The organism is Clostridium sp. KLE 1755 (genome assembly GCF_000466465.2).
Classification (GTDB): domain Bacteria; phylum Bacillota; class Clostridia; order Lachnospirales; family Lachnospiraceae; genus Eisenbergiella; species Eisenbergiella porci.
The window spans coordinates 34,426-92,096 of record NZ_KE992717.1; the positions used below are offsets into that span (position 1 = coordinate 34,426).

The following is a 57,671-nucleotide window of genomic DNA, read 5'->3' on the forward strand; positions in this document are numbered from 1 at the left end:
CTGGAGCGGCTGACGCAGCTGAAGGCCGGCCACACTCCTGCCGTTCTAGTCGCAGCATACGGAAACCGTGCCTATGACGATACACTGCTGGAGCTGCAGGAAGCGGCGGAACACAGCGGTTTTTGCCCTGTTGCAGCAATCGCTGCCGTTACGGAGCATTCCATCATGCATCAGTACGGCACAGGCCGCCCGGACGCCCAGGATAAAGCTGAACTGAGAAAATTCGTCCGCCAGATTCAAGAACTCCTGCGTCCGACAGCAGACTGCAGCAGCAGTGCAGCGGTGTCTGCCCCCGCGCTGCCCGGCAGCCGCCCCTACCGGGAATACAAAGGCATTCCGCTAAAGCCGAAGGCTGGCAAAGCCTGCACCGGCTGCGGCGCCTGCGCCAAAGCATGTCCCGTGGGCGCGATCCCGGACGGCCACCCTGAGCAAACGGACAAAAACCGCTGCATCTCCTGTATGCGCTGCATTCAGATCTGTCCGGTAAAGGCGCGTTCCCTGAATAAAGCCGTCCTCTCCGTAGCAGGCTGTTCCATGAAGAAGGTCTGTTCCGGCAGGAAAAAGAATGAACTATATTTAGGAGGAAAGATATGATACGCGCTGTTTTTATTGATTATATGGGAACCCTGGTGCAGGAAGAAAGCGAATATGCCAATGCCGTCATTGGCCGCTGTTTTAAACAGAGTAAGGCAACAAAACCATCAGAAGTGGCGGCCTGGTGGTTTTTCAGACATGATGAGCTTCTGGAAGAATGTAATAGGAATGAATATAAAACAGAATATGAAATTGCATACCGGACATTTTTGCTGGCTATGGAACACTTTCAATTCACAGATGATGCCCATATGCTTTGCGAAATGCTCACAAAACACTGGACCTGCTCCCCGCCCTTTGGGGATGCGGTTCCATTCCTGCAAAACTGTCCGGTACCCGTCTTCGTGGTCAGCAGCAATGATACCCTGTACCTGGAGGAAGGGCTGCGCCGCCTGGATGTACCAATTGCCGGCCTGGTTTCCAGCGAAATGTCAGGAGCCTATAAACCGGATACACGAATTTTCAAAAAGGCGCTGGAGGTAAGCGGCTGCCTCCCGGAAGAAGTGATCCACATTGGGGATTCCCTGCGTTCCGATGCGCTGGGGGCACAAAAGGCCGGCATAAAGCCGCTGCTTCTGGATCGCTACGGCAAGTATGGGCCCTGCGTTTTTGAAAAGGTAAGCTCACTGACAGAAGCGCTGGAATGGCTGCTGCAGAAGGGATGCAGCAGATGAAAAAAGAAATGCGGGACTATTCCTCCGCCTTCCCACTGAAGCGTATTTCCTCCCTGCACGGCTCATGATACAAATATCCCGCCGCATTTCCTCCTGCATTCTGATACCAGTTCCCTGTAATTTCATTGAGGATGTAAAGCTCCCCGTCCTTTTCTTCCATCTCAAACAGAAGAATTTTCTTTTTGGTATGGATATTCGGACAGTGAAGCGACATCATCAGTCTGCCGTCAAAGGTATGGAACAGCATGGAATGAGCGCCATCCAGGAAATACAGCGGTTCCTGACGCTGGATCCACGGCCCGTGGATTTCTCCGGATTTGCTTTTCGCATAACCGGTGGCATATCCTTTTTCCGTAAAGCTGGACCAGAGCATAAGCAGGGAATTGTCCTTCATCCGGTACAGGAAAGGACCGTCCGTCACATAGCCGCTGTGCCTGCAGAAGCTTCCCCTCCAGGGAGCATCGGACGCCCGGAACAGTACCTCCGGCGGACCCACAGCCTCCGAGAGGTCATCGGACAGAGGGACGGCAGCAATCTGCCCGTCTCCTACCTGAAGCCATTCGTGACAAAAAACCATCCACGGTTTTCCATGAAGATCCACATACAGCGTCCCATCCAGACACTGCCAGTCAGGCGGCGTTACCGCTTCCTGCCGCAGCTGCACAAACGGCCCCAGCGGGGAATCACTTACCAGGCACTGACACTTTCTGTAGCTTCCTTCCGTACGGAAGGAAGAAATCAGATAATATTTTCCCTTCCACATATGACATTCCGGCGCCCAATAATCCAACTTCGCCCAAAAACCTGTTTCATCGCTGTCAAACACTTTTATGGGATTGCTCCAATGGACCAGATCCTCACTTTCCAGAGCATAAAAACACCCCGGGAACTTCAAATCCGGAAATCTTTCCGGATTGAATACCGCCGCATATGTATAATACTTTTTACTGACCGGATCCGCTAAAATAAAAGGATCACTTATAATAATATCTCTGATAGAAAACGGATATTCCATCACTTACCCCTTTCAGCGCATAAAAGCGCAATCAAATTTTCTCCTGTTTCTTTACACTTTCTTATTTCCACAATACTGCTTTTTGTACCGTTGATAAATTTTCTTCCCTCCCTCCGGAAAAATAATGTATAATATAAAAGAACATTTTTATATCTCCAAAGTAACTGAACAGCTGCCTCTTTCCATAAAACTCCAGGAGGAAATAAATCTATGATGAAACAGCTATCTCTCTTTGCACAGAACAATAAAGGAACCCTGCAGGATATTACCGGAATATTAAAAAATGAGCAGATCAACATCCTCGGCTCCGTTACCAATGACAGCGCGGAATATGGCATTATCCGCATGGTGGTATCCGCTCCCGAAAAAGCCGCCCTGGCCCTGGAAAATGCCGGCTACCTGTGCCGTCTTACCGATGTGACCGGAGTGGAGGTTGCCGACGAAGTGGGAAACCTTCACAATCTGCTGCTGGCATTATCCGAAAGCAATATCAACGTGGATTATGTCTACCTTTCCTTTAACCGTGATTCAGGAAAGCCCATTCTTATTTTCCATACAGAGGATACCTATGAGGTAGAAGCATGTCTTGCGGCCAAAGGCTTTACTGTAGTGTAATTATCCCTTCCCGCAGGTTTTCCTGCGTTTCCCTTACACGGATCCGACAATAAAAAAGGCATTCTCCGGAATGTCTTTTTTATTATTATTAATTATCTTCCGATTCTTTTCCCTCCGTCTGCTGGAAAAGATATTTCTTCTCATATTCCTCAAGGGGCACCGGCCTGCTGAAAAGGAAGCCCTGCGCAAGCTCCACGCCGCATGCGCGCAGCACCGTAAGCTGCTCCTCCGTCTCAATTCCCTCTGCCACTACCTGGATATTCATCTTTCTGCATATTTCTATAATGGATTCCACTACGGTCCGCGCCCTGGAATTGTGAGCCACATCATACACCAGGCTTCTGTCCAGCTTCAGCACATCAAAATCCACATTGGACAGCAGCGCAAGATTCGCATATTCAGTACCGAAATCATCTATTGAAACAATAAAACCGGACTGACGCAGCTCATTAATCAATGTCCTGAAATCCATGCCGTCCGTTTCCTGTATGGTTTCCGTAATCTCTATTTCCAGATACTTTTTGTCCACACCGTAATTACGGCATAATGAATTAAGCCGTTCCACAAAATCCGGCTGCGCCAGAGAGCTGCGGGAAAAATTCACGGAGATTGGAACCAGTGTCTTTCCTTTATCCAACCATTCCTTAATCCTGGAGCAGACGAACTTAAACACATAAAAATCAATCTGGCTTATCGTCTTGCTTTCCTCCAGCAATGGAAGGAAATTCCCCGGCATCACCAGAGTTCCGGACTGCGGCCGATAGCGGATTAAAGCCTCCGCCCCCACAGCACAGCGGCTGGAGGCCGCTATCTTCGGCTGGAAGAACACTTCAAAACGGTCCTTCAGGATTTCTTCCCGGAGCACCTCAGGATCAGACAGCTGCAGCGCTTCATCGCTGTGATGCCGGTAGCGGTTAGAGGTGGAATTTTTCCGGTAAAAATCTTTTTTATCCTTATACATCATGGCATCCGCACCGGAAATAAGCTGCTGTATATCCGTAAACTGAGAGGACCACTCGGAACCGATAGCGGCCTTACAGATCGTATTAATACTGAACTGATAACGCAGCGCGGCCACCTTTGTATCAAAAGCCTCCCGGTCGATGCCCTGGCAGATAATGACGAATTCATCACCGCCGATACGATAATAATCCGCCTCCCGGAACACTTCCCTCATCTGACGCGCGCATTCGATCAGCATTTTATCCCCACAGGTGTGTCCGTAACGGTCATTTATATCCTTCAGGCCATTTACGTCCAGAAACACAATCCCTACCGCCCTGCCACACATGGAGAGCTCCTCGGAATCCTTGATAAACCGGTTTCTGTTATAAAAGGAGGTCAGTGTATCATAATAGCTTAACCGGGAAAGCTGCAGCTCCGACTCGGTCCGCCGGTAGGTCAGCATGATAAAATAGCACAGGGTCTGCAGAAGCGGAACTATACTGCGCATCTGTTCCGCAGGAGGATTATCCACACAGATACAGCCCTTGAAGCTGCCATCCTGCTCCATGGGGGCTGTCACCAGGCTGTGAATATTCTGTATCCGCAGCAGTTCATAGGCCTCCGGATACGAATCCTTCAGGACCGAGATGTCTTCCATGATAACGCATTCCTGCGCATTGAAGATCGGCTTCCAGCAGTCAATGGCCGACAGAGGGATCCCCTGAAGCATTTTCTGTTGGGATTCAACTCCCTGAGCACACCATTCATAATCATTATACAGCATGGAATCATGTAACAAAACCAGATATGTCCGTTCCGCGCCAAGGAACTGTCCCAGATGCTCCAGCACCATGGGAATGGACTGCTCAATATCATGCTTCTGGTAAAGAGTACGGACGCATTCCATCAGCATCATTTCCCCGTCCAGCATGTATTTCAGCGTCTGCTTTTCCGCTTCCGCTTCTGTGATATCGAATGCAATTTCAATCCTTGCAGGCCTACCTGCCCACTGGAGCCGCCTGTCCTTTAACAGATAATGCTTTTTCGTAATGGGGTTCGTATGCTCCCATGTATAATTTTCTCCGTCTTTCAGCAAACAGGTGGTACAGAACTCACAGGGGCTCTCCTTTCCCTGCAGGACCTTGTAGCACTTCTGCCCTTTCAGCTCGGTTACACCAAACAGCTTCCTTCCCGCTTCATTCAAAAAGAGCAGTTCATAATTCTCCGTATCCGAAATATACATAAGCTCTGAAATTTCATCCATGGGCGCCTGCAGTTCCAGCGCCATGCGCGCCAGGTTCTCGCTCTTTCTGCGGTTTTCATCCTCTGCTTTCTGCAGCTCCAGCTGCCGTCTGGACTGAATCGCCCCCAGCCAGGCAAGCAGCCCTGCAAGCACCATAAATACGCCATTCAGGGCAAGAAGCACATTCTTCGCCTCCTCAACCCGCCGCTCCGAACATTCCTCCGCCGCGCTGACCGCCCGGTCCGCCAGGGAAAAATAATCCTCGCTCAGCTCATAAAGGGCTGTTTTGCTTTCTCCCTGGCGCACTTTTACAATTTCTTTCTTCAGGCTTTCCCATTCCTCCTGCATCCGGGCGACCAGACGCTGAAAATCATCATCATCCAGCCGGATCAGATTGTTCCCGCCTTCCCCTGTGGCAAGCTCCGCAAGGATCCCGTCCAGGCGTTTAATCAGAGCATCATTGTGCTGACCGTTCAGCTCCTGCTTGACCAGACGCTGGGTAGCTCCCCTCACTACTCCGGTGTAATTAATTACCCGGCTGTTTCCCTGCAGCCCATGGATTGAAATCAGGGAAAGATGTCCTGTAACCAGCAAAGCCACGATCAGAATGATCGGCATGATTTTCTTCTGCATAGTGCTTCTCCACGTTCGTAAATAATATAGAATTTGATTATTATCAATCAATATTTTGTATTATTTCTATTATAGATCATATACATTTTTAAAACCAGCCGTCTTTTTATATAATTATCAATATCCCAGTTTCAGACCTCCGCCTTTCTCAACAGTCAGTATATCGGTTATGTACAGATGTGATTTTTCCTTTGCCGCCGACACCGGGGACGAACCTTCCGCGTTGGATTATTCCCGCCTGGCCAGCCTGAATCAGGTTTATGCGCCTCTCCGCAAGAAAAAATCATTCTTCCATTTCCCATACTACCTGCGCGTTCCTGTCACACACCAGCTGTCCGTCCTTCACCTTCAGCTCCGCGGCCTGAACCACTGCGTTATTGCGGATGCTTTTCGGCAGATTTTCCATCGCCGCTCTTTCTGCCTCATCCTCTCCTGCATAGGGATGGCAAAAATAAAAGAGGAAGGCGCGGCCGTCCTTTACAAGTACGTCCGCATGATGCCCCAGGCCCCTGTCCAAAGGTCTGGTACCGGATTTCTCCAGGATATCCGCACATCTGCTCCAATGTGCAAAATCCTCGGAACGGTATACCGCAAGTCCGTGCCAGTAATCAGATATCATCCATTTTATGCCTTCCAGCTCAAACACGTTCGGGCCCTCCTGCGCGCAGTCGGAAACCTCTTCTCCCAGAACCTCCCAATGGTACAGATCACTGCTGACGGCTGCATAGGTTCTGCTTTCCTTTTCCTCATCCTTGTACCACATCTTATACTGATGCGGGGCGACCTCGTATACGCAGGCGTCAATCACCCGCTGGGAATTCAGATCTATTCTCCCCTGAAATTCCCAGTCCCACAGATCGTCCGAGGTATAATGCAGCATCTGCCTGGGATATTCCCAATCAGTAGGGATACCGGTAATATAAGATATATACATATGGTAACAGCCTTCCGCCCACAGGATTTCCGGCGCCCAGAAGGTATTGTGCCCTTTTTCAATATCCAGGCCTTCCAGGGTTCCTCTGTAAAGCCATTTTCCGCCGTCCTTGCTGACAGCGATGCCGATTTTCGTACCATGTACCCAGGAAACTCCTGTGGAAGTATCCGCGGTCCTTCTCTGCGTATAAAAAAGATACCACTGTTTTTCTTCCCTGTTCCAGATAATCGTGGGGTCTGTGGGGCAGTCATAAATCGGATCCCGGAATAAGGGAGCCGGCAATGCCACTTCTTTCTTCATTGTATTCTCCTTTCAGCCTGGTCTGTGCTTTATGTTAGTTTGATTCATATTATTTTCTATTCCCAGGCCGTTTTGTCATAAATTTTTATATCTGTCCTTCATCCTGCACTGCTTTTTAAAGAAAGCAATTCCGTAATTTCGGATATCCGTATTGCCTTCTTCCGGAAACCAGTCATTATAATGCAAGTTTTCCATCCTGTTTTCCTGACAATATGAAGTATACCACAATTATGCAGTTGGTTATAGTCTGCCGAAAATTACTTATAACCAAAATACTGCCTTTCTTTACAGCATCTCCCCATTGGAAGCTATCACCTTCCGGTACCAGTCAAAGGATTTCTTTTTACTCCGGGCGTACGTCCCGCTTCCGTCGTCCTGCTTATCCACATAGATAAAGCCGTATCTCTTTTTCATCTCTCCGGAGGAGGCGCTCACCAGATCGAGGCACCCCCAGGAGGTATAGCCCATAAGCTCCACGCCGTCCTCCTCCACCGCCGCTTTCATGGCCCGGATATGCTCTCTGAGGTAATCAATGCGGTAGTCATCCTCCACACGGCCGTTTTCATCCGGCACATCCTGCGCGCCCAGACCATTCTCCACCACAAACAACGGTTTCTGGTAACGGTCGTAAACCTGGTTTAAGGTAATCCGCAGTCCCATGGGATCTATCGGCCAGCCCCATTCACTGAACTTCAGGTACGGATTCTTCACGGAACGGAAAAGATTTCCCTCCGCCTCCTCCGTTGCGCTGCCGGGCGCTGCGATGCACCTGCTGTTATAATAGGAAAAAGAAATGAAATCCACCGTATCCCGCTTCAGGATATCTTCATCTCCAGGCTCCATCCGGGGAAAAATCCCTTTTTTTCGAAGCCTTTTTACTGCATAGGAGGGGTAATAGCCTCTGGCCTGCACATCCACGAAAAAGTAATTTTCCTGGTCCGTAAGCAGCGCCTCCCAGACATCCTCCGGCCGGCAGGAAAAAGGATAAGCGCTTCCTGCGGCAAACATGCAGCCCACCCTGTTTTCCGGGTTGATCTCATGAGCCATACGGGTCGCCAGCGCACTGGCAATCAGTTCATGATGCGCAGCCTGGTATTTGGTCCGCTCTTCATCTTCTTCCTCTGCAAATACAAGCCCCGCTCCCAGAAACGGCGCATGCAGAATCATATTGATTTCATTGAAGGTCAGCCAGTATGTCACATAATCCCGGTACCGTTTCATCAGCACCTCGCACAGACGGAGGTAGTGCCCGATCATCTCCCGGCTCCTCCAGCCTCCCACCTTACGGATCAGTCCGATGGGACAGTCAAAATGACAGATCGTCACCAGGGGCCGGATCCCATATTTTCTGCATTCCTTAAAAATTTCCTCATAAAACCGCAGCCCCTCTTCGTTCGGCTCCGTTTCATCTCCCTCCGGGAAAATACGGGTCCAGGAAATACTCAGCCGGTAGGTTTTAAATCCCATCTCGCCAAAGAGCCGGATGTCCTCCCGGAAGTGATGATACATGTCAACCGCTTCCGCCGCAGGATACCTGTGGGAGCCGTCCATGGCAAGCATTTCCCTGTGCCCGGCAAGCACGGCGCTCCGATCCGGCCCCGCAGGGCACACATCCACATTTGCCAGTCCTCTTCCGCCTTCAAATATACCGCCTTCACACTGGTTTGCCGCCGTAGCGCCGCCCCATAAAAAATCTTTTGGAAATCCCATATTGCCACCTCCGTTCTCTTATTTTAACACCTTCAGCAGCACATCGCCCTGCGCCACATGCTCTGTGGCAGTTTCCACCACCTCAAGATAGTCGTCTGAATTAGTTACCAGCACGGGCGTTTCCAGGCAATATCCTTTTTCCTCGATAAACGCCATATCAAAGCTCACCAGAAGCTGTCCTTTTTTCACCCGGTCTCCCTGCGCAACCCTGGCCTGAAAACCTTCCCCATTCAGCTGGACGGTATCCAGACCGATATGGATCAGGAGCTCCACGCCCTCGTCCGTCAAAAAACCAATGGCATGCAGCGTCGGGAAAAGTACGGAAACCACGCCGTCCGCAGGCGCATACACATTCCCCTCCTCCGGCCAAATCCCAACACCTTTTCCCAGCACACCGGACGCAAAAGCATCATCCTTCAGCGTTTCCAGCTTCAGCACCCTTCCTCTGAGCGGACTGTAAAGCTGCGTCTGATGAAGCAGGGCGGCCCGTGTCTCCGCCTTTTTCCCTTCCCCGTCTGTCTCAGGTACTGTCTCAGATGCTCCTTCAGCTTCCACCGATCCGCCTTCCGCTCTACGATCTCCTGTCGCCGTTTCTTCTGCCGTTTTCTTATCATCCTTATAAAAAATCATAGTTGCCGCAAAAGCAATCACCATAGTAATCGCCACACCTGCCAGGGCCACAATCAGATTTCCCATCCCGCCGTCAGGCTCAATCATGGCCGGGAATTCAAAAATCCCCATGCCGCCCATCATAAATTTACGGAAATTAAAGGCCCCATAAAAACCGCCGCCGATACAGCCGGCAATACAGCTGATAATAAACGGCTTTTTTAACGGAAGGAGAATTCCGTAAATAGCAGGCTCGGTCACCCCGAAAATACCGGAAATAAAATTAGGCAGCGCCATTTCCTTCAGCTGTCTGTTCTTTGTTTTGAAAAAGATTGCAAGAACCACCGCCGATGTGGCAAAGGTACAGGCAAAAAAAGGCATCATTACATTGTCATATCCGTTGGTCATAATGTTGTTGATATACACCGGAATAAACCCCCAATGAAGTCCGAAAATAACAAGAATCTGCCAGGTCAGCCCAACCAGCGCGCCGGCCAGCATCGGGCTGAAGTTACGCACCGTCATAACCCCCTGGGCAATCAGCGTGGAACCAAAGGTTGCCAGCGGCCCAATCAACAGAAAGCCTGCCGGAATGCTCACCAACAGCGTAAGCATCGGCACAAAGAAAAATTTTACCAGATCAGGAATAAATTTATTAAAGAATTTTTCACATTTGGAAGCAAAATAAACTACAAAAATAACAGGAATCACCGTGCCTGTGTAATCCATGGCTATCATGGGAATGCCGAAAAAATCAGTATATACGGCGGATTCGAACATCGTTCCGGAAAACAGTGTATACAGCACCTGCCCTCCTGCCGAAAGCGTGCCGGCCTGTACGGTGGGATAACACATAATCGCGCCGATTACCAGCCCTATCATCGGTTTCAACCGGAATTTTTTCGCGGCAGTATACCCAAGAAACAGCGGCAGAAAATGGAACAGGCCGTCACCAATGGCATTTAACACAAGATATCCGCCGCAGGTTTCCGGATACCACCCCAGCGCCACAAACAGGGCATTCAGCCCCTTCACCATACCGCAGGCCGCCATAATACCCAGAATCGGCTGAAAAATTCCTGAAATAATATCAATTGCACGGTTAAACAGATTTCCCGACGGCGTCTCATCCGCCTTATCTGCACTGCCTTCCTCCAGCCCCAGCAACGGCATTACCTCCGCATAAACCTCAGGCACATGATTCCCTATTACTACCTGATACTGGCCGCCGCTTTTCATAACGGTCACAACCCCGTCCATATTTTTGATGACATCATCCTTTGCCAGGCTTTCCTCCTTCAGTTTGAAGCGAAGCCTTGTAATACAATGTGTCAGACTGCTGACGTTTTCTTTTCCGCCCACATTCCTGACGATTTCCTTTGCCAGATTTTCGTACTTGCCCATTCTTTTTTCCTCCATTTTATAAATAATTATATTGATGAAGGTTTGGCCAACCAAATGTCACCATCCCGGCGTACGTGTCCTTTTAAGTAACTGCCCTGCCATGTACTGTTATTGTCACAATCATCCATTTGCCTTATGTATTATCCCTTTGCTTTATGAATCACCCGTTCAATATGAATTGTCAGATAAAGCTGCTCTTCCCTGGAAAGCCGGTACTCATATTTCTTCATGATAAACTGCGTGATTTTTTCCACACAGCGGTATGTATCCTGATATTTATTTCTGATTACCTCCAGCAGATCATCGCCCTCATCCTCATAGGTCCGCCGTTCGATCAAACGCTTGGCAAAAAATTTCAGATGTGTGATAAACCGGTAATAATACACATCATCCTCGTCAAAATCCACATGGAAATAATATTTTACTATATTGACCACTTCCTGCATTATCCTTGTAATTTCATACATATTATGCATCACGTCTTCGTCCATCTGGGCGTTTGCCAGATGGAGCGCAATAAATCCGGCTTCATCCTCCGGCAGGCGTACCTTGCATTTTTCTTCAATCAGTTCAAGTGCCCACAGGCCGATTTGGAATTCATCCCTGTAAAATCGCCGGATATCCCATAGAAGCACATTTTTTACCGTTATCCCGTCCAGGAAACGGACAATAGAGGTATGGACATGATCAATCAGGGATATGTACAGCATGTCGCTGAGCTTTTTACCCAGCTGTTCCCTGGCACGGGAAATTATTTCTTCCCCGATGGCAATGTGTTCCATGGGAATATCCTGTACCAGCGCCTGAAATTTGCTGTTGGCCTCCGAACCGGAAAGGAAGAAGGTCTTATCGATTATTTCATCGGGAATTAATTCACCCGCCTTCTTTTTGAAGCAGATTCCTCTTCCCATTACGACTTTTTCCCGGCCATTTTCATCCAGCACCACCGCCACATTATTGTTGAGAATCTTGTATATCTGCATATCCCCATCCTCCTGACAGTTCTGAAGTTTTGAATACAAAAAAACCTACATACACAAATAAATCCGGAAACACCTGCTTCCAAACATATTTCTGTATATAGGTTTAGCATGCTTTCACAATCGCTATCCTGTTCTGGAATTCAGCTTAGCACGATAAAAAGCGGAAGTCAATCTCCTTTTGGGAAACGCTTCCGCTTTCTCTTTTTTTTACAAAACAGGAGCTGTAATTTTGTTCATTTTCCCTATTAAATCAAACTACAGATACCGCTGTGAAATCAATCTTCCGCATTATACTGCATCGCATTTGTGGCAGAAAACCATTTGCGCTGTCAGAAGTCTTTGCAGCGGTTATTCCTGCCCAATAAGAATTTCTGCTACCTGCAAATCAGTTCTGGCAGGAGCTTCTGTCAGCAAATCTGTAATCCTTTTTACATAAACCGGATCCAGCTCCATGACTTCCGCAATCTTTTGTACATCAAGTCCTTTTTCTGCCTTTTTCCGGATGATGGCTACTATTTCTGCTTTTCCTTCCGCCTTGCCTTCTGCCTTGCCTCTCTCAATCCCATCATTAAACAGCATCGTCCCTAACTTAGTCATCGCAATCCGCTCCTTTACTTTACTCAAATCTTCCACACCTAAAAACTTATCCGCAAGTGTGTACAATACTGCATACATTTTTTCCAGTTCGGTTTCCGTCACGGAAGCTCTGGAACCTTGCAGCAGTTCAATGCTTCTGATAATCCTGTCCCCGATATTCAGCCGGCCTGACATGAGCGGGGTTAAAAGTAAAGGTACCAGGTCCTCTTTTCCCAACGGTTCCCCTTGCTTCTGTTTTTTCTCCAGCCCGGAAATTAAACTGTCTGCATTTTTATCCTTCAGGCGTATAATATTTACCTGGTAAACATTGATTCCTTCCGCCAGTCTGTTCATTAATTTCCTGACATTTGAGGAACAGATTACATATGTAATCACTGCCACCTGGAATGTGCGGCTTGTAGCCGCTTCATATTCCCGGAAACGTCTCAGATCTTCTCTTGTGATAGAATCACTTTCAAACTCCAGATGTATCCACGTTCCTCCCGAAGTAATATAATTGAAATCCTGGTACATCTGCCTTGCCTCAAGCCTGACATTTTCGGTAGGCGCCGCATATCTTACCTCCGCCGTTATTCCCAATAAGGGCAGCAGCTCCTCTCCAAAGTACTGGGCGGCCGTTTTCAAAGCCAGGTCCTCGTGGTTGATTTCCTGTACCTCCGCCTGTTCCCGCGCCCTGGCTTTTCCTTTTTCCCCGGTTTGTTCCCTTTTTTCCGGGCTTTTCTTTGTCTCTGTCTGTTTACCTTTTTCTTTCTGTTCGTGTTTATCCACACGGCCTCCTGTTCCGTAAGCCATGTGCAGATGCCTGTCTTCCATACAATTATAGCTGAAAATCCGTCACCGGGCAACCGTATCTTACTATCTGATGTATCTTATTATCTGATTCATAATGCTTAACTAAAAATTAGTTGAAAGTGTTGTCCGATCCGGACAGATTATATGAGATATTATTTGAATTGGTAAATAAAAGCCCCGCGGCAATCGCCAAATATCCACTTGGCTCGTTGCTCGCGGGAAAAAATCAATTGCGGCTGACAGACTCTTACACATGCCCGGCCGCCGGTGTTTTTATATAATACCATATATGCCGTTTGATTTAAAGCGGTTTTCAGATAAATTATTAATATCTGAATTACATTTGTAAATCCTACTTCTCATATCTAATGTAGAGTTTACTCTTGCTATGGCCTCCCGCATCCACAAGTTTTGGTGTCGGAAAACCAATGCTTGAAAAAAGTCTCTTTGTGATACCTTTTGCCGTTCCTGCAAAATCTGCAATAAAGTCTGTGACAGCTTGGGCCTGAATTATGCCGCCAGATCAGCAAAGCTCCTTATGCCTGCAACGGCTGTAATAAACCTCGTAATAAATACCCCTTTTTCCTCAAATATGAATACAATGCAAAAACTGCACATCACATGTATTATGAACTATTTGTTTCAGCCAGGCAGGACATCCGAAAATGTGAGGATCAGATAAACAATGCCCCACAGATTTGCGTTATTGTTAATCATTGCACAGTTAATCCTGCCTAATAAGAACTTCCACTACCTTCAAATCAATTCTGGCAGGATCTTCGGTCAGCAGGTCTGTAATCCTTTTTGTATAAACAGAATCCAGTTCCACTAACTCATTTATCATTGATGTTTCCTGTCAATCCATGTGTTCCTTAGTTATATACACTATAATTCATTGTCCACATACAGTATATTAAAGTCTACCTCATTTGATATACCTCTCATTATCCCCTTACTGGTATACTGCCATATTTTTATTAGAGGTATATTCGGTTTATAGTTCTCAGGTATAGGATCTGAAAAAATGTAGTTCTTATTCAATGGATAGCGTGCAATCCAAAAAGGACATGAAAATTCATCTACGCAAAAATAATTGGCATTATAAAATGAATATCCTGTATAGATACCAAAAGGGAAGCCCGCTGCTGTTATTTCACTCTCCGCTTTTTTTATCAGCATTGTTAAATCTTTGTTACCCATATTTTTTAAAGGTTCGTATTCTACATCCCACCATATAGTGTTAACAACACGGAAGGAAGAGGGGACACTATTGAATAATCGAAAAAGATGTTCTAACTCCTTATATAATTCAGTAAAAGAAATTGCATATGTATATTTATAATAACTAACAGCAATATTATTATCTACACATCCTTTTAAATTAAAATCGAAACATGTATCGATTTTATTATTTTGAGTGGTTGTTCTTATAATAGAAAACTCACATCCAGCATCCTTTACCTTTTTCCAATTTATTTTTCCCTGATATGCGCTCACATCAATTCCTTTTTTCACTTTTCTCCTTTCTTACAGTGGGGAGGGCTAATACCCTCCCCTTCAACTTCTAAGCCGTTTCTGTATGTACATAATGAGCAAGAGCACTGCAGCATGCAGCCATAACCTGCATAGTCGGATTATTTCCCTTATATGGAATAAGACCTGGATTATCAGTACCTGGAATAGTATCCGCAGTTTCCTGACTTCCGGTCATACGATGATAGATTTGTGTATTTAGCTCATCATAGGACAAGATACCCGGAATATCTGCAAGTATGTTAGCAAAACGATTTTCAACATCTAAAGAATAATACTGAGATAAAGCATTCGTAAATGTGCTTGTTGCTCCCTCTGTAGCATTATTAATTATATCAGCAATTTTGACTGCATCCATATCGGCACATAAAGCAGAATAGCTGCAAACTCCATCTGAGCCGACTTTTTCAAAAGCTGTTACAAATGCACTTGCATAATCTAATTTCGCAGGAAGCGCAAGTGTTGTTGCAAGCATACTTGATGCCAGATCGCCGCCCCACCCTGCCCAGAATGAGGGTACCATAGATTTATTATCAATATAGGCTTCAATTACAGCGGCAAGCTTAGGAAGCTCGATGATTCCCCTTGCATTATCTGTTAATTGTGTTACTGCTCCTTCTTTAATATATGGAAACATCTTTTCATACAATGTTAATCCGTCAGCTTCAGGTGGAAGCGCTTTTAAGTAATTAATAAACCCAGAATATAATTCTTTCTGCAGAACAATAATCAAAGCTCGGTTAGTCTTCGCTTCATAAACTCCATCTGTAGGAAGGAAACTGAGCATGGTGGAAAAAGTCTGGTAATAGTTTTTGTTGAGATATTGCTGTGCAGCACGAATATATTGATCTGTGTCTTTTGTTTCTCTTACCTGATCTAACGTCAAAAGAGAACGGAAGAAATCTGGTTCTATCACTGATTCGAAAACGGATAATCCTAAATCCTGCTTAAATGATTCAATGTCTGCTTTAGTACCGACAGTAAATTCTCCATTAAAGCCATTATCATAATAGCCTTTACAGTAAAGACATCCCTGCGCAATTCTTATTACATTAGGCACGCTAACTGCATTGACAATAGGACATTTCTCGCTCAGCTCCTGATTCCATTCGTCATCAATTTCTGTAACATCTACTGTTATTTGTAATGCCATTGTAAGCGCATTCATTGTGGACTGACCAGCGATCCCATCAGGTAATATAGGATATTTTCCTGTTTCACTGAAATAATCAGGGAATTCCTGGCTTAGCCAATTTTGTACTTGTTTTACATAACCATTCATAAAATTATCTCCTTCTTTTTATTGATTAGGGCCCTAATCTATAATGAAGGATAAACTGTTATCAAAAATGTAAACTACAGTTATATAATACATAAGTTTACAATCTAAACAAATGGTTCTCCTTATACATTAAAGAGTAGATAAAGCGAGATAACAATGCAAATAAAATATAAGGAGGGATGACCAAATCAACGGCATAGTATTGACGATTTATTTATTCTTTCACACACGCTTAAATTTGAAAGGAGATAAATATGGAAAATAACAACTTACGATACGTGATAGGAGATAATGTGGAAAGCATGGATTTATTGATGCTAGACTATACGCTTGTGGCGCCAGATGAACCGAAAATAGGTTCTACGATGCATATAAACCATGAGTATATTCCAACTAATATTACTATTAGAGAAGATACATGGGAAGCCGGGCAGGCAATTACTGTTTCTTCACTGAAAAATGAAAGCATACAAATAACTTCAGAGGTCACTGATAACAGAAAGGTTATTGAATGTCCACAAAAGCCAACTCCTCATAAGTGGGGAGGTCTTGTGACTGCAGTTTACAATTTACCTAATGGGGAAGTAATGACCAAAAGGTCTACAGGCTGGAAATTTACGGAAGACTGGGTAATGACAGCTGCACATATTGTGTTTGATCCGGATATGAAAGTTTTTGCAGATTCAATAACTTTCCATCCTGCCGTTAGTGGCCTTGAAGAAAACAGCCCCTATGCACCCATTCCTATAAACAGGGCAGTAATTCATCCCAATTATCGGCTTAATGCAGGACATGTAGATCCAGAAAATATGTTGGATTATTCATTCCTTTTGCTTAATCCAGATTATGAGCGGCCGGAGGGATATTTAGGCTTTTACTATCAGCATGACTATTTCTATACCGGAGAATCCTTTGCAATATTAAGTTACCCATCTGATTTGCCAGCTGATGTTGATGAGAGCAAGAAAGGAACCTATATGTATAGCCAGGTGGTTAAGCATAACGGGTATGCAGCGACAACATCTGTAGTCTACAGTGGAATAAGAACAGCCGGCGATGCTGGTGCTCCTGTATACTGGTACGACTATTCTGGTAAACTTTGCTGTATTGGTATTCTTGGTATGAATGCCGGACCATACAATGAAGTTATTAAATTTAAAGCCAGGGACTTTTCTATGATGCGCTATCTGAAAAGACACTACCCTGCTGAAATGGCTTATATTCAGCCACCTAAACCCTCAACTGATGGGTTGTCAACAATTAATTCTCTGATTCCTATGCTGAAGAAAGTAGAAAATGAATATGTAAAATATTATACTAAAACTTTCACCAGTTTATTGACATCTAAAGAAGTTGTGACTGGTCTCACCAAATTTCTGCGGCATAAAAAAGGGGATAATCTTATTGGCTGGAATATGTTGGAACAGGTTAAACCAGATGGTAAAATCGGTTCGGAAACATTGGCTGCGATGCCAATATTAAACCAAAGCAGCAATGAAGAAAATCTCATCTGTATTCTGCAATGTGCATTATGTTGTAATAAATATTCAGTTGATATCAACGGCATTTATAACGATGCTGTAGTAAAAGTTGTACAGGAATTTCAGCAGAATGTTGGGCTGACCTCAGATCCTATGGTAGTTTCAGGTGAAGTAAACCGGCGTACATGGGCTGCTTTACTCCAAAGCAAAGGGGATCCGGATAGAAAAGCAAATGCCTGCGATTGTACAGAAAAATTAGACTTAATTAAGGCCAAGGCGCTAAAAGAAGCCGGTTATAACTTTGTTGGAAGATATCTGAGCAATGCTTCTGATTCAAATAAAGGCATCACAAAAGAAGAACTGGACATTATTACAACCGCAGGACTCAATGTATTTGCAATTTACCAGGAAGGCAGTATTACACCGGAATATTTTTCAGAGGAACAGGGTAAAACAGATGCGGTAAAAGCATTTGAGGCCGCAAGGGTAAGTAAGATCCCTAACCATGAAGTAATTTATTTCGGTGTTGGATACGATTTTACAGAACAGGGTTGTAGAGAAAAAGTTATTCCGTATTTTTCCGGTATAGTCAAAGCTATGAAAGATAAGGGTAGCTGGTACAAGGTTGGTATTTATGCGCCAAGAAATATATGTAACATAATTATTGGAGCTAAATTGGCAGAAAGCCTATTTATTGCAGACAAATCAACCGCTTATAGTGGGAATCTGGGATATGCTTTACCAGACAACTGGGCTTTTGATCAATATGAAACCGAAACTATGACCGGAAATGGTACTAAATTTCAGATCAACAAAGTAATAGCATCAGGAAAATATGCAGGTTTTAATGGTCTAACACGTTGTGGACACGAGAATTATAGAGACTGTACCCTTCATGATATGGTTCTTGAAACTTCAAATGAAGATGGAGGTATTTATTATGTTTGTCAGGCCTGTGGATATAAAGTAAAAGCCCCCAGTATGCAGGACAAGGATATTCTTTCACTGGAGGATAGTCTGCGTGTGAAATCCGGATACATATTCCAAACCTACTACTCTGCTCTCTTAAAAGAAGGAATCGTATTTTCAGATCTTGATACGAATGAAGTACTTGCTTTTGCAATGCAGCAAATCCGGGCAACCTATCCTGCAAAATACGAATTCTGTGACAAGGATGGCATATGCTTACGCGAATTTGGGAATTATTTAAGTGAACCTTTTAAGGAATCGCCACTCCATTCATTGGATTATTTTCGTGCTGACACTACAGCGGATATTGGTATATATCTAATAGAAACCCTTGAAAAAGTCATTGGATTCTTTTCACCTACAGCAAATTTATTCCTAAATTTACAGACAGTCGCGGATGTATTAGCAGATCCTACTACATATTATGCTAACGGAATATCTGCAATTATGGCAGAGTTAGCTTCCAAAACAGGTATTAAACCATTGGAAATATTATTCCTCTTGACTGATATTGGAATAGAGATACCTGACAGTTTAGATAAATATATGGAAGATGGTGACCATGTTATTAAATTTATGCCTACAAATCAGCACGTAACAGAAAGCAGATTAAATGCCATAGTTTGGTCCCCGGATTTACGAGTGAAGGCAATAATTTTTAAAATTAATATGACTTTACCGGAATCTTAAATTTTGAGAGAGAGGCTTAGGCCTCTCTCTGCATAAGGCAATAATTTGCTTTTGTTTCCAGTCACTTACCATACTTCATATTGAACTATTAAAAACTTTTAGCCTCTTATTTAGAGTAAAGAATAATATTAAATTATAGAGCCCAAAATATAATAAAAATTCATACGGAATGGAATCCTTATAAATATCCGGAAAATAAAACAGATGGAAAATAAATTTGTTTGTATGGATAATAAAATTTGCTAGGGGATTAAAGATTTTATTATCATAAAAAAAGAGTGAAAATCCCTGAAAAAAAAGCGCCGAAGCTACAAATTTAAGATATATCAATAATATTTTCAAGGTATTGCGATAATAGCAAATAGAAATCAGCCAAATACTAAACGTTGCTACACTAATCAAAGGCACGGAAAATATCTCTATAAAAGATTCATACACAGCTACTTTAGTTATAGATAAGTCCAAATATGTCAAAATTATAGTGAATATTAATGGATAATAACCTATTGTATGTTTGGTTGATTTGATTAATTTTATTGATAATGCCCCAAAAATAGATAGCAGAATCAATGTTCTGAAATAGAACTGACTATTATAATCCAGAAATTTATTAACCACAATTATATAGGAAAAAATATTTATTGGTGCAATAAAAAAAGCTGAGATATCTAATAGGATTGTAAAAATCCGAGGATAAAAGTATCCGCCTCTAATAAGGAGATCCGCTGTCATCGTAATAGATATATAAATTAATCCTATTGTTAAATAAATGGAACGCTTTGTCAATAAAACAAATAGCAGCCAAATAAGTATAAATGACACTGTAAGACATATCGTAATTGTAGAGGTCAAAACCGGCTTAAGTACCCAATAAGCAATTAAAGGTCTCTCTGCTAAAGTAGCAAAGGTGTTTAAAAAGATAAGTAAAAACGTAAAGGAGATAATTTTTTTATTATTTCGTATAAAATTCATTTCATTCTCCTAAATAATATTTGAAAATATCACTTTAATTATACAGCAAATTGATAAATTGTAAAATATAAAAAGTCATTATTTACATTGTAATAATTTTTTTATCCTTCGTAACTAAAACAAGGGGGGCATTATGGAAAATGCATTAATTGAAGCTGCAATGTCACAGGGAATATGGGTTGTTCTTTTTGTAGCTCTATTTCTTTATACAATCAAAAATAATGAGAAAGCCGTAAAAAGACAGGAAGAAAGGGAAGAAAGATATCAAAGCATAATAGCAAGGCTCACTGAACAATTTTCGATTCTATCTCAGATTAAAGAGGACACAGAGAATATAATCGAAAAAATGGACAAGTAAATGTAACATATTCGATACATATTGGGATAAAAAAAATGCAAATGTAATTTCGTATAATGTATTTACATTTTTCGACTATTTACTTCCTTACTATTAAGGAGGTAAATAGGTATGTTTTATGAGATGATATCAAATTTACAGGCAGGTAATAAAAAAGAACTTTTAAAATTAATTGAATACTTTCAACCATTATTAAAAAAATATTCATTCTTACTAGGGTATCAGGACGCTTATGATGATCTACAGCTTTCATTTATAGAATTTTTACAAAATATGCCTTTAAAATCCCTATATAATAAAAATGATGGAACAATTGTGGAGTATATAAGGGTCTCTGTTTCAAATTTTTACAAAGCAGAGATAAAAAAGATAATTAACCAGAAGAATGAGATACCCATGTCAGATTTAACTGAAAACCAACAGTTCATGGTTCTTAAACAAAATTCATATTGCGATGATACATTTCTCATTGAGTACGAATTTGATAAAATTCTAAATTCAGAAGAAATGGAAATTATATATTTAATATATGTTTTGGAATATTCTTCTTCTGATATAGCAAAAATCCAACATAAAACCAGACAGGCAATTAATCAGAAAAAAAAACGTGCATTAAATAAATTACGGGAATCTATGTGCAAAACCCTTTACCTATAACTTAAATTTTTCACTTGAATAAGCGCCTGTGCACCCTGAAAATTTAATAATAACTGACAAAAAAACATAGCTACAATTCTACCCATATTCTACTTCCGGGGGATATTATTATTTCTGTTATAAGGTTACAATTATAGTAATTCTTCAGCAGGCCAGTTTGTAAATACCGGCAGCGGCTGCAGGAGTTCATAGCATGTAGCAATCAATTTCCATTCGTGGTGATATCTGCGCAGGCAGACATATCCGTTTGGATAGACTTTACAAACAGCCGTACAGGAATTAATCAATTACAAATTACGCCATCAATACACGGAGGTAACACAATGGACCAGTCAGCTATCGGAAAATATATCTATCAAAAAAGGAAAGCGAAAAACCTGACACAAACACAGCTTGCGGAAAAGCTTGGCGTTTCCAACAAGACCATCTCCAAATGGGAAAACGGCAAATGCATGCCGGATTACAGCATTATAGAAAATTTATGCAACACGCTGGGAATTACGATATCCGAATTCATAGATGCCGAAGACGCTGCTGATGACAGTATTCGTATGTACGATGAAAAGCAAATTACGGATCTGCTCAGAAGAACTCAGGAGCTTGAGAATCAAAAAGCGACCATGTACGGCATGTTCCTTATCGTAATTGGTATCGCCATGCTGCTGATGTCCCACACTGTCGGCGGTTCCGATATGAAAGATTTTATGTCAGGCGTTCTTTTTGGGATTTCTGTCGCTGAAATACTGGTTGGCGTATATTGTATCGGCAGAAGCTTTCTCAGAAAATGAAGTTCTGGAAATACCGCTGTCCAAAGACATTCCAAAAACAGCGCCAGACAGTTTGACCGGCCGGAACTATTATAATAAAATTCCGGCCGGTCAAATACAGCCAGTCAGTCAGATACAACCTGCCACGGTTATCATTAACGGCATATATATTGATATACATAGGGAGGATATACATTAGAGCCTGTTAAAAAGCCATCTCCCTGAAGGTCCCCGCCATTCCGGCCACCAGATCCCACTGGCGCTCCATATACGATTTCAGCCCCGCAGCACTATCCCTGTAAACGTCACAGACGCTCCGGAGATCCTCAAAATGCGCCGCAACCGCATTTGCCGCCAGGAACCCGCTTTCCATTCCGGCCGAGATCCCTTCTCCCATGGGATTGAGGAAGCCTGCCGCCTCTCCGGCAAACAGCACACGCCCCATGCCAAAATCAATCCGGCAGCCGGGCCGGACATGGGGCATCAGCCACTTTTCTTCCTTCGTCTGCCTGTTGATCCGCAGATTATGCCGTTCCCGCATGTAACCAAGAAACCGGTCATAAAACAGGGGAATTCGCGCCGGATCCTTCACCGATACACCCAGGACAAGAAGATTGTCCTTCACATTAAACCACGCATCATATTCTGACAGCTCCGGCTGCAGATAGGCATAGAAATAATGAGGATCAAGGTCAATTGTGCCCTCATTGAAAGTCTGGTAGGTGGTGATATATTCCAGTGTTTCCTTCCGCAGCCTGCGCCTGACCGCCCCCACAACACCTTCACAGTCCAGCACGTAAGCTGCTTTCTCCACGAAGGTTTCCTTCCCCTGCAGGGTGACCTCCACAAAACCATCCTTCTCTTCACAGGCAACCACCGTAGTGCAGTCCCTCACCTGCGCGCCGCTTTCCCCTGCCTTTTCCGCCAGCCAGTTATCAAAGGAGCTGCGCCACACATTCAGCCCCTCCTGTGCAAATCGGTACTCCCTGCCGCAGTCATTCGTAAAAACCATTCCTCTGTTCTCCGCCGGCTCACAGGTCACCGACAGGGGTGCGTCTTCTCCAAAATAAAGCTTCACCAAATCCATGGATTTTTTTATCAATACACCGGAACAGGATTTATATCTGGGCAGCGCGCATTTTTCCGCAAGCAGAACCCGAAGGCCCCTGTCCGCCAGAATTTTAGAAGCCGTGCTGCCTGCCGGCCCTGCCCCAATAACCAATACGTCATACATAATCATTCTCCCCTTGTAACTGCCCGTTGCGTTCACAGTTACCTTTCTTTTTTCCTTTGTTATATTCTCCCTCTGTTCTATTTTTCCTTTATTCTTTTTTTCTTTTGTTCTTCTTTTCCGCATCTTTCCCCGCCCCGCCATCCCAATCGCCAATGCCTCCTCCACTGTAAGCCGTTTCTTCCTGCCCTGTCAATAAGTGATTCCAAAACATTGCAATATCCATTTGACAGGCCTGCTCCCCTGATATTAAGATAGAAACAAATCAGCCTCCATCACCGCCGGAAGGCAGAAAGAAAACAGGTGCTTCTTTATGAATGCTAAAATCCTACTGGCAGATGACGAAAAGGATATTCTTGATCTTCTTGAAAATGTACTGCGAAAGGACGGTTTCCAGTCCATACAGAGGGCAGAAACCGGAATGGGCGCGCTGAAGGCCTGCCGGGAATTCCAGCCGGATGTGGTCATTCTGGACATCATGCTGCCGGATATTGACGGCCTGGAGGTGTGCAGGAAAATCCGTGAATTTTCCTACTGCTCCATTCTCTTTTTATCCTCCAGAAATGATGATATCGATAAAATCCTCGGTCTTTCCTGCGGCGGTGACGATTATATTACCAAGCCCTTCAGCCCCCGGGAGGTCGTATTCCGCGTCAAGGCGCAGCTGCGGAGGCAGCAGTACCAGAAAACGTCGCCGGACGGAAATGCCGCCCTGCTGAAAGCCGGCTCTCTTACCCTGGATCCGGAAAGCGGACGGGCCTATAAAAACGGGAAAGAAATCAGCCTGACCGGACGGGAATTCCTGCTGCTGTCCTATCTGATGGAAAATACGGATAAAATCATCAGCAAGGAACGCCTTTACGAACAGGTTTGGGGCGAATACAGCAGCATCTGTGATAACACCATTATGGTACACATCCGCCATCTTCGGGAAAAAATTGAGGATAATCCCTCCTCCCCCAGACAGCTCATTACCATAAAAGGGCTTGGCTATAAGCTGAAAAAGAGGCTTGAATCATGAAAAAATCCGGTTACCGCACTATTTTTCATATTTATCTGATTTTCCTCCTGGGCCTGCTTGGCGCCTTTCTTGCCTCCGCCTGTTTCTTTTTTCTGCTGATTACTTTCAGGAAGCCGGACGGTTCCCTTGCAAAAAGCGACTGGCCGAAGCTCATGACGGAAAGCTTCCGGGAAGAAATCCTTTTCCTTGACGGGAAGCCGCAGCTGTCACAAACAGGCCGCGAGCTGCTCCGGATGGAAAAAACAGGCCTGCAGCTGCTGGATGCCTCCGGCCGCGAGCTGTTATCCTGGCAGAAGCCTGAAGAAGCCCAAACGGACTACTCGGCTGCACAGCTCCTGCGCATCGTAAGCAGCGGACATCTGGAAGGCAGGCAGGAATCCTCCTTTGCCGCAGTTTTCACAAAGGATGGGCAGGAGTACACCTGCCTGCTTCATTTTCCGGTAAAAATCTCGGAAAATACCATGTATCTTAACGGCGAACGTTTCTCCGGCGGAAAAAATGTCCTTTTGCCCATTGCTGCCGTCCTGCTTGTTCTCATCTCCTTTTTTGCTATCCTGTATGGCTTCAGGCTTACCCGCACAGTAAAGCAGCTGGTTATTTCCGTTGATGAAATCGCCGGGCGCTGCTATCTGCCCGTCCGGAGCACCGGGGCTTTCCGCGACCTGGGCGAAAGCCTGAACCGGCTGGACGCTGAACTCCGGGAAGGGGATCAGCTGCGAAGGGATACAGACAGAATGCGGGAGGAGTGGATCACCAACATCACCCACGATCTCAAAACACCCCTATCCCCTATCCGGGGCTATGCGGAGCTTCTTTTGGAAAATGGAGTCCCTGAGGAGGGCTCCTGCCGGCAGTATGCCGCTGTCATGCTGAAAAATACCGCTTACATGGAAACACTCATCGACGATCTGAAGCTCACCTATCAGCTGGATAACCGCATGCTTCCCATCCACCGCAGCAGGCAGGATATCGTCCGTTTCCTGAAGGAGCTTGCCATCGATATCCTGAACACACCGGAATACGAAAACCGCACGATCCATTTTCTAAGTGACGATGCGCCCATCCTGTTTCCGTTTGACCCTACCCTCTTAACAAGAGCCTTCCGTAACCTGATCATCAATGCTTTTGTCCATGGAAATGAAAACACCGAAGTCACAATACTGGCCGCCGTTACGGATTCCGCACTCCAAATCGCCGTTGCCGACAACGGAAGGGGAATCCCTCCGGAGGATGCGGCACATCTCTTTGACCGCTATTACCGCGGCCAGGATACCGGCCGGAAACCGGAGGGTACCGGCCTTGGCCTGGCCATCGTAAAAGGTATTGCCGAGCTTCATGGAGGCAGTATCAGCGTTTTCTCCCTGCAGCACCAGACCTCCAGGCTCCTCTACGGTTCCCCCGGCGCCAAACCGGTTTTGCTCAACATCCCTGCGGACAGCAGAACCCTGTTCCAGATAGACTTTCCTTTAATTAAGGTTAATTAAGGTTCCCTGAAAATCCCCTTAAGGCTGACAGCGTATCATGTACCTATGGTAGCTGCCAGCCTTATTTTGCATATATGCAAGCCACGCAGTACCATAAAAATCAAATTCAGAGGAGGTATCTTGTGAAAATCATACTGAAGTACATCATCACCAACGTTAAGGAACGCAAGCTGCGGAGCGGTGTCATGCTGCTGTCCATTCTTCTTTCCACCACGCTTCTGTTCGTATCCTTTTCCATCGGCGCATCCTATGAAAGCGCCCAGAGGAAAATGGCGCGGGGGATGGCCGGGAGCGCAGCACTGTCCGTATCCTCACTGTCCGGCGCCGTCACTTCCCAGGACATTCCGGATCTGCCAGCCATTGGAGCGGCGGTTGGCATATTGAAGGGATCTGCCCTTTACCATGAAAATGGTTATTATGAAACCATTGATCTCATTGCCGCCGATCTGCCTTCCCTTAACAAAATCAATCCGCCGCGCCTGACGGAAGGCGGGGAGCTTTCCGATTTTGAGGGAGACCGTATCCTGCTGCCGGATCGCTTTACATCAAAGTACGGCATTCAAACGGGGGATGATTTTTCCCTGTGGATAGAAGGGACTCCGGTAACCCTTGAGGTTGCCGCAATCGCAGCCTACGACACCGTTTTCCTGCGGCACACAAGAGGCGCCACCGCGCTTTTGCCTATGGAAACGCTGGCCGTTCTTACCGGGCAGACGGAAGGCTTCAGTGAAATCCTGATAGCGCCTGCAGACGGCGTTTCAGCAGCGGCGCTGAAGGAAGCGCTGGCCGCAGCGCTGGCAGACGGCCTTCAGGTCACCGAAACTGTGAAGGAAGCGCAGATTGCCGCGGACGCCAGACAAAAGTCCATGCCTTTTTTCCTCATAAGCTTCTTTTCTCTTACCATGAGCGTTTTCATTATTTACAGCAGTTATAAGGTGATTACGCTGGATCGTCTGCCGGTCATCGGAACCTTCCGCAGCATCGGCGCAACACAGAAAACAGTCACCCGGATTCTTCTGTTGGAAAGCATGCTGTATGGCATTATGGGCGGTCTGCTGGGCATCCCTGTGGGAATCGCATTGCTGCGGCTGATTTTACAGGGCATGGGACAATCCCTTTCCCAAGGAATCGAAATCCCCGTCATCGTTTCCCCGGCCGGCATCCTTCTCTCCTTTGCCGTGGCCGTTGTTGTCTCCCTGTTAAGCGCCTGGCTTCCCATACGGCGCGCAAGCCGTCTTCCTGTGAAGGAGGTGGTGCTTGGAACTGTGGAGGAGGCACGATCTTCCCACCGTTTTATTGCCGTGAGCGGCGTGATCCTGTTTGCCATTTCCGCCCTTCTGCCCAGGGCTGTCACGAAAGATCTGCTTTATCCGGCCGGCGGTTTTTCCCTGCTGGGCCTCATTGCCTCAGCCATTCTGTTCGTACCTCTTTTTACCAATCTGGCCGCGCGGGGAATGGAGCGTCTGTATGGTGCTGTTTTCGGGAACGAGGGCAGGCTTGCCGCCCGGAATATGAGAGGCAACAGGAATACCACGCAGAATATTACACTGCTCTTCATCAGTATTTCCGCTGTAATTGCCATTCAGGTGGTGGGCGATTTTGTGACCGCCTATGTGAGCGATGTCTTTAACGGCGCAGAGCTTCAGGGCTTTGCAGACGGCCATATGGATCCCGCTTTTGTGGAGCAGGTGCAAAATATGGAGGGAATGGAAAAGCTTCTCCCCCTCTATGTCTTTGAAAACAGTATTCAGGCCGGAAAAACGGTCAGTCCTGATCAGGAAAACAATATAACCTTTACAAGGCTGGAAGGAACCGACAATCCTGACTGGTACTCCTCCATGTTTGCGCTTCATTATACAGAAGGCCAAAGGCCGGAGGCTTCCGTATTTCAATCGGAAAGGATCATACTTTTGAGTGAAAGCTGTATGGAACGCAGCGGCTTTTCCACAGGCGATATAATTACGCTGTCGGATGGAAACGCTTCCTATAATTATAAAATCGCCGGCAGCTTTAAATCCCGGGCCACCGACGTGGAGGCCGTCATTTCCTCCCGCTGGGCGGCAGATGACTTCGGCGCTTCCTCCTATGATTTTCTTGCCTATACCGCCGTCGATCCGGATGCCGTTATGGTGCAGATCCGGGATCTCTTCGGCAATACCTCCAACTGGAGCCGGACCGTAGAGGAGTTTAATACCGACGCCCTTTCCACAGTGGGAGCCTTTCTGCAGCCCATGCACAGCATGACCTATTTCATCCTGCTGCTGGCCGCTGTGGGCGTTATCAACAATCTGCTGATTAACTATATGCAGAAACGGCGCATCACGGCCATGTACAAATCCGTAGGGCTGAGCAACAGGCAGAACATGAAAATGACACTGATTGAAGGCTTTTCCTCCGGTTTGATCGGCGCGATCATCGCCATTGTTGTTTCTTACCTGGAGATACAAACCATTTTTCTTGTGGCAGGCCCGAAAATATCCATGTCGCCGCACCTGGAAATTTCCACCTTCCTGTCGGCCGGACTTATGGGAATCGGGGTAACGCTGCTCGGTTCAGCCGTCCCTATCCTGAAAAGCCGCCGGATGAAGCTGGTGGAGGAAATCAAGTTCGAATAACTGCCGGCCGCCAGGAAATACATGGCAAAAATAAAACTGTATACAGGGACACTATATTCCAGCATTTTAATATATTTTTAAATTTTAATATATTTTACCATTTTAAACAGAAAGGAAAGCTTTTATGAAAACATCAACAGAACGCATTGCCGTGGAAGGTAAGCATATCAGAAAGGATTTTCAGCTGGGAGACAGTACCACAAGGGTGCTGAAGGACATTTCCCTGCAGGTCGCCCGGGGAGAATTCGTTTCCATCATGGGGCCGTCAGGTTCCGGAAAAAGCACGCTGCTCTATATTTTAGGAGGCCTGGACGCCCCCACGGCCGGCTCCGTCCTTCTGGACGGGATGGACATCTCCCATTTTACCGATGAAAAAATGAGTCGGTTGCGGCGTCAGAAAATCGGTTTTGTTTTTCAGTTTTATAATCTGATCCCCAATCTGAACGTGGAAGAAAACATTCTGCTCCCTCTGCTGCTGGATGGCAAAAAGGCAGCGGATTATCAGGACAGGCTGGCACAGCTGCTGGAAACCGTCGGTCTGTCCGACCGGCGCAGGCACACGCCCCGGGAACTCTCCGGCGGCCAGCAGCAACGTGTGGCCATCGCCCGGGCGCTCATGGGTAGCCCTGAAATCCTCTTTGCCGACGAACCTACCGGGAACCTGGACAGCAAAACCGGAGAGGAAATCATGGCTCTGCTCAGTGAAATCAACAAGGAACAGCACCAGACAATCATCATGGTAACCCACTCTCCCAAAGCGGCTGAAAGCAGTACACGGATCATCACCGTGCAGGACGGAACGCTTCTGTGCTCCTGAGGATCTACAGCAGGAAATGCCCTGCAATACCGATAAGCGTGCCAAGCACAGCTGACATGATAAGCATGGGCGGAGCAGACTTCTTATCCTCCTTGGCCACCATAATAATGATGGGCAGAGCCATAGCCAGTCCGGTCACTCCGCCCTTCAGCCACCAGACCAGGCCGAACAGGTCAATATCCAGGATGACAAAGGGAAGAATGAAATAAAATACGAAGGCCGAGGCAATGGAATGCCTGTCCAGCTTCATTTTAATCATGGGCAGAATATCTATGGCCCCGGCAATCATTCCGATGAGACAGGTAAGTAAAAAAGTTTTCATGGTTTTTCTCCTTTTTTATCGTTCAGGCATTTTAAATCCGGTCAGTACACGGTTCAAAAAATCATTAAAGGGTTTCATTTTCAGGAAAATACCCACGGCCAAATCCAGAAAATCCTCCGTATTACGCACAACGGCGTCACTGACCAGATATTCCAGATACCAGCTTTTCAATTTCAGATATTCGGCATGGGGATGTTTCCTGTCATAGCCTGCGGGAACATTTTTCAGCGCCGTTCCCTGTACCTCAAAGGTATTCCTGAAATCCGGCGCCTGAAGCACCTGCTCCCATTCGCCAGGATGTTGTGCGATATAATTTCTTACCATCCCGGTTGCGTCTTTAAACATATCCGCAAAAAGGCCGCCTCCCAGAAAGGACTGCCCATCCGGCTTAATCATCAGATAATATCCTACAGGAATTGGCAGCTTCCCGCCGGAAGAGATGTGGGCGCGGAAGGCCGGATTGTAAGGAGATTTATCACGGCTGAAGCGGGTATCCCTGTTTAGCTTAAATGTCAGGTCCCGTGGATCGTTATGCAAAATACTGCTGTCCTTTTCCCCTATCCGCCAAATCAATTCCTGTAACAGCGCAATAAATTCCTCATTTGCCTCCTGATACTCCTTCTTATGGGCATGATACCATTCCCGGTTGTTGTTTCCGGCCAGGCCGGTCAGATAATCCAGAATAATCCCTGTGTTCATAAACTTCCTCCTATGTTTTTATGTTTGTATAAGCTTCGGCTTTTGCAGGAGCTGCCCAGAAGATATGACAGGGCGGATTCTGCATCGGTTCCCGTGCTTATAATTTTTCCTCCTGTATTGTTAGACTGCGCGGCGGCATCCGTGTGACAATAAATCTGTCTTTTTTAAAAATTAAGAAATTTGTGCAGTATTATTTAATTTTCCTGTGTGAAAATGAATTTAATAAGATTAATCTTGAATTTGATGCGATTAATTTGGATGACTTTAAGGAAGTGACTTTAAGAAAGAAGGCCGGGATATGTTGAATTCTAAAAAATTGACACGGGGATTGCTGATTGTATATCTTGCTGCTTTGATTTGGATTATAATCTTTAAAATGCAGCTGTCTTTTCAGGGGCTGCCGCATCTGAGAAATATCAATTTAATTCCTTTTGCCGAATCGATGGTTACAAACGGGAAAACAAACTACAGCGAAATCATCAACAACGTAGCGGCATTTATCCCTTTCGGTATTTTCATGGGTATGTTGTTACAGGGCCAGGCTTTCTTTAAGAAAGTTGCGCCCGTATTTTTGACAAGCCTGGCCTTTGAGGTAATCCAGTTTGTCTTTTCCATCGGTGCAAGCGATATTACCGACCTGCTCGCAAATACTTTCGGCGGCCTTATTGGAATTGGGTTCTTTTTCCTTCTGGAAAAAGTATTCAAAAGGAATACGCTGAAAATCCTTAACTTAATCTGCCTGGCCGGAGGAATTATTTTAGTTTTGTTTATTGGACTTTTGGTGCTTGTGAATCTATAATATATAGGTAGCAGTTCAGAATGCGGGACTATTGGTGCAAAAGCGGGTGTTAAGCTTGCTTATAAGACTGTTTTACACCAATAGTCACCTCGGATGAACAATCCGAGGTTTCTTGCATGGCAACGTCATTCAAGAAAATGCTCCGACCTGAACAGATACATACATAATAACTATAATATTTAATAGCAGGAGAAAAAATATGCAGACTATTGTTATACTGTTAGATCCCGGAAAACTTATAAATCCGGATTTGGACTTGCGTTACCTGATTCCCGATCGAATTGGGGAATTGACGGATGGCGCCATTCAGGATAATGGATATGATTATATCGATCGAGAAGGTTCCGGCCCTCTTTTAGGAATCTGGCTTGAAACCGGGGACGCCGCCCAAAGCTGGCCGGCCATAGCAAAACTTTTTCATGAAGAGAAGTTTTCCGATAATGATCTTTCCCTTTCAGCAGAAATCTATATTAGCGAAAAGGAAGCTGCGGACGTGGAGGATTGTACATTAGTATATCCTTTATGAATATCCCCTGATTTCCGTATCACCCATCTTATGGCAGAATCCATACCAGCATATGGATGTAATATGCCCTATATATTTTTCAATCAACGAAAACGCACTATTCTAGCAGGCTTTTCCCGCAAATTTAAGTTGGAAACAGGTGTGTCTCCTCGGAAATACAGACATCTTTACCAAAATACCGATAATGCTTAATAGCGCTACTTTTATCCAGTTGTCTCCGCTGCTCCATCTGCACAACGCCTCCCGGGCCATCCCATGCGGTCAGCGGTTATTTTCCGCCATAACGCCAACCAGCTTGTGCGGCACATACATTTCCTCCAGAAAAGTGATCTCCTCTTCCGTCAGCTGCACATCAACTGCTTTCGCCGCCCCTTCTATATGATGGATTTTCGTCGCACCCACTACCGGGGCCGCCGTTTTCTGCAAAAGCCATGCCAGAGCTATTTCTGTCAGGGTAACCTCCTTCTGTTCCGCCAGCAGTGCGGCCCGTTCTATTATTATCTGATCCAGCGCCTGTGTACTGCCGTACTTCTGACGTGCATAGCTATCCTCCTCCAGGCGCTTCGATTTTTCTCCCGGAAGCTTAGACAGCCGTCCTCCCGCCAGCGCACTGTAGGGCGTCAGCGCAATGTTCTCTTCCCTGCAGTAAGGTACCATCTCCCGCTCTTCTTCCCGGAAAATCAGATTATAGTGCCCCTGGACGGATACAAATTTTGCAAATCCTTCCTTTTCCGCCAGCGCATTCGCTTTCGCCAGCTGCCATGCAAAGCAGTTTGAAATACCGATATAACGGGCTTTTCCTGCTTTTACCACAGCATTCAGCCCCTCCATAATCTCGTAAAGCGGCGTCCCATAATCCCACATATGATAAATATACAAATCCACATAATCCATCCCCAGGTTCAGAAGGCTTTTATCCATCATATGCATAATATGCTGCTGTCCTGTAATGCCGCTCTCTGCTTCCTCCCGCGTGCGCGGCAGGAATTTGGTTGCAACCGCCACATCCTCTCTTACGGCCAGCTCCCGCAGGATCCTTCCCACATACTGTTCGCTGGTTCCGCCCTGATAAGCGGCTGCGGTATCAAAAAAATTCACTCCCAGCTCCAGCCCTCTTTTAATGATTTCCCGGGAATGCGCCTCGTCCAGCGTCCACGTATGCTGTCCTTTTCCGGCATCGCCAAAGCCCATACAGCCCATACAGATACGGGATACCCGCAGCTTTGAATTTCCAAGCTTTATATATTGCATTTATTTTTTCCCCTTCTTCATCTCATGCCGCAGATAATCCATACGCTCCAGCTGCCTTTCGCGGAAATGGATTTCATCCAGGGCCTTGCTCCGCTTGGCATCAAGCATTTTCATCCTCTCGTTTTCCGTGGACTCTCCGGCAAGCATCAGTCTCATATAGCTCTCCACCTCTTCCGGGCTAAAACCGATATCATGCAGCGTCATAATCAATCCAAGGCGCTCCAGATCCTGGTCGTCATACTGCCAGTCCCCCATTACCTGTCTTACCGCCCCGCACAAGCCCCAGCTTTCATATTCACTGAGGATTTCCGGCGGAATCCGGTAACGTTCGCAGGCTTCCGATTTTGTCATATCCTCACGCCTCCTCTCCCATTGGTTCTTTTCTGATACATTTTTTCACATGCCTGATAAATGCCGCCGTTGCCGGCGAAAACACCTGGTTTTTCTTCCATGCCAGCACCGAACCGGTTTCCAGGCCAGGGGAAAGCGGTACAAAGCATAAATTGTCATAGCTGCTTTCCAGCCTCAGCGTCAGCGCCTCTCCCGCTCCTTTATCCACCATCATGGCCGTATTATAAAGAAGGTTATGGGTAGAAAAAATATCTATCTGATCCGCATATTCGCCAAACCAGTTTGCCAGCTCATTTTGCACCAGTCCCCGGCCCGATGCCATCAGCGGCCGGCCAATCAGATCCTCCGGCCGGACTGCCTTTTTTTGTGCCAGCGGGGAATCCTTCCGCACAAGAATCCCCCATTCCTCCTTTAATGGCATACGGATAAACTCATATTTGCCGATGTCCACAGGCTCCAGCAGCAGTCCCATGTCAAGAAGGCCCTGCTCCATCCTGTCCTTGATATTGTCCGCATTGCCGCTGAAAATATCGTACTGTACCATGGGATATTTTTCCCGGAAGGAGGAAAGAAGCTCCGCCAGGCAGCCGCTGCTTCTCAGTTCCCCGCTGCCGATGGCAATTTCACCGATAATGCTCTCCTCCTCGTGGGAAACCTCCCTTTTTGTTTTCTCCGCAAGCCGGAGCAGCTCCTGTGCCCGGCGCTTCAGCAGCATTCCTTCATCCGTCAGAATAATGCTGTGGCTGCTGCGTTCAAACAGCTTTACCCCCAGCTCCTCCTCCAACTGCATCAGCTGCCTGGAAAGCGTAGGCTGGGTCACGTGCAGAAGCGACGCGGCCCTGGTAATGTTTTCTTCCCTTGCAGCCATCAAAAAATAATTCAGTACCCGAAGCTCCATATCCGCCAATCCCTCCCGGCCGAAAGCCTGTCCGTTCCCAATCGCCTTACTCTGTGACTGCCCTCAGGCATCGCATATCCTCCTTAACCCTGCAGCCGCGCCGAAAAATCCGCCATTGCCTCCGATATTTTTATCTGCTGGGGACAGACTGCCTCACAGCTTCTACAGCCGATGCAGGCGCCGGGCTTTTTCTCCTCCGGTACCGCCATCAACGCCATCGGCGCAATAAAGCCTCCTCCTGTAAAGCAGTGCTCATTATACAGCTCCAGAAGGCCGGGAATATCCAGTCCCTTCGGACAATGACTCACACAATAATGGCAGGCGGTGCAGGGCAGGGCAATCTTTTTTACCATACGGTCCGCCACTTCCAACAGCGCAGCCATTTCCTTCTCATCCAGCGGCTTATCCTCTTCAAAGACAGCGATATTTTCCTGCATTTGCTGAAAATTGGACATTCCGGAAAGCACCATGGTCACCCCGGGAATTGACTGAAGGAACCGGAAGGCCCATGCGGGAATCCCCTCCTCCGGACGAAGCCCCTTCAGGACAGCAGCATTCTCATCCTCCAGTGACGCCAGTTTTCCGCCGCGCAGAGGCTCCATGACCCAGACAGGGATATGATGCTCTTTCAGCAAATCGACCTTTGCCCTGGCATTCTGGAACGACCAGTCCAGATAATTGAGCTGGATCTGGCAGAATTCCATATGTTCGCCATAAGCGTCCAGGAATCGCTTCATAATATCATAGCTTCCATGGGCGGAAAATCCCAGATGACGGATACGCCCTTTTTTCTTCTGCTCCATCAGGTAATCGAAAATACCGTATTTTTCATCCAGATAGGCATCAATGTTCATTTCACAGACGTTGTGGAACAGATAAAAATCAAAATAATCCACTCCGCATTTTTCCAGCTGTGCTTCAAAAATGCTTTCCACCTTGTCCATGTTGGATAAATCATAGCCCGGAAATTTAGTGGCCAGATAAAAGCTTTCCCTGGGATACCGGCTCAAAGCCTCCCCCATCACGGTTTCGGAATTACCGTCATGATAGCCCCATGCGGTATCATAATAGTTGATGCCATGCTCCATGGCATAAGCAACCATTTCAGCAGTTGCTTCCTTATCGATCTGCGCGTCATTTCCATCAATCACGGGCAGACGCATGGCCCCCATACCCAGGGCAGATAACTGTAAGTCCTGAAATTCGCGGTATACCATTTTTTCTTCCTCCTGTTTCTTTGCAGTTTCGCCGCCTGCTAATCAAATTGAATGCTTCCTTTTCTGTTTTTATTGTAAATTCACTTTATGCCAAAGGCAAATACTTAAAAATAATACATAGTTATACCTTTTACGAATATCTCCGCCAGCCAGCCTTTTCAAGCCAACGATCCAGCCATCCATTCTCCCGTAAATACCATGCAAAAAACGGTACCGGAGCCTGCTTAAGCCCACAATACCGTTTTCGTTATTTTTGCATTACTGCTTTCCATACACTGCAATTTCCTGCTGCTGCCTGGAATCATACTCTGCCGCCGCTTCTTCCGCGCTCATTCCCCGACAGACCTGCTGGCTCAAATCCCGCACCGTATCCCATACGTTAAAATGCAGACGGAAATCCTGATTGGGAATCTGCCCGCCGCCGGCCACGCATGCAATAATCGAATCCGACTGGGGAATATCCGGTGCTGTGGCATTTTGGGAAGAGGATATCTTTCCAAGGCTTGCAGCAAAGGAATCCAGCGTTTCCGTCTGGCCCAACGCTTCAACGATGGCAATGGCCGCATCCAGATGCTCCGAACCCGGATTGACTGCAAGACGCTGATCCGCGCCGACCACGCAAATGGAACCCTTTTCCAGCACCGGCAGCGGCGTCATCTTTATTTCAAACGGATAGCCTTCAAAAGTGACGCCCCGATAAAGCGCGCATATGAAAGCACAGTTTCCTTCCGCAAAAAAAGCCTTTTCTTCATCACCCAAGGGCGCCATGTCGAGCGCGCCTTCCGGATCCATATAGCCCCGATCAATCAGCAGCCGGAGAAAGCTGAAGCCTTTTTCCATATACTCGCTGATCGCCGTCTCCCCGTTTGACAATGCCTCCAGCTTCTTTTCTGAATCAGCCTCCTGGTAAACATCATAAAGTCCTGCGCACATCACCGGCACCGTCAGGGCAAAATCCTTGTTCGCCCCATATGGAAGTATTCCGTTTTCCTTCAGAGTCTCACACACATTCAAAAATTCCTCCAGATTTTCCGGAACCTCCAGGCCGTACTCTTTCAGCATGTCCACATTCCAGACAAAACCGAAACAGGTATATGTAAGCGGAATGGAAAATACCTTTCCGTCATAGGTGCTCTGTATCAATGCATCATCTGACAGGTTCGACACACATTTCAGATCCGACATGTCGTAGATATACCCCTTATCATCAAACTCCAGCACATCCTCTGCCGGGATGAGGTATAAATCATCTGCGGTCCCTGAGGCCAGGCGCTTTAGAAGAAGCTCCCGGTATGACAGCCCCTCTTCCGCATAATAGCCCGCAGAATCACTGTAAAGAGTTATGTTGGTGTTCCCGTCCCGGTTCAGCACCTTCCTGCAGCATTCTTCGATGGCCACAGAAACCGTTTCGTTTTGTGTAAACAGCTTCACAGGCGTTTCCGGAATGCTTTCGTCCAGATACACCTCCGGAGCGGATTGTTCCTTTCCGCAGCCTGCCCCCAGGAGAGCGGTTACCAATACAGCGCACAGCACACTTTTTCCCATCTTTTTCCCATTCATCACATTTCCCCTGATTTTCCCGTATTTAAAAACCGCCGGAGCGTGCTGTACAACTTGTCCAGCTCCACTGGTTTTCCTATATGTGCATTCATTCCCGCTTCCCTGCACTTGTTAATATCTTCCTTAAAAACATCCGCAGTCATGGCAATCACCGGAATCATGGCCGCATCCTCCCTGCCTGAATCCCTGATCGCTCTTACAGCCTCCAGTCCGTCCATTACCGGCATATTTACATCCATCAGTATGAGATGGTAATATCCGGGACTGCTGTCCAGATAATAATCCAGCGCCTCTTTCCCATTTTGCGCGCTGTCTACCACAGCGCCGCTGTTTTCCAGGAGCTCCACAATGATTTCCCGATTCAGCTCATTATCCTCCGCTGTCAGGATTCTGCTCCCCTGCAGGTTCTCCGCTTCTTCCGGCTGCAGTTTCGCTGTTACCGCTTTCTCCGCTTCCTGTTTTTCCGTTTCCTTATTTTTGTCCCATATGTAATATTTCATCTGCTCCAGAAGCTCTGTCCTGAAAATCGGCTTTGTCAGGAAGCCGTTAATTCCTGCCTCAAGAGCTTCCTCCTTCACACTTTCCCAATCATATGCGGACAACAGAAGAATGGGGACCTCGCTGCCCAGCCGCCCCCTGATCTGTCTTGCGGTCTCCAGGCCGTCCATTCCGGGCATTCTCCAGTCAAGAATAACAACGCAGTAATCATCCTTTTCCTCATGGGCCTTGTAGACCTGTTCCACCGCCGCAGGGCCATTATTAACCCAATTGGCGCGCACACCGCTTTCCTGGAGTATCAGGCCGATGCTTTCGCAGGCATCCCGATCATCATCCACGATAAGCGCCGAATAACCGGACAGCTCCGGGAATTCCTCCACCTGCTGCGCCGGCAGCTTCAGCGGAATTTCCACCGTAAAACGTGATCCCTCATGCTCCCTGCTTTCCACGCTTATCAGTCCGCCCATCAAATCCACAATACTCTTTGTGATCGCAAGCCCCAGTCCCGTGCCGGGAACCTGGTTCATCCTGCTGTCCTCCGCTCTTTCAAAGGGCAGGAAAATACGCTCCAGGAATGCAGGACTCATGCCGAAGCCGTTATCCTCTACCACAAAACGCATCCTTATGGTATCCGACTCCATCGGCAGCTCTGAAATCAGCAGGCGGATTTCACCACCCTCCTGCGTATACTTCACCGCATTGGACAACAGGTTGAGCAATATTTTCTGCAAATGCAGCGTATCACTGATTACCGTGTCATGCTCCAGAATCCGTGACTGCATCCGCAGGCTCTGCCCCTTCTTATCCATATCAGGCTTGATAACGGACAGAAGGTTTCCAATCAGGCTGGGAAGATGCACATTTTCTTCCTTGAGGCTGATCCTTCCGCTCTCGATTCGGGACATGTCCAGCACTTCGTTAATCAGAGACAGCAAATGTCCTGAGGCCGCCGTAATTTTGTTCAGACATGACTCTACCTTTTCCCTGTCATCCAGATTCTTTAAGGCGATATTCGTCATTCCTATAATTCCATTCATAGGAGTCCTGATGTCATGGGACATGGAGGAAAAGAAGGCCGTTCTCGCGCGGTTGCTGTTCTGCGCCTGCGTCAGGGCATCCGCCAGCTGATCCCGCATATCATGCTCACTGGTCGTCTCATGAAATACCGCCAGATACTGTCCGTAATCCGCCGGTATCAGATGGACCGCAATCCAGCGTCTCACCTCATTTGGTCCGCTTCCTACCATGGACTCCCTTGTAATCTGCTCTCCAAGCGTCCCCCTCAGGAAGCCGTTCCTGGCCTCATCCTCCCGGGACATGCCGCTGGCATCAAACACCTGTCCGGGCCTTTCCATTACCTGCTGCGAGGTTATGCCAAGAAGCCCCGGCAGGTTATCCGACACCAGCTCCACCTTCTGCTGCTCCGGCGTATACAGCATAAATGCAAAATCAATATTCGCCGAAAGGTTCCCGAACAGCTTCTCCCGGTACTCCTTCTGCTTTACATCGGCCTTCATGGACTGTCTGCCCGCCAGCAGTGCTGAAATGGAAATTCCTCCGATAAGGAGCAGGCAGAACATACAGCACAGCATACAGATGATGGGCGTAGCCTCCTGCTGAAGGATCGAACGCGGTATAACCGTGAGAAGATAACAGCCCTCCGGCGCTTCTACAGGAAGGAAACCCAGCAGGGACTTTTGATCTTTATATACGATGGTAAGCGTTCCGCTTTTTTCTTCCTCCATTACCTGACGGAGCGTCTCCCGGACGGCATCTGCATTCCCCTGTTCTCCCAGATAGCTGAAAATGTCTTTTTCCCCTCCCGTTCCCCGGGAGCTGATAATGAATTTCCCATCGCTGTCCACTACAAAGGCGGAACCCGCCCCATTATGGAAGGTAAACAGGGTAGGAAGGTTATAATCATTGACAATCCGATCCGCATATACGGCCCCTACCTGCTTTCCATCCCTGATTACAGGGGACTGGTAGGTGAGCTGAAGCCGCCCGCTGGAACCGTAATAAGGGGCTGAAATACCGTTCTTCCCCTGAGAAAGGGATATCTCATCAAACTGAAAATCCGAGGCATAAATGGTATTTCCCTTACTGTCTGTTCCCTTCCCATCCATATTTATATATGAAAATTGATAAAAATCCGTAAAATCCGTATATTTACACAGCGTCTTCCCAACCATGTCCTCTTCTTCAAGGGCAAGCAGGTCTGCAAGGGTGTTTAACATTTCCTGATCCAAAGTGATCTTATTATTCAGCCCCTCGTTAATAACCCGGCTGGAGGTCAGAAGATTCTGATTGGCGCTGCGGTTCATTCTGCCGATAATCTGGATAAGAAAGAAACTGGAAACAGACAGGGCAATCACAAAAATCCCTGCTGATGCCGCCAGTATCGCGCCTGATTTCTTTTTTTCCTTCGCTTCAGCTTTCACTTACGTACCTCCGGGAAATTTTCATTTGTCTCCGATAGGCTGCTGCGGTATCCTCTTCCCTTTTTTCTGAAACTGCAGTGAATGGCGGAACAACTGTCCGGGCAGAAATATCCGTTACAAAATATCTTCAATATGATATAGTCTAGCACGAAATGAAACAATTGACTATATCCTTATGATTAATTATTACAAAAATAATGAAAAATCATAAAAAATCTGCGGCGTCTCCGGCCGCAGATTCTATTTTACCGTACTTTTACTCCTTATGCAGTTAATAAATATGTATCCGTCCCGCTGCTGTTTCAGCAATTTGATTCCATACGCGCTCTGATGCAGTTTTCCAGCATATCCACTGTTTTCTCAATTCCCAGCCTGCTGCTGTTGATGGAGAAATCATAATTTCTGGAATCTCCCCATTTGCCTTTGCAGTAATAATTATGGTAGGATTTCCTGTTCCAGTCCTCCCGCTTCATCATACGCCTGGCTTCCTCTTCGGATACGCCGTAGACCTTTCTGATACGCTCCGCCTTTACATCCGGATCTCCCAGGACAAATATGGTAACCAGGCCGTCGAAGCCCTTCAGAATCGTTTCAGAGCATCTGCCCACAATGACAAAGGATTCTCCTGCTGCGGCTTTCTTTTTCAGGTAATCAAACTGCATATTGGCAAGATTCTCCTGCATGGAATTGGAATAGCCCCTTACCGTTCTGGAAAAAAGCCTGTTCTTCGGCCGTTCATCATACTTTTTCAGGCTTTCGTGAGAAATCTCCTTTTCCTCAGCAATGTGCTCCAGCAGGTTATTATCATACAGCGGAAGCTCAAACCGTCTGGCCAGCTCCTCTGCAATCACATGGCCGCCGCTGCCGAATTCACGTCCTACGGAAATAATCAACTGTTTCCCCATAACACTTCCCCCAAGCTTAGTAGAATTCCGGCAGCCGAAAACTGCCGTTTCTTTTATTTTAGCATTTTTACGGTTAATGGCAAGTGCATTTCTAACTGCCGGCCTGAAAATTGTTAATGAGTGGCAGCCCTGATATATTCTTCAAGCATCGTCACCGTGCCGTCAATACCCAGCCTGCTGCTGTTGATGGAGAAATCATAATTCCTGGAATCTCCCCATTTTCCCCTGCAATAGTAATTATGATAGGTTTTCCGTTCCCAGTCCTCCCGCTCCATCATATGCAGTGCCTCGTCCCTGGAAACGCCGTATACCTTCATCACACGCTCCGCCTTCTTTTCCTTATCCCCCAGGATAAAAAAGGAGATAAGGCCGGGAAAGCCCTTCAGCTTTGTTTCAGCACAGCGGCCCACCACCACAAAGGATTCTCCGCTCTCTGCCTTTTTTTTCAGATAGTCGAACTGCATATACGCAATGTTTTCCTGCGCGGAGTTGGAGTAACCCCGGACCGTCCTGGAAAGCAGCCTGTTTTTAGGCTTCTCGTCATATTTTTTCAATTCTGTATGATCTATATTTTTCTCCTGCGCAATATGTTCCAGAAGATTGCTGTCATATAACGGCAAGCCGAATCTTTTGGCAAGCGCTTCGGCAATTACATGGCCGCCGCTGCCGAACTCACGTCCCACGGAAATAATCATCTGTCCGTCCATCAGCCTCTCCTTCCTAGAAATATCTGACATAAATACACAGCATGGAGATCAGCACCACGAGAATGGTAGCCGGCGCCGCATATTTACAGTATTTTCCCCAGCCAATCATATGTCCTTCTTTGGCCGCCACGGAAATTCCCACAACATTGGCAGAAGCGCCGATGGGCGTTGCGCTGCCGCCGATATCGGTTCCCATAGCCAGCGTCCAGGCCAGCACGGAAAGATCCACGCCCTGTGCCGCCGCCAGGCTCCTGATAACCGGCACCATTGTAGCCGCAAAGGGGATGTTGTCCACAAAAGCGCTGGCAATGGCTGAAACCCACAGGACGATGGCGATCATGAGCATGGCGTTGTCACCGCTTATTTTTGCAATAAAGCCGGCGATCAGCTCCAGGATTCCGGTCTGTTCCAGTCCGCCTACCACAATAAACAGGCCGATGAAAAACAGGAGTGTCTTATAATCCACCTTTTTCAACAGGATTACAGCCTCCCTGCCCGCCGTAAGAAGGGTCACCACGCCGATAAAAACGCCTATGGCCGCCACAGTCAGCCCTGTCTGTGCATGTGTGATAAGGAGTACCACCGCACAGGCAAAAATGATACAGCTGATGATGAAATCCTTCTTATTTTCGATAGCATCCCTGGGATCCGGATAGGATACCGTCCCTTTTCCCGCCGCGCTCTGCCCCAGCTCCTTCCGGAAGCAGAAGTAAAAATAAGCAATGGTAAACACCAGGGCGATCAGTGCAATATAACCTGTGTTTGTAATAAAATCGCTGAAGGAATATCCCAGTGAGGTTCCCACAATAATATTCGGCGGATCCCCGCACATGGTGGCGGAGCCGCCCAGGTTGGCGCAGAAAATTTCCGAAATAATCATTGGAACCGGATTGAATTTCAGCAGACGGGCCAGCTCCACCGTGGCCGCCGCCAGAAATAAGATTACCGTAATACTGTCAATAAACATGGCCAGGATGCTGGACATTACCATAAAAGTAATAAAAAGCGGAATTGTCCGGTACTTTACAGCCTTTGCAATACGCAGGCACAGCCAACGGAAAAAGCCTGCCCTTCCCATGCCTTCCACCATTATCATCATTCCCGCAATAAAAAGAATCGTCGCCCAGTTAATTCCGGACGAGGATTCCGCCGCTTCCTTTGCCTGATACCAGAAGCCCGCCGTAAAAAAATTCCTCAGCGCCAGTGTGTTCCAGATTGCCGGCATGCTGTGCATGCTCAGGCCGAAAACCAGGACGATCATCAAAAGGCCGCATCCCAGGGATACAAGGTGCCGTTCAATTTTTTCCGACACAATCAATCCGAACATTGCCACAAAAATAACAACAGCTAATATCTGTGCTACAGTCATGTCCTATCTTCCTCCTCTTTACATATTCTGTCTTTATAATTTTGCAAGCCGGGACGGAACCACTCAGTTTCGCCCCGGCTTGTTATTATATTACAAAAAAACAAGGTTGAATATGGCAAAAACTTACAAGCTTTTTCTTCATTTTTCTACCGCAGACTGCATATAAAAATACCTTACACGCTTAAGAATCGTGATTTTGCGCTGTTTTTTGCGGATTCCTTCTTTTTTTCAGGCAGTGTTAACATTTTGCTAAAAATTCTGCAAGTCTTAAACCGGGCTTTGATGTATATAATGAAAGAAAAACCGGAATCAGACACATGAACAAACTTGAAAAAATCAAAGGGCTGACGGGGGTGTTTTTTCTGTTTGTCCTGGCCTTCCTTGCAGGCCGTTTTCTGGCGAAGGCCGTGGATACCAGAAGCACAATGGCGCCGGCGGTCCTGCCTGCGGAAGGGAACTGGGGACTGAGCTTTCAGGAGGACGGAAAACCGCCGGTTGCCAATGCCACCTATGAGGAGCTGGCGAAATATGATGCCTTTTACGCGGAAAATACACAGGATAAGGTTCTTTATCTGACCTTTGACTGCGGCTATGAAAATGGGAACACGCCGGCAATCCTGGATGCATTGAAAAAGCATAACGTAAAGGCAACCTTCTTTGTGGTGGGAAATTATCTGGAAACCAGCCCGGATCTGGTAAAACGGATGCTGGCAGAGGGGCACATCGTGGGGAATCACAGCTACCATCACCCGGACATGTCCCGGATGGACAAAGACGCTTTTGCCAAAGAACTGGGAGATTTGGAGGCGCTTTATGAGCAGACCACAGGGCAGCCGATGATAAAGTTCTACCGGCCGCCCCAGGGAAAATACAGTGAAAATAATCTCCAGATCGCAAAAGATCTGGGCTATAAAACCTTCTTCTGGAGCCTGGCTTATGTGGACTGGGATCAGGATAAGCAGCCGACCCACGAAGAGGCCTTCGATAAACTGCTCAAAAGGGTACATCCCGGAGCCATCGTGCTGCTTCATAATACCTCGAAAACAAATGGTGAAATACTTGATGAGCTGCTCACAAAATGGGAAGGGATGGGTTACAGCTTCCGTGCCCTGACAGAGCTGCCCGGGGTGGAAAACAGCTGATGGACGGCAAAAGGCCCGCTTCTTTTCTTGCAGGTCTGGCTTCCTGCCTGAAAAGAAGCGGGTTTTCCACCATCCATTTTTGCTTTGATGCTTTTCGGCGCTATTCCTGTGAAGCACTATCCTCCACACGCACAATCCTTACATCGTACTTTGCAAGCATATCTCCCGCCTTTACCGTCTCCCCGGTCAGCATATCCATATGGCCTGCGAGAGCGGGAGGGACCGGTAGCGCCTTATCCTGGAAATTTATCACAAAATAGAAGCTGCATCCATCTTTTTTCCTGCAAACCGCCTCCAGTCCGTCCGTTCCTTCAAGCACTGGCTTTACCTGTGCATCCGAAACGGCGCTTTCCAGGATCTTTTCAAGCCCTTCTTCCATTCTTGTTCCTATATAATAGGTTGTACCGTCACCATACCTGTTTTTTGTCACAGCAGGCATATCCCTGTAAAAATCCTGACCATATCTGGCAAGACATTCGGCGCCTTCCAGATGCATGAGCTCACATAACAGCCCGCAGGAGGCTTTTGTGCCGTCCTGGAAAATCACCTCATTTGACTGCTTCGGTGAAAGCGCATCTATTTCCTCCACCCACACGCCGGCAAGGGTTCTCAACGGCCCGGGATAGCCTCCCAGGTATACATTATCCGATTGATCCACAATACCGCTCATATAGGTGGTGACGAGCACGCCGCCCTGCTCCACGTATCTCTCCAGCGCTTCCTTTACCCCTTCCTTTACCATATAAAGCACAGGGGCAACCACCATCTTATATCTGCCGAAATCCGCATCACAGGGGATCATATGTACCGCAATATTTCTGTCATAGAAGAACTGGTAATACTGCTGAATCTGATCCACATAGGTCAAATCCTCGGACGGCCCGCTTGTATATTCCAGCGCCCAGTAATTATCCCAGTCAAAAACAATTCCCACCTCTGCTTCATTTACGGCTCCCAACGTGGCATTGCCCAGCTTCTCCAGCTCGGTCCCCAGCTGCTTTACCTCCCGGAATACCCTGGTATCCTCCGTCCCTGCATGTGCAATGACCGCGCCATGGAATTTTTCACAGGCCCCTTTGCTGCGGCGCAGCTGGAAAAACTGTATGGTATCCGCTCCCCGTGCCAGCGTCTGATAGCTCTGCGCCCGCATCTGACCCGGACGTTTCAGGGAATTGTATTGCTGCCAGTTCTGCTGGCTGGGCGTCTGCTCCATAAGCATGAAGGGAGCATCCTTCAGCCCGCGCATCAGATCGTTCCTTAATGCTGTATAGCTCCAGGGCGTATCATAACGGGGATAATTGTCCCAGGAAACGATATCCATCTCCTTCGCCCATTTAAAATAATCCAGCCCTTTATAGGTTCCCATCAGATTCGTCGTGATCGGCGTTTCCTTATCATAACGGCGGATGGCATCTCTTTCCATAGTAAAATTGGCCAGTATGCTGTCCGACATAAAACGACGGTAATCAATGGAAATTCCTGCAAATGCAGTTTTGCCAGTGCCTATCCCCTCGCTCAGTGCATTAGGCAGCACGATTTCATCCCAGTCGTAAACGGTGTGTCCCCAGAATTCCATGTTCCATGCCGCGTTGAGTGCTTCCAGCGTTCCGTATTTCTTGCGCAGCCAGACACGGAAAGCCTTTTCGCAGTGTTCACAATAGCATTCCCCGCCATATTCATTATTCACATGCCAGCAGGTGACGTGAGGATTGCTTCCATAACGCTCGGCCAGTCTGGATGCCAGTGCCTCTGCGTATTTCCGATAGATTGGAGAGTTGGGGCAGGCGTTGTGTCTCTGGCCGAATTTATGCTGTCTTCCTTCATAATCCGTCCTTGCCACCTCCGGATAGTTCTTTACCATCCATGCCGGAAGCGACGCTGTGGATGTGGCAAGCACTATATCATAATTCTCACGGCTGAGCATGTCCACAATATCATCCAGCTGTTCAAAATCATAGGTCTCCTCCGAAGGCTGAAGCCTTGCCCAGGAAAACACATTCACTGTAGCGCTGTTAATCCGCGCATCCCTGAAAATCCGCATATCCTCATCCCAGATTTCCCTGGGCCACTGGTTCGGATTATAATCCCCTCCGTATAAAATCCTCTTAAATTTTCCTTCCATGCTGTATTTCCCTCTCTTTACATAAATTTACATTGCCGCAGGACTCTTCCCCCGGCTTTACTGACATTATATTATGGATGGACAACGGGATGTGTAACATGTTAAACTAAAAAATATAACATTTCGAAACAGGAGAAAAACCATGCCAATCATTTTCAGGAGCGCGCCTGTCAGCGAGCCTTTCACTTTTGATTCCGTAGGCAACCACTGGAGCCAGGAAAGCGTACGGCGCCCCAAAGGCTATCCGCTCTACCATTATCTGCAGACGGAAAAGGGCTGCGGGCGAATTGAAATCCAGGGAAGAAAATATCTTCTGAATGAAGGGGAAGGCATTCTTATCGCCCCTTTTACAGAGCATGCCTATTCCGGCAAAACAGACAGCTGGTTTACCCTTTTTGCCACCTTTGCCGGAACAATAGAAAGCAGTATTGTCACAATGCTGGGAAACAGATCCGTCATTTTTATTGAAAAAGATCAGGGCGCGCAAATCGCTGCCCTGATCCGGGATGTGATGGAAAAATATGAAAATCCTCCGGTAGATGAAAAATCCCTTTCCGCCGACTGTTACCGGCTGCTGATGTATTTCGTGGACGGCGTATATACCCGTGACCTGATTAAAGACCCTCTCTATGAGAAATATGTGGCTCCTGTGGTAAAAGAGATCGAAACAAATTACGGGCAGGAGCTGACAGTGCTGGATTTAAGCCGTCAGGTTTTTATCACCCCCCAGTACCTCTCCCGTCTGTTCGGCCGTTTCCTTGGTTGTTCAGCCTATGAATACCTGACCGTTTACCGGATCAATAAGGCAAAGGAATTCCTCCTGACCTTTCCGCGAATGAGCGTACAGGATATCGCACAGAGAGTGGGCTTTACCGATGCCAGCCATTTTATAGCCAGCTTTAAAAAAATGACCGGGCTAACGCCGCTGGAATTCCGGAAGTTGAATTAATTCCGTCCGTTTTCCCGGAGCCACGGCAGCCCCATTACAAATGCTTACCAGCTGCGAACCCCTATAATATGCAGGAAACGCGACTTTTGGTAGATATACGTATCCAGCGGCCTCATATAGGCGTCATAGGTGTGGGCTGCCACATAAATGCGGCCGTCCTCCACGGCGACAATCACCGGACTGTGATAGTACCCGTTCTGGTTTCCCAACTGCACAATATCTCCGGGCACCGCGCCTGCGGCGTCGGTTGCCGCAGCATATGGCCCGACGGATTTATTCCCTGTGAGGAAATTATAAAGATACTGCACTCCTGTCCAGCTTGGCGAGCGGTCCGAGCTGCTGTTATAGTACCAGCCCGTCACAGGCGTATAATTCATGACGCCGCTCCCCGCATAGATACACTGGGAGGCAAAATTGGTGCAGTCCCCTCCCAGTTCTTCAAAATTATAATATCGGGGATTTCTTCCAAGCGCCCATTGCTTTGCATATTGCAGCGCCGCCTCTCTGCGGTATTCCATTTCCTTCAACATGTATTTACCCTGTTTCTTTTACTTTACCATATAATATACCGGAACTGGCGCCGATGCTCCTGATCTTCGGAATCTGCCTGTGCTGTCCGCAAGAAAGTGATTCCTGAGCACCGGAAGACTAAAATAAAATCAGCCGGATGCTGTCACACTTACTGCATCCGGCTGAATCGCTTCACTTCCGATCATTCTAATCTGCTTTATTAATATCTTTGTATTCTATTATAAAAAGATTGTCCATCAGAAATGTCAGTTCAATACTGCTATACTCTGTTTTCCATATGTAGGTAGAAAGATCCTGACTGTGATCACCATATAATTCATCAAATTTCTTTGTATATTCTTCAATCAGAGAATTATCGGTGTAAGAACTGCTGTCAAGATTCGTGATAAATAAAGCTACCTGATCTAATGAATCATTTTCAAACTCATAAGATAATATGCAGTTTACTCCTTCTTTTCCCTCATAATTCTGCAAATCAACAGTAATTTTGCCATCCTTTTCAATACTGATTACATCATCGTCTATTTGTTTTTTGACTTCTTCATATGATGTTCCCCATTTCAACCCATTATAATAACCACTCTTATCCGTTTTATTGGCGGACCTGTAAACTATAAATCCAATCAGTGCTGCCGCCAAAATAACAATCGCTGTTATAATTATTATCATTTTCTTCTGCTTATTGTTGTTGGATGCCGCAGCCGAACCCGCAACAGGACATCCGCATTTGGGGCAAAAAGAAGCTTCTCCGCTTATCTCTGATCCACATTTTGAACACTTAATTAATGCCATAGAATTAATCTCCCTTATGTACTCTTATTATTTTTCTGTCTTCTTATACGTTATCCGGCTTCTTTTTTCGTCCTCCTCAGCAAAACCTTTCCGCAATAGGTACCCTTTTGAACCTTGTCGGAAATTTCCTGTCCGCACTCAGGTACCTTAATCATAACCATAAATAATCCCCCTTCATATGGCAACATGTACATCATAAACTGAATTATACCTATCCCTTTATACAAAGTCAATCAAATCAGACCCTGTTCCCCTTTGGTAAAATAAGGCTGAATCGCCTGCTGCTTTCTGCTTATTATTTCTCTGCATAATTGCGCTGTCATTATCATTAAAAATATTTCAAAAAATCCGTTGCCATGAGCAAAAATTACTTCTATACTCATAAAGGCGGAAGCATTTGCGTCAGATGATTTTCAGGAAAGGCAGAAACAATGGAAGATTTTCTTTTTTATAAAATGGACAGCACCTATATGCCCGTAGTTAAATTTACAAATAAAGTGAGCGTAAAACCGCCTCACATCCATATAAAAAGACAAACAGAGGAATTCATACTTTATTTTGTACTTTCAGGGGAAATGTATCTGAAGGAAGGGAGCCGCGAATATGCGCTGAAGCCCGGTGATATGCTCATCCTGGATCCTCATCTGGTACACTGCGGCACAAAGGCTTCCTCCTGTACGTATTTTTACATACACTTTTATCATGATCGGATGGCAGAATGCTCCGCACCGGAGGAGCTGGTAAAAAACGAGCTTGTCAGCAGCCGTTTTGCCGCGCTTCAGACAGATGAATGTTCCATCCGTAAAAATCCGGCTTCCTCTATTCTGCTGCCAAAGCACATGCATATCGGCCAGCCAGGCGCTGTAATGCAGCTGACGGAACTGCTGGAACAGATCAAGGCTTCCCACTACAATCATCTGGAGCATTTTCAGCTGAATACCGGGTGCCTGTTTCTGCAGTTTCTCATTCTTCTGTCACGGGAACTGACCGATTCCTGTCTGTATGAAGAAAACTCCGGGCTTACAGGCCGTTCCACACGGATTATCCACGATATCCTTACTTTCTTCCAGAGCAGCTACACGGAGGAAATTACCAGCGCCCTCATCGAACAGAAATACGGCTGTAATTATGATTATATCAACCGTTTATTCAAAAAAGCCACAGGGAAAACGATCCTTGCTTACCTGAATGAGCTTCGGATTTCCAAAGCCAGGCAGCTGCTGTCGGACGGCACCAGCAGGATTTCCGACGTGGCTGAAAAGTGCGGATTCAGGGATATTTATTATTTTTCCAGGGTATTCAAGAAATACACTGGCACTACGCCCGGCGCTTATTCCAGAAAATACGGCCTGTCCGGCAAAAAAATGCCGCTTGCCCGAAATATTTCCGTACCGCGGGAATAGGTATTATCCGGCGCTTATACATTATACGCACTTTCCCGCTTTCCGCTTTGGCTCTCCAAGCAATTCCCTGACTTCTTTATTGGTGATGCAGTACCTTTTGGCAATCCTCTTCAGTTCTCTGCCCTGCCTGTGTTCCTCTCTGATATCGGCAGCATTCCATTTGTGCCTGACTGGGGGATTCATAAACTTTTCCAATATATTTACTCCTTTAAGGGTGTCTCTATTACTTAATGATATCGCTTGTATCAATAGTATATCTTATTGTATTAACAACACCAATACAACGTGAAACATTTTTTATCTTATTTGACACTGCGATAAACTGTCGAACCTTGTCGTCACGATTACTGACACCCTTATGTCAAGAGCACAACAAAAGGACTTTCAGCAACTATGAGGCTACCAGAAGTCCTTTTAGATGGAATATTTTGTATATTCTCTGTTTTACTCTTGAATATGGTTAAACTCAATTATTTCTGGAACACATACACTTTCCGGCATCGGAATATCGTAATCATCAAAACTGTGAGGTTCCTCAACCTTTGACATGATCTTCAAAGAGCGCTGAATCATTGCAGATGTTTCTTTCGGTGTTTTTTCACTATGTTTCCACCAATAAACTCTGCAAACCTCGCAGGTACCATCTGGGCGAGCCGAAGATGCATCGTTTTCAAAGAGAGTACAGAGAGCCTCCTTAATTTTGTTGGCATCCTCATCAGAAAAGCCTGTTTTTTCTGCAAGCTGACAGTTAATGCTTCCGCGAATCACATACAGACCAAAATTAACATAGTGTTTCATCCCCATCGTATCAGATGCTCTGCCCTTTTTTCCACCTTCGGCGTTAACACTTTTCGTGATCTGCATATCAACGATATCAATAGGGTCTACACTGACCGCCTGTTGTATCGAAACCGGTCCACGGACACCAACAGATAACTGACTGCCTGCCTCATCTTCTTCACCTTTTGCTTTCTTCTTGTCCTTTTTGAATGCAAATACCTGACCAAAAGCTCTGACATCAATCCATTTTTCACAAGCTATTTTAGAAAAAAGATCCGTATCCGCATCTTTACCCTTTTTTAATTCAGCAGCAAGTTGGGCATCATTGGCGGCGCGGTCACGCAAGTTGCGATATTGATCTGTTTCCCTTCCGTCTGTTTGAACAAAGATGCTTTCACCCATATCCTGTAATCGGTTACGGATCTTGCGTTTAATAGCCACATCGGAAAAAATCCCATAACCGTTGTAGTCCTCCCTGGGACGGTTGCCATTCAGAGGGTCACCGTTAATGTTTGCCCGCGTCACGGAAACAATTGCCGCAAAGTCAATCTTGTTCTGTAAAATGCTCATTTATTCTTCCTCCTCACTAATCGTAGTGATTTCCTCTTCGTCTGAAACAATGACATTGTCTTTCTTTCGGAACTTTAAGACTTCCCGCTGACAATCGTAACCAAGCAGGAACTTCCCATCAAGAGCATTCTTTGCTTCAAAACAGCCAGGTTCAAATTGTCCTTCGATCTTCCCGTAAAGATCTTTGTAATATTCTCTGCTTCCGGGTTTTAACCGGTTTAAATAAGTTTGTGTATTTCTGCGAATGATTTTCCACGTCCGGAAAGGCGTCTGCGAGAACTGCCTCATATACCGCTCCGCATTTGTAGTACGGGTTTCGCCCTTATCAAACGTGCAGCGCTCTATTTTTTCCGCAACTGCTAAAAGCCGTCCAAAAAGGTAGCTTCGGTCTGTGCAAAGTTCATCAAGTACCATATTAAATATCACTCCCTTTTCCAAATAATATTTTTTAATCAAGGAACATGCTGTGTGCAAAACCCTCAAATAATTAAATTCCCTCTCATAGGCTAACGGGTTAGATGCTTTCATCACTGCGGTTCTGACTATATCCGGCGGAATGGGTTCACCGTCTATAATACATGGTCTCAGCCGGTCAAAAACAGATATGAGCAGTGGGCATTTGCCATCGCTATTTGAAGGTAAAGTTAGGAGTTTTTCTTTCTCGGTACCATAAACTGCTTTTGCAATCTCCTTAATTGAATCAATACCTTCATAACGCCGATACTTTTTATCCTTATCAAAGTATTCCTGCCGCCAACAGCAGCTTTCCTGCCATTGCCTGATATTCTTCAGATAGGCGGATGTTTCTAATTCTCTGTAATAAGTTATTGCAAGCCGTCCGGGAGATGCGCTGTCAAGTGCAAGAATCACCATATGTGAGGTATCCTCAATATTTTTTGCGTATCCGTCTATTGCTAAATTTAAGTCTCGCGCAGTTGCATAATTTGTGTCGGAATGATCCGCTTCACTCTCACCAAATAATACATCCTCAGAATCCCAAAGTGACTCATCTTTGTTCGACAGAGCAGTAAGTAATCCCACAGCACTTTCATAGAATTGTGGCAATTCTTTCAAATCGCTTTCCCATGTTACAAGGCACACTCCATCCCGAATAAATCCCTGCCTGCGGATAATCCATTTCAGTGCATTATGAATCTTCTGCGATGTTTCATATCCGACAGAGAGAGCCTCATTATAGCCGTTGTTTTTGTCTTTTGTCTTAAAACGTCCTCTATAGGTAAAGTTAGAATCATCGTTGGAAGATATCAGGCTTGCCTTTGTATCCCATTCTCCGCGAATCTTAACCGGGTTTGTTTTCGCTGTTAGTTCAATATTCCCCGTAAAATAACAAAGATCCTTGTTTTTGGCAGTTGACAAATAGTATTTGATGAAACACTGCTGCGTTTCCTTATCAAGCCAAATCGCAGTTTCCTCCTGATGGACATTCTTCTCATAAACCCGAAATCTAACAAATGCTTTCTCAATTCGAACGCCTAGAATTTTTTTCTGTCGGACAGCAAACCGTCATCATCTGGTAAAAGGACGCCGCTTTTTTGCAAATCCGCTATTACTGATTTTCGAAGTACATATTTATAAACAGCCATAACTTTCGTTGTCACGAAATCTGATGAACACCACTCCGATAATCCATTGATATAAGATGGAAAGCTATTTTTGATATCATGGATGGTGCGGGCCTTTTTCTTTTCTGTCTCTCCGTCAAGGAACATTGTTATCCGCTCTAAGAAATCCCCGGCAATATAAGAAAGACTGTCACATAACGGAAGAGCTTTCACGCCACTGGTTCTCCTGTCAGGATAAGGCACTATCGTTTCAGCCTCGGATTTGTCGAGTGTCCGAGCGCTGATAAAGTTCCCGTCCCCATCTATTATCACTTCAATTTGAGCTTTCATTGTATCATAGCCTAGTGGCATGAGTACCAGCGGCTTCCCATTCCAGTTCTCAACGTTTCCTGCGCGCCACGCATTTGCATCATACAAAGCACACAGGGAGGCGGCCCAACTCATACTCCCACCTCCTCATCGGTAAATTCTTTAGAGCCAATGAAGTTCTTCTGGGCTTCTCCAAATTTTTTGACTTGCATTTTATGTAATATTCTCCTGTCCTTATCCGGTATATCCTCTGGTGCAGGAAATTCTATGATACCGTTCCTCATCACAACATGGTTAAAACGTATACTCATATGCCCCTTTTCATTTTCCCGGACAGCTTCGTCTGCATAGGTGAATCCATGGAACATATAGCCAAATGAAAGCTCCTCTATGCTGTCATATGCGCCCTTGCTCTCGCCAAATACGCAGGGTGAAACATCCCCATGACATTCGCGCGTTCCCAGGAAAACATCTCGCCTTCCACCGCGTTCAATCATTCGCTTTGCGATATTATGATGTTTATTTTCATTACGGTCACACACAAGTTCCGGTCTGTTTTCGTTCCAGACAAAATGAGCGCGCACTTGATATTTTACATCTTTGAGGTAGGTATAAATTGACAAATCATTACCGCCGTCATAATTTTTTGTTCGTATGCCTTCCGAAGTGGTTTGGATGGGGTTCATTATGCGCACAGCATCGATAATCCAAACGATGGTAGGTTTGAAATATACCGACATCAATATGCCTTTCAGTGATTCGTAAGTCGGTACATAATAACTGCTCTTTTCACCGCCGACACGGGTAATAGGGTCAGAAAACAGCGCACGGTTGCCACACACCTCAAATTCAACTGTATTCCTTTTTCTCTCCACATTTACACCTCCCTGTTAAATTAAATCTTGAGCTCATCGTCTATACCATAAACTTTGTCATAAAACTCATTTGATAAGATCATCACCCCGATCTCATTTTCTTGAACTATACCCGCTCCGATTTTCTCAATCGTATATGTGGGTAGCTGAACTGTATATTGTTGTAAATAGCGCAGCTGTTTTTTCTGTTCATAAATAAAGTGACTGGACAGCAGTATATGTATATGTTTGCGGGCGTCATCATTGTACTCTACAATAACCGAATGTTTACCTGTATTATCAATCACTTCGAATGCCTCTCCGGCTTCCCTAAATGCCTGTTTTAAAAGAATGCCGCCCGTTGTCTGTTTGCGTTCGCTTCCGACAGGACTATTGGTAAGCAGATCAATGATTGTATGTTCCGGGTCATCCTTTAAAGGAAAGGCCATCTCCCTTTTCAGTGGACGGTAATATTTTGAGTAAAATCCATCCATTGCGGCTTTTGACAGAGCTCCGCCAGGATAACGATCCGCATTCATATGAATATGGTATAAAATTTCCCGGGTTATTTCCTGAGCCTCTTTTATATGATCAAGCTTACCTATCTTTTCGTCATTTATGTAAATCAAGGAAAGAGTTCCACATATGGTTTCCCGATTTCGATTACAGCGTCCTGCAGACTGCACAATGCTGTCCAAACCCGTCAGTGAACGGACAACATGTTCAAAAGAGAGATCGACGCCTGCCTCTATAAGAGTTGTGCTGACACAGATAATCTTTTTGGAACTTTTCTCATCAGACAGATATCTGCGCATTTCCCTGATTACAGTACTACGATGTGCAGGACACATATTAGTGGATAAATGAAACACTTTATATTCACTGTCGCCACATGATAATTTTAAAATGCGTTCCGCGATTCTCCGCGCGGTCGCTTTGGTATTAACAATGGCGAGCATTGATTTCACTTTCTGCGCCAGCCCAAATATAAAATCGGCCGCCTCGTCTGACGAGAAACCGTTTCCTCTTATGCAATCCACGATCTCTACACGTCTGAAAGCTTCGTTGTATCTGTCGACATCCTGAATGATGTCCCGCGGAGGACAAATTCGGTAATCATTCAGTTCATCTAACAGCGGTTGTGTTGCAGAACATAGAAGTATCGAAGTATTGCAAAAGCTGGAAAGAAAATTCATTGCCGCGTTAAAAAGTTTTAATACTTTTATCGGCAGCGCCTGTATTTCATCAACGATAATAATTGCGTTGCCAAGCGCCTGCATTCGCCGCACGGCAGAAGTCTTTGATGCAAATAGCGTATCCAGAAATTGCACTGCAGATGTTGCAATAACAGGGGACTGCAGCCAATTCTCAGTAAGCAGCTTATACTTCGTCTCTTTTTCTCCGTCATCTTGCTTAAATACCATATTAGAGTGATGCCGCAATACAGCACTATCATCCCCGATGTACCTTGCTATCTCATCCGCGTTTTGTTCAAGAATTGAATTGTATGGGGCGATATAAAAAATACGACGTTTTTCATATCTCTCTGCCGTTTGCAGCGCATAGCGCAACGCTGATATCGTTTTCCCCGCGCCACAGGGAACAACGAGCCGGAATATTCCACAACTTTTACCTTCAAATTTATCACACGCTTCAGATATCTCATTTCGAAAGAAATCAAGTGGCGACGACTCTTTTTCCCGCAGCATTTTTTGAATTTCATTTTCACAATTGACACGATAGCGGCGCCATATCGCAGTCAGCTCTTTAGCAGACTTTTGTTCAGGTATTTTGACATTATCTTCAAAACAGGCTGTATCAGTGCAATCGGCATCAATTAAGATAGAGGTCAGCAGTCTGACATACAACGCTAAATAGATATGTGCGGAACCCAATCCGTTCCCTTTGGATCGAAATTTATTTATTTCATCTCGTATGTTTCTTGCCTCCGCACAAGCTTGCGCAAATTCTTCTAAAATAACTCTTTCCCCATAAATCTCATAAACGATGTACTCCACCTGCTTATACGAGTCAGAGATACGTTCCGCAGCCCGCGAAAATGTAGATGTTCCGTCTTTCGTAAGAGAGTTCCGCAGTCCGTGGTGGCTCATTATGGAAACCCGGATCATTTCCGCCGCCAATTTTGAAAAAAGGTCTGTATCTTTCGCCAAATGATCTGCAAAACAGGCGCCATAAATTGAGTGGAGTACAGAGCCGCGAACAACAGGTTTTCCGTCTGCCGCATCATTTATATAGTTGTAGTAACTCATGGTATTTTTCCCGATGTCATGATACCGTCCGCTAAAAGAAGCTAAATTCTCCAGTCCAAACATCGCTCCGGAACGCTTCGCCAGCCTGGCCACTCCATCATTATGCTCTGTCACTGTCTGTCTGCATTTATCTGAACGTCTGATATGGGCAATATATTCCCCTTTTATAAGATCCACTTATTCACCTCTTTATTCTCGTGAGGGCTAAATATTAATACATGAATTTTAATCTCATCTATAAATATGAAATTATAGCTATTTTTAATTTTATTATAGCATTTTAAATTTTAAAGTGCTATATAATACGACATGATATTTATAAATTGAAAGATTTATAAATTATAGCAGTTCGCATAAAATATTGTCGAAATAGGTCGTCACCATATAAGTCAAACATTTGCATCATAGGCCAAAGCATATTGCTTACCTCCTAAAAACATCAATTTTCTTCACTCTCTATTTGATTCTTCATAAAAAAATTAACTACATTTTCCACTTTAATTGAAGTGCGCCTGTAAATAGTCACATGGTATCCGACTTTCTAAAATCACGCAATAAGGAATCATAATGAAATATAAGAAGTTCGCGGAAAGCCTTGATTTCAAGCCATTTTACTGCGATACTTATAAGAGTTTATAAAATGGATTCAAAGTTTTCAATCAAGAAAAATAACCCTTGAAAAAACTTATTATAAGGAGGTTCTTCATGAAAATAACATGCATTTCAGGCTCCAACATATTAAACAGCAAAGCTGAAAGCACCTCCCTGCAGCTTTGCGCAGTCATTGCCCAAACCGCCGCCAGGAAACACATCTCCTGCGAAATTATCGACCTGCGTAACTATGTGCTTTCCCCTTGTACCGGCTGCGGCTGCTGCTACAACACCCGACGCTGCCATATGGATGCCGGTTTTAATGAAATCTACGAAAAACTGACACTGTCGGACTGTATTTTCTTCATTTCCCCCCACTACGCCCCCATCCCCGCCAAGGTAAGCATGCTTCTGGAAAAAATGGAACAGATCACCTTTCTTCACTGGTGGAAGGATAATTCCTACCGTTCGGAACTGTATCATCTTCCCGCAGGGATTATCTCACATGGCGGCGGTGCGCAATGGGCGCTGAAAAGCTATAAAGCAATGGTAAACGACACGATAGCAAATGCACTGGAAACAATTCAATGCAGGGTAATCCCCTTTGATTCCGAATGGAATACCGGCATTTCTCTTCCTATCTCCAAAATCGAGGAAACAGACAGCATCTTCCCGGTTCAGAGATACGACTGGGATTCCATAAGGCAGAAACTGGAGGAATACATTGAAATTGTCCTGCGGGAAACACTGTGAGCGCTATGAAAAGCATCTTTCTAATTCATAAAATATCTTTACAAAAGCAGCTTTGGGAGGTAACATAAGCCTAACACAGACATACTGCCGCCCGGAATGCGCCGGCAGCTGTTTCATTTCAGTGAAGGATAAGGAGAATTTCTATGACAGAACGAGAAAAAATGCTGGCCGGAGAGCTGTATGACTGCGGGGACAGCGAATTGTTAAACCAATGGCACAAGGCCAAAAATCTCATGCGTGATTACAATCTCACTGATACCCGGAATGCGGAAGAAAAGGATAGGATTTTATCGGAACTGCTTGGCGGCCGCGGAAAAAACCTGTGGATTACCGCTCCTTTTTATGTGGATTACGGAAACAACATTTATTTTGGAAACAACTGCGAGGTGAATTTAAACTGCACCTTCCTGGACTCCAATAAAATTATCGTCGGTGACAACGCCCTCATCGCGCCGAACGTCCAGATTTACACAGCCTTCCATCCAACCAGCGCCAGGGAAAGATTCGGCGAGCCAAAGGCTGACGGCTCCTTTGAATTCTGCAAGACCCGGACA

The 57,671-nt window shown here is 45.9% G+C and carries 49 protein-coding genes (1 of these 49 running past the window's edge); 18 read left to right on the plus strand and 31 right to left on the minus strand.

The window, feature by feature from the left end; all coding sequences use genetic code 11:
• Both HMPREF1548_RS14700 and HMPREF1548_RS14705 read left to right on the plus strand, forming a co-directional pair.
• A partial coding sequence (locus HMPREF1548_RS14700) for a 4Fe-4S binding protein (RefSeq protein ID WP_035322267.1) occupies nt 1–594 on the plus strand: 594 nt, incomplete at its 5' end.
• The gene (locus HMPREF1548_RS14705) at nt 591–1,268 is read left to right on the plus strand and encodes an HAD family hydrolase (RefSeq protein ID WP_021637041.1); all 678 of its coding nucleotides are present in this window, start codon (nt 591–593) and stop codon (nt 1,266–1,268) included. The genes HMPREF1548_RS14700 and HMPREF1548_RS14705, both read left to right, overlap by 4 nt.
• Before the next feature lie 16 nt (nt 1,269–1,284).
• Here HMPREF1548_RS14705 and HMPREF1548_RS14710 read toward each other — a convergent pair whose 3' ends face one another.
• The gene (locus HMPREF1548_RS14710) at nt 1,285–2,283 is read right to left on the minus strand and encodes a glycoside hydrolase family 43 protein (RefSeq protein WP_021637042.1); all 999 of its coding nucleotides are present in this window, start codon (nt 2,281–2,283) and stop codon (nt 1,285–1,287) included.
• Between the two features lie 210 nt (nt 2,284–2,493).
• Here HMPREF1548_RS14710 and HMPREF1548_RS14720 point away from each other — a divergent pair, with 210 nt between their 5' ends.
• The gene (locus HMPREF1548_RS14720; protein ID WP_021637043.1) at nt 2,494–2,898 is read left to right on the plus strand and encodes an ACT domain-containing protein; all 405 of its coding nucleotides are present in this window, start codon (nt 2,494–2,496) and stop codon (nt 2,896–2,898) included.
• An 88-nt stretch (nt 2,899–2,986) separates the two neighbouring features.
• Here HMPREF1548_RS14720 and HMPREF1548_RS14725 read toward each other — a convergent pair whose 3' ends face one another.
• The 8 genes from HMPREF1548_RS14725 to HMPREF1548_RS14760 all read right to left on the minus strand — a co-directional run bounded on the left by HMPREF1548_RS14725 (nt 2,987) and on the right by HMPREF1548_RS14760 (nt 15,863).
• Nucleotides 2,987–5,719: a bifunctional diguanylate cyclase/phosphodiesterase gene (locus tag HMPREF1548_RS14725; protein WP_021637044.1), complete on the minus strand. Its 2,733-nt coding sequence runs from the start codon at nt 5,717–5,719 to the stop codon at nt 2,987–2,989.
• Nucleotides 5,720–6,002: 283 nt separating this feature from the next.
• Nucleotides 6,003–6,953, minus strand: coding sequence for a glycoside hydrolase family protein (locus HMPREF1548_RS14730; RefSeq protein ID WP_021637045.1), 951 nt, complete (start codon nt 6,951–6,953; stop codon nt 6,003–6,005).
• Nucleotides 6,954–7,238: 285 nt separating this feature from the next.
• Nucleotides 7,239–8,663, minus strand: coding sequence for a 6-phospho-beta-glucosidase (locus tag HMPREF1548_RS14735; protein ID WP_021637047.1), 1,425 nt, complete (start codon nt 8,661–8,663; stop codon nt 7,239–7,241).
• An 18-nt stretch (nt 8,664–8,681) separates the two neighbouring features.
• Nucleotides 8,682–10,676: a beta-glucoside-specific PTS transporter subunit IIABC gene (locus HMPREF1548_RS14740; protein ID WP_035322309.1), complete on the minus strand. Its 1,995-nt coding sequence runs from the start codon at nt 10,674–10,676 to the stop codon at nt 8,682–8,684.
• Between the two features lie 140 nt (nt 10,677–10,816).
• Entirely contained in the window at nt 10,817–11,659 is an 843-nt protein-coding gene (gene licT, locus HMPREF1548_RS14745) for a BglG family transcription antiterminator LicT (protein ID WP_021637049.1), read from the minus strand.
• 348 nt (nt 11,660–12,007) lie between these two features.
• Entirely contained in the window at nt 12,008–13,024 is a 1,017-nt protein-coding gene (locus HMPREF1548_RS14750; protein WP_286138041.1) for a hypothetical protein, read from the minus strand.
• Between the two features lie 909 nt (nt 13,025–13,933).
• A complete protein-coding gene (locus HMPREF1548_RS14755) occupies nt 13,934–14,563 on the minus strand; it encodes a GH25 family lysozyme (RefSeq protein WP_021637054.1) in 630 nt (209 codons plus the stop codon).
• Nucleotides 14,564–14,612: 49 nt separating this feature from the next.
• Nucleotides 14,613–15,863, minus strand: coding sequence for a hypothetical protein (locus HMPREF1548_RS14760; RefSeq protein WP_021637055.1), 1,251 nt, complete (start codon nt 15,861–15,863; stop codon nt 14,613–14,615).
• Between the two features lie 254 nt (nt 15,864–16,117).
• Between HMPREF1548_RS14760 and HMPREF1548_RS14765 the strand changes: the two genes are divergently transcribed.
• The 4 genes from HMPREF1548_RS14765 to HMPREF1548_RS14785 all read left to right on the plus strand — a co-directional run bounded on the left by HMPREF1548_RS14765 (nt 16,118) and on the right by HMPREF1548_RS14785 (nt 21,778).
• A complete protein-coding gene (locus HMPREF1548_RS14765) occupies nt 16,118–19,003 on the plus strand; it encodes a glycoside hydrolase domain-containing protein (protein ID WP_021637056.1) in 2,886 nt (961 codons plus the stop codon).
• Between the two features lie 1,105 nt (nt 19,004–20,108).
• The gene (locus HMPREF1548_RS14775) at nt 20,109–20,333 is read left to right on the plus strand and encodes a BhlA/UviB family holin-like peptide (protein WP_021637058.1); all 225 of its coding nucleotides are present in this window, start codon (nt 20,109–20,111) and stop codon (nt 20,331–20,333) included.
• Nucleotides 20,334–20,444: 111 nt separating this feature from the next.
• Complete coding sequence (locus HMPREF1548_RS14780) at nt 20,445–20,990, plus strand: RNA polymerase sigma factor (protein WP_021637059.1); 546 nt, start codon at nt 20,445–20,447, stop codon at nt 20,988–20,990.
• Nucleotides 20,991–21,313: 323 nt separating this feature from the next.
• Nucleotides 21,314–21,778, plus strand: coding sequence for a helix-turn-helix domain-containing protein (locus HMPREF1548_RS14785; protein WP_021637061.1), 465 nt, complete (start codon nt 21,314–21,316; stop codon nt 21,776–21,778).
• Between the two features lie 184 nt (nt 21,779–21,962).
• Here HMPREF1548_RS14785 and HMPREF1548_RS14795 read toward each other — a convergent pair whose 3' ends face one another.
• On the minus strand, nt 21,963–22,991 hold the full coding sequence (locus HMPREF1548_RS14795; protein WP_035322314.1) for an NAD(P)/FAD-dependent oxidoreductase: 1,029 nt from the start codon (nt 22,989–22,991) through the stop codon (nt 21,963–21,965).
• Nucleotides 22,992–23,079: 88 nt separating this feature from the next.
• The gene (locus tag HMPREF1548_RS30550; protein WP_276946327.1) at nt 23,080–23,214 is read right to left on the minus strand and encodes a hypothetical protein; all 135 of its coding nucleotides are present in this window, start codon (nt 23,212–23,214) and stop codon (nt 23,080–23,082) included.
• A gap of 87 nt (nt 23,215–23,301) precedes the next feature.
• Here HMPREF1548_RS30550 and HMPREF1548_RS14800 point away from each other — a divergent pair, with 87 nt between their 5' ends.
• From HMPREF1548_RS14800 to HMPREF1548_RS14815, 4 genes are all read left to right on the plus strand, one after another.
• Nucleotides 23,302–24,009 carry a response regulator transcription factor gene (locus HMPREF1548_RS14800; RefSeq protein ID WP_021637064.1) on the plus strand — a complete coding sequence of 236 codons (708 nt, stop codon included), beginning with the start codon at nt 23,302–23,304 and terminating at the stop codon, nt 24,007–24,009.
• On the plus strand, nt 24,006–25,493 hold the full coding sequence (locus HMPREF1548_RS14805; protein WP_021637065.1) for a sensor histidine kinase: 1,488 nt from the start codon (nt 24,006–24,008) through the stop codon (nt 25,491–25,493). The genes HMPREF1548_RS14800 and HMPREF1548_RS14805 overlap by 4 nt, the downstream gene beginning before the upstream one ends.
• 122 nt (nt 25,494–25,615) lie before the next feature.
• On the plus strand, nt 25,616–28,108 hold the full coding sequence (locus HMPREF1548_RS14810; RefSeq protein WP_276946328.1) for an ABC transporter permease: 2,493 nt from the start codon (nt 25,616–25,618) through the stop codon (nt 28,106–28,108).
• Between the two features lie 124 nt (nt 28,109–28,232).
• Entirely contained in the window at nt 28,233–28,925 is a 693-nt protein-coding gene (locus tag HMPREF1548_RS14815; RefSeq protein ID WP_021637067.1) for an ABC transporter ATP-binding protein, read from the plus strand.
• Between the two features lie 4 nt (nt 28,926–28,929).
• Here HMPREF1548_RS14815 and HMPREF1548_RS14820 read toward each other — a convergent pair whose 3' ends face one another.
• Both HMPREF1548_RS14820 and HMPREF1548_RS14825 read right to left on the minus strand, forming a co-directional pair.
• A complete protein-coding gene (locus tag HMPREF1548_RS14820) occupies nt 28,930–29,247 on the minus strand; it encodes a hypothetical protein (RefSeq protein WP_021637068.1) in 318 nt (105 codons plus the stop codon).
• 15 nt (nt 29,248–29,262) lie between these two features.
• The gene (locus HMPREF1548_RS14825) at nt 29,263–29,946 is read right to left on the minus strand and encodes a DUF2461 domain-containing protein (RefSeq protein ID WP_021637069.1); all 684 of its coding nucleotides are present in this window, start codon (nt 29,944–29,946) and stop codon (nt 29,263–29,265) included.
• 298 nt (nt 29,947–30,244) lie between these two features.
• On the opposite strand from HMPREF1548_RS14825, the gene HMPREF1548_RS14830 reads away from it, so the two are divergent.
• Both HMPREF1548_RS14830 and HMPREF1548_RS14835 read left to right on the plus strand, forming a co-directional pair.
• Nucleotides 30,245–30,745, plus strand: coding sequence for a VanZ family protein (locus tag HMPREF1548_RS14830; protein WP_021637072.1), 501 nt, complete (start codon nt 30,245–30,247; stop codon nt 30,743–30,745).
• Between the two features lie 199 nt (nt 30,746–30,944).
• Nucleotides 30,945–31,271 carry a hypothetical protein gene (locus HMPREF1548_RS14835; RefSeq protein WP_021637073.1) on the plus strand — a complete coding sequence of 109 codons (327 nt, stop codon included), beginning with the start codon at nt 30,945–30,947 and terminating at the stop codon, nt 31,269–31,271.
• Nucleotides 31,272–31,532: 261 nt separating this feature from the next.
• Here the strand turns inward: HMPREF1548_RS14835 and HMPREF1548_RS14840 are convergent, their stop codons facing one another.
• From HMPREF1548_RS14840 to HMPREF1548_RS14880, 9 genes are all read right to left on the minus strand, one after another.
• Nucleotides 31,533–32,522: an aldo/keto reductase gene (locus HMPREF1548_RS14840; protein WP_021637075.1), complete on the minus strand. Its 990-nt coding sequence runs from the start codon at nt 32,520–32,522 to the stop codon at nt 31,533–31,535.
• On the minus strand, nt 32,523–32,873 hold the full coding sequence (locus tag HMPREF1548_RS14845; RefSeq protein ID WP_021637076.1) for a MerR family transcriptional regulator: 351 nt from the start codon (nt 32,871–32,873) through the stop codon (nt 32,523–32,525).
• Between the two features lie 4 nt (nt 32,874–32,877).
• Complete coding sequence (locus tag HMPREF1548_RS14850) at nt 32,878–33,771, minus strand: LysR family transcriptional regulator (protein ID WP_021637077.1); 894 nt, start codon at nt 33,769–33,771, stop codon at nt 32,878–32,880.
• A gap of 83 nt (nt 33,772–33,854) precedes the next feature.
• The gene (locus HMPREF1548_RS14855; RefSeq protein ID WP_021637078.1) at nt 33,855–34,988 is read right to left on the minus strand and encodes an aldo/keto reductase; all 1,134 of its coding nucleotides are present in this window, start codon (nt 34,986–34,988) and stop codon (nt 33,855–33,857) included.
• A gap of 258 nt (nt 34,989–35,246) precedes the next feature.
• On the minus strand, nt 35,247–36,548 hold the full coding sequence (locus HMPREF1548_RS14860) for an ABC transporter substrate-binding protein (RefSeq protein ID WP_021637079.1): 1,302 nt from the start codon (nt 36,546–36,548) through the stop codon (nt 35,247–35,249).
• The gene (locus HMPREF1548_RS14865; protein ID WP_021637080.1) at nt 36,548–39,487 is read right to left on the minus strand and encodes a response regulator; all 2,940 of its coding nucleotides are present in this window, start codon (nt 39,485–39,487) and stop codon (nt 36,548–36,550) included. Before HMPREF1548_RS14865 ends, HMPREF1548_RS14860 begins: the two co-directional genes overlap by 1 nt.
• Nucleotides 39,488–39,789: 302 nt before the next feature.
• Nucleotides 39,790–40,392: a cytidylate kinase-like family protein gene (locus HMPREF1548_RS14870; protein ID WP_021637081.1), complete on the minus strand. Its 603-nt coding sequence runs from the start codon at nt 40,390–40,392 to the stop codon at nt 39,790–39,792.
• Nucleotides 40,393–40,505: 113 nt separating this feature from the next.
• Complete coding sequence (locus HMPREF1548_RS14875; RefSeq protein ID WP_035322272.1) at nt 40,506–41,099, minus strand: cytidylate kinase-like family protein; 594 nt, start codon at nt 41,097–41,099, stop codon at nt 40,506–40,508.
• A 13-nt stretch (nt 41,100–41,112) separates the two neighbouring features.
• Entirely contained in the window at nt 41,113–42,468 is a 1,356-nt protein-coding gene (locus HMPREF1548_RS14880) for an ArsB/NhaD family transporter (protein WP_021637083.1), read from the minus strand.
• 317 nt (nt 42,469–42,785) lie between these two features.
• On the opposite strand from HMPREF1548_RS14880, the gene pdaA reads away from it, so the two are divergent.
• Nucleotides 42,786–43,610: a delta-lactam-biosynthetic de-N-acetylase gene (gene pdaA / locus HMPREF1548_RS14885; RefSeq protein WP_021637086.1), complete on the plus strand. Its 825-nt coding sequence runs from the start codon at nt 42,786–42,788 to the stop codon at nt 43,608–43,610.
• A gap of 100 nt (nt 43,611–43,710) precedes the next feature.
• Here the strand turns inward: pdaA and HMPREF1548_RS14890 are convergent, their stop codons facing one another.
• Entirely contained in the window at nt 43,711–45,732 is a 2,022-nt protein-coding gene (locus HMPREF1548_RS14890; RefSeq protein ID WP_021637087.1) for a beta-galactosidase, read from the minus strand.
• Nucleotides 45,733–45,874: 142 nt separating this feature from the next.
• Between HMPREF1548_RS14890 and HMPREF1548_RS14895 the strand changes: the two genes are divergently transcribed.
• Nucleotides 45,875–46,681 carry an AraC family transcriptional regulator gene (locus HMPREF1548_RS14895; protein WP_021637088.1) on the plus strand — a complete coding sequence of 269 codons (807 nt, stop codon included), beginning with the start codon at nt 45,875–45,877 and terminating at the stop codon, nt 46,679–46,681.
• A 44-nt stretch (nt 46,682–46,725) separates the two neighbouring features.
• Here HMPREF1548_RS14895 and HMPREF1548_RS14900 read toward each other — a convergent pair whose 3' ends face one another.
• Together HMPREF1548_RS14900 and HMPREF1548_RS14905 are read right to left on the minus strand one after the other, a co-directional pair.
• Complete coding sequence (locus tag HMPREF1548_RS14900; protein WP_021637089.1) at nt 46,726–47,211, minus strand: amidase domain-containing protein; 486 nt, start codon at nt 47,209–47,211, stop codon at nt 46,726–46,728.
• Nucleotides 47,212–47,398: 187 nt separating this feature from the next.
• Nucleotides 47,399–48,004, minus strand: a complete 606-nt coding sequence (locus HMPREF1548_RS14905) for a zinc ribbon domain-containing protein (protein ID WP_021637090.1) — start codon at nt 48,002–48,004, stop codon at nt 47,399–47,401.
• 431 nt (nt 48,005–48,435) lie between these two features.
• On the opposite strand from HMPREF1548_RS14905, the gene HMPREF1548_RS14910 reads away from it, so the two are divergent.
• Nucleotides 48,436–49,407 (plus strand): AraC family transcriptional regulator, encoded by a 972-nt coding sequence (locus HMPREF1548_RS14910; RefSeq protein WP_021637093.1) that lies wholly within the window; start codon nt 48,436–48,438, stop codon nt 49,405–49,407.
• 21 nt (nt 49,408–49,428) lie between these two features.
• Here HMPREF1548_RS14910 and HMPREF1548_RS30005 read toward each other — a convergent pair whose 3' ends face one another.
• From HMPREF1548_RS30005 to HMPREF1548_RS14935, 6 genes are all read right to left on the minus strand, one after another.
• Nucleotides 49,429–49,602 carry a hypothetical protein gene (locus HMPREF1548_RS30005; RefSeq protein WP_198168640.1) on the minus strand — a complete coding sequence of 58 codons (174 nt, stop codon included), beginning with the start codon at nt 49,600–49,602 and terminating at the stop codon, nt 49,429–49,431.
• Nucleotides 49,603–49,851: 249 nt separating this feature from the next.
• Nucleotides 49,852–50,757, minus strand: a complete 906-nt coding sequence (cas7c, locus tag HMPREF1548_RS14915) for a type I-C CRISPR-associated protein Cas7/Csd2 (protein WP_021637095.1) — start codon at nt 50,755–50,757, stop codon at nt 49,852–49,854.
• Nucleotides 50,758–52,257: a type I-C CRISPR-associated protein Cas8c/Csd1 gene (gene cas8c, locus HMPREF1548_RS14920; RefSeq protein ID WP_083492992.1), complete on the minus strand. Its 1,500-nt coding sequence runs from the start codon at nt 52,255–52,257 to the stop codon at nt 50,758–50,760.
• Nucleotides 52,251–52,784 (minus strand): type I-C CRISPR-associated protein Cas8c/Csd1, encoded by a 534-nt coding sequence (locus HMPREF1548_RS14925; protein ID WP_021637097.1) that lies wholly within the window; start codon nt 52,782–52,784, stop codon nt 52,251–52,253. The genes cas8c and HMPREF1548_RS14925 overlap by 7 nt, the downstream gene beginning before the upstream one ends.
• On the minus strand, nt 52,781–53,524 hold the full coding sequence (gene cas5c, locus HMPREF1548_RS14930; protein WP_021637098.1) for a type I-C CRISPR-associated protein Cas5c: 744 nt from the start codon (nt 53,522–53,524) through the stop codon (nt 52,781–52,783). Before cas5c ends, HMPREF1548_RS14925 begins: the two co-directional genes overlap by 4 nt.
• Before the next feature lie 20 nt (nt 53,525–53,544).
• Entirely contained in the window at nt 53,545–55,950 is a 2,406-nt protein-coding gene (locus HMPREF1548_RS14935) for a CRISPR-associated helicase/endonuclease Cas3 (protein WP_021637099.1), read from the minus strand.
• A 528-nt stretch (nt 55,951–56,478) separates the two neighbouring features.
• On the opposite strand from HMPREF1548_RS14935, the gene HMPREF1548_RS14940 reads away from it, so the two are divergent.
• Together HMPREF1548_RS14940 and HMPREF1548_RS14945 are read left to right on the plus strand one after the other, a co-directional pair.
• Nucleotides 56,479–57,117 (plus strand): flavodoxin family protein, encoded by a 639-nt coding sequence (locus HMPREF1548_RS14940; RefSeq protein WP_035322280.1) that lies wholly within the window; start codon nt 56,479–56,481, stop codon nt 57,115–57,117.
• 143 nt (nt 57,118–57,260) lie between these two features.
• Nucleotides 57,261–57,671 carry the 5' portion of a sugar O-acetyltransferase gene (locus tag HMPREF1548_RS14945; protein WP_021637102.1) on the plus strand. It continues 174 nt past the right edge of the window, so only the first 411 of its 585 coding nucleotides appear in the window; the start codon lies at nt 57,261–57,263; its stop codon lies beyond the right edge, outside the window.

Bases quoted from the DNA above. Each gene is read 5' to 3' on its own strand.
- HMPREF1548_RS14710 (WP_021637042.1), bottom strand. From the start codon at position 2,283: ATGGAATATCCGTTTTCTATCAGAGATATTATTATAAGTGATCCTTTT.
- HMPREF1548_RS14730 (WP_021637045.1), bottom strand. From the start codon at position 6,953: ATGAAGAAAGAAGTGGCATTGCCGGCTCCCTTATTCCGGGATCCGATT.
- HMPREF1548_RS14775 (WP_021637058.1), top strand. From the start codon at position 20,109: ATGGAAAATGCATTAATTGAAGCTGCAATGTCACAGGGAATATGGGTT.
- HMPREF1548_RS14820 (WP_021637068.1), bottom strand. From the start codon at position 29,247: ATGAAAACTTTTTTACTTACCTGTCTCATCGGAATGATTGCCGGGGCC.
- HMPREF1548_RS14735 (WP_021637047.1), bottom strand. From the start codon at position 8,663: ATGGGATTTCCAAAAGATTTTTTATGGGGCGGCGCTACGGCGGCAAAC.
- HMPREF1548_RS14905 (WP_021637090.1), bottom strand. From the start codon at position 48,004: ATGGCATTAATTAAGTGTTCAAAATGTGGATCAGAGATAAGCGGAGAA.
- HMPREF1548_RS14855 (WP_021637078.1), bottom strand. From the start codon at position 34,988: ATGGTATACCGCGAATTTCAGGACTTACAGTTATCTGCCCTGGGTATG.
- HMPREF1548_RS14840 (WP_021637075.1), bottom strand. From the start codon at position 32,522: ATGCAATATATAAAGCTTGGAAATTCAAAGCTGCGGGTATCCCGTATC.
- HMPREF1548_RS14835 (WP_021637073.1), top strand. From the start codon at position 30,945: ATGCAGACTATTGTTATACTGTTAGATCCCGGAAAACTTATAAATCCG.
- HMPREF1548_RS14880 (WP_021637083.1), bottom strand. From the start codon at position 42,468: ATGACTGTAGCACAGATATTAGCTGTTGTTATTTTTGTGGCAATGTTC.
- HMPREF1548_RS14765 (WP_021637056.1), top strand. From the start codon at position 16,118: ATGGAAAATAACAACTTACGATACGTGATAGGAGATAATGTGGAAAGC.
- HMPREF1548_RS14845 (WP_021637076.1), bottom strand. From the start codon at position 32,873: ATGACAAAATCGGAAGCCTGCGAACGTTACCGGATTCCGCCGGAAATC.
- HMPREF1548_RS14900 (WP_021637089.1), bottom strand. From the start codon at position 47,211: ATGTTGAAGGAAATGGAATACCGCAGAGAGGCGGCGCTGCAATATGCA.
- HMPREF1548_RS30550 (WP_276946327.1), bottom strand. From the start codon at position 23,214: ATGGATATTGCAATGTTTTGGAATCACTTATTGACAGGGCAGGAAGAA.
- HMPREF1548_RS14870 (WP_021637081.1), bottom strand. From the start codon at position 40,392: ATGGGGAAACAGTTGATTATTTCCGTAGGACGTGAATTCGGCAGCGGC.
- HMPREF1548_RS14740 (WP_035322309.1), bottom strand. From the start codon at position 10,676: ATGGGCAAGTACGAAAATCTGGCAAAGGAAATCGTCAGGAATGTGGGC.
- HMPREF1548_RS14815 (WP_021637067.1), top strand. From the start codon at position 28,233: ATGAAAACATCAACAGAACGCATTGCCGTGGAAGGTAAGCATATCAGA.
- HMPREF1548_RS14895 (WP_021637088.1), top strand. From the start codon at position 45,875: ATGCCAATCATTTTCAGGAGCGCGCCTGTCAGCGAGCCTTTCACTTTT.
- HMPREF1548_RS14785 (WP_021637061.1), top strand. From the start codon at position 21,314: ATGGACCAGTCAGCTATCGGAAAATATATCTATCAAAAAAGGAAAGCG.
- HMPREF1548_RS14760 (WP_021637055.1), bottom strand. From the start codon at position 15,863: ATGAATGGTTATGTAAAACAAGTACAAAATTGGCTAAGCCAGGAATTC.
- HMPREF1548_RS14940 (WP_035322280.1), top strand. From the start codon at position 56,479: ATGAAAATAACATGCATTTCAGGCTCCAACATATTAAACAGCAAAGCT.
- HMPREF1548_RS14875 (WP_035322272.1), bottom strand. From the start codon at position 41,099: ATGGACGGACAGATGATTATTTCCGTGGGACGTGAGTTCGGCAGCGGC.
- HMPREF1548_RS14910 (WP_021637093.1), top strand. From the start codon at position 48,436: ATGGAAGATTTTCTTTTTTATAAAATGGACAGCACCTATATGCCCGTA.
- HMPREF1548_RS14720 (WP_021637043.1), top strand. From the start codon at position 2,494: ATGATGAAACAGCTATCTCTCTTTGCACAGAACAATAAAGGAACCCTG.
- HMPREF1548_RS14830 (WP_021637072.1), top strand. From the start codon at position 30,245: ATGTTGAATTCTAAAAAATTGACACGGGGATTGCTGATTGTATATCTT.
- HMPREF1548_RS14705 (WP_021637041.1), top strand. From the start codon at position 591: ATGATACGCGCTGTTTTTATTGATTATATGGGAACCCTGGTGCAGGAA.
- cas7c (WP_021637095.1), bottom strand. From the start codon at position 50,757: ATGAGCATTTTACAGAACAAGATTGACTTTGCGGCAATTGTTTCCGTG.
- HMPREF1548_RS14725 (WP_021637044.1), bottom strand. From the start codon at position 5,719: ATGCAGAAGAAAATCATGCCGATCATTCTGATCGTGGCTTTGCTGGTT.
- HMPREF1548_RS14805 (WP_021637065.1), top strand. From the start codon at position 24,006: ATGAAAAAATCCGGTTACCGCACTATTTTTCATATTTATCTGATTTTC.
- HMPREF1548_RS14825 (WP_021637069.1), bottom strand. From the start codon at position 29,946: ATGAACACAGGGATTATTCTGGATTATCTGACCGGCCTGGCCGGAAAC.
- HMPREF1548_RS14860 (WP_021637079.1), bottom strand. From the start codon at position 36,548: ATGAATGGGAAAAAGATGGGAAAAAGTGTGCTGTGCGCTGTATTGGTA.
- HMPREF1548_RS14925 (WP_021637097.1), bottom strand. From the start codon at position 52,784: ATGAGTTGGGCCGCCTCCCTGTGTGCTTTGTATGATGCAAATGCGTGG.
- HMPREF1548_RS14850 (WP_021637077.1), bottom strand. From the start codon at position 33,771: ATGGAGCTTCGGGTACTGAATTATTTTTTGATGGCTGCAAGGGAAGAA.
- HMPREF1548_RS14800 (WP_021637064.1), top strand. From the start codon at position 23,302: ATGAATGCTAAAATCCTACTGGCAGATGACGAAAAGGATATTCTTGAT.
- HMPREF1548_RS14890 (WP_021637087.1), bottom strand. From the start codon at position 45,732: ATGGAAGGAAAATTTAAGAGGATTTTATACGGAGGGGATTATAATCCG.
- licT (WP_021637049.1), bottom strand. From the start codon at position 11,659: ATGCAGATATACAAGATTCTCAACAATAATGTGGCGGTGGTGCTGGAT.
- pdaA (WP_021637086.1), top strand. From the start codon at position 42,786: ATGAACAAACTTGAAAAAATCAAAGGGCTGACGGGGGTGTTTTTTCTG.
- HMPREF1548_RS14780 (WP_021637059.1), top strand. From the start codon at position 20,445: ATGTTTTATGAGATGATATCAAATTTACAGGCAGGTAATAAAAAAGAA.
- HMPREF1548_RS14795 (WP_035322314.1), bottom strand. From the start codon at position 22,991: ATGTATGACGTATTGGTTATTGGGGCAGGGCCGGCAGGCAGCACGGCT.